At 71.2% G+C, this 57,671-nt stretch carries 47 protein-coding genes (1 of these 47 running past the window's edge); 32 read left to right on the top strand and 15 right to left on the bottom strand.

The features are described from left to right. A protein-coding gene (locus tag ACIO3O_RS32595; RefSeq protein ID WP_401752183.1) for an AraC family transcriptional regulator crosses the window boundary here: on the bottom strand, window positions 1–774 show its 5' portion. 312 nt of this gene lie to the left of the window's left edge; the window shows 774 of its 1,086 coding nt (coding positions 1–774); it begins with the start codon at window positions 772–774; its stop codon lies beyond the left edge, outside the window. Between the two features lie 332 nt (window positions 775–1,106). On the opposite strand from ACIO3O_RS32595, the gene ACIO3O_RS32590 reads away from it, so the two are divergent. Further along, window positions 1,107–2,861, top strand: a complete 1,755-nt coding sequence (locus ACIO3O_RS32590) for an AMP-dependent synthetase/ligase (protein WP_401752181.1) — start codon at window positions 1,107–1,109, stop codon at window positions 2,859–2,861. Between the two features lie 131 nt (window positions 2,862–2,992). On the opposite strand, the gene ACIO3O_RS32585 is transcribed toward ACIO3O_RS32590, so the two are convergent. Beyond that, on the bottom strand, window positions 2,993–3,196 hold the full coding sequence (locus tag ACIO3O_RS32585; protein ID WP_037693088.1) for a cold-shock protein: 204 nt from the start codon (window positions 3,194–3,196) through the stop codon (window positions 2,993–2,995). A 361-nt stretch (window positions 3,197–3,557) separates the two neighbouring features. On the opposite strand from ACIO3O_RS32585, the gene ACIO3O_RS32580 reads away from it, so the two are divergent. Beyond that, window positions 3,558–4,430, top strand: a complete 873-nt coding sequence (locus ACIO3O_RS32580) for a menaquinone biosynthetic enzyme MqnA/MqnD family protein (protein ID WP_401752179.1) — start codon at window positions 3,558–3,560, stop codon at window positions 4,428–4,430. A 16-nt stretch (window positions 4,431–4,446) separates the two neighbouring features. Here the strand turns inward: ACIO3O_RS32580 and ACIO3O_RS32575 are convergent, their stop codons facing one another. Beyond that, the gene (locus ACIO3O_RS32575; RefSeq protein WP_401752178.1) at window positions 4,447–5,508 is read right to left on the bottom strand and encodes an alpha/beta hydrolase; all 1,062 of its coding nucleotides are present in this window, start codon (window positions 5,506–5,508) and stop codon (window positions 4,447–4,449) included. Window positions 5,509–5,807: 299 nt separating this feature from the next. Here ACIO3O_RS32575 and ACIO3O_RS32570 point away from each other — a divergent pair, with 299 nt between their 5' ends. Beyond that, complete coding sequence (locus ACIO3O_RS32570) at window positions 5,808–7,460, top strand: serine/threonine-protein kinase (RefSeq protein ID WP_401752176.1); 1,653 nt, start codon at window positions 5,808–5,810, stop codon at window positions 7,458–7,460. Between the two features lie 8 nt (window positions 7,461–7,468). On the opposite strand, the gene ACIO3O_RS32565 is transcribed toward ACIO3O_RS32570, so the two are convergent. Then, window positions 7,469–8,278, bottom strand: a complete 810-nt coding sequence (locus ACIO3O_RS32565) for a hypothetical protein (protein WP_401752175.1) — start codon at window positions 8,276–8,278, stop codon at window positions 7,469–7,471. Between the two features lie 157 nt (window positions 8,279–8,435). Next, window positions 8,436–9,323 carry a hypothetical protein gene (locus ACIO3O_RS32560; protein WP_401752173.1) on the bottom strand — a complete coding sequence of 296 codons (888 nt, stop codon included), beginning with the start codon at window positions 9,321–9,323 and terminating at the stop codon, window positions 8,436–8,438. Window positions 9,324–9,551: 228 nt separating this feature from the next. Here ACIO3O_RS32560 and mqnC point away from each other — a divergent pair, with 228 nt between their 5' ends. Together mqnC and ACIO3O_RS32550 are read left to right on the top strand one after the other, a co-directional pair. Continuing rightward, window positions 9,552–10,748: a cyclic dehypoxanthinyl futalosine synthase gene (gene mqnC / locus ACIO3O_RS32555; RefSeq protein ID WP_401752171.1), complete on the top strand. Its 1,197-nt coding sequence runs from the start codon at window positions 9,552–9,554 to the stop codon at window positions 10,746–10,748. A 7-nt stretch (window positions 10,749–10,755) separates the two neighbouring features. Continuing rightward, entirely contained in the window at window positions 10,756–11,301 is a 546-nt protein-coding gene (locus ACIO3O_RS32550) for an imidazolonepropionase-like domain-containing protein (RefSeq protein ID WP_401752169.1), read from the top strand. Here the strand turns inward: ACIO3O_RS32550 and ACIO3O_RS32545 are convergent. Beyond that, window positions 11,298–12,587: a DUF4241 domain-containing protein gene (locus tag ACIO3O_RS32545; RefSeq protein ID WP_401752167.1), complete on the bottom strand. Its 1,290-nt coding sequence runs from the start codon at window positions 12,585–12,587 to the stop codon at window positions 11,298–11,300. The genes ACIO3O_RS32550 and ACIO3O_RS32545 overlap by 4 nt on opposite strands. Window positions 12,588–12,769: 182 nt before the next feature. Here ACIO3O_RS32545 and ACIO3O_RS32540 point away from each other — a divergent pair, with 182 nt between their 5' ends. Continuing rightward, a complete protein-coding gene (locus ACIO3O_RS32540; protein WP_401752165.1) occupies window positions 12,770–13,462 on the top strand; it encodes a demethylmenaquinone methyltransferase in 693 nt (230 codons plus the stop codon). Beyond that, window positions 13,462–14,442, top strand: a complete 981-nt coding sequence (locus tag ACIO3O_RS32535) for a glutaminase (protein WP_401752163.1) — start codon at window positions 13,462–13,464, stop codon at window positions 14,440–14,442. The genes ACIO3O_RS32540 and ACIO3O_RS32535 overlap by 1 nt, the downstream gene beginning before the upstream one ends. A 137-nt stretch (window positions 14,443–14,579) precedes the next feature. On the opposite strand, the gene ACIO3O_RS32530 is transcribed toward ACIO3O_RS32535, so the two are convergent. Next, window positions 14,580–15,131: a GNAT family N-acetyltransferase gene (locus tag ACIO3O_RS32530; protein WP_401752162.1), complete on the bottom strand. Its 552-nt coding sequence runs from the start codon at window positions 15,129–15,131 to the stop codon at window positions 14,580–14,582. Window positions 15,132–15,236: 105 nt separating this feature from the next. Here ACIO3O_RS32530 and ACIO3O_RS32525 point away from each other — a divergent pair, with 105 nt between their 5' ends. Then, window positions 15,237–16,532 carry a geranylgeranyl reductase family protein gene (locus ACIO3O_RS32525; RefSeq protein ID WP_401752160.1) on the top strand — a complete coding sequence of 432 codons (1,296 nt, stop codon included), beginning with the start codon at window positions 15,237–15,239 and terminating at the stop codon, window positions 16,530–16,532. A gap of 487 nt (window positions 16,533–17,019) precedes the next feature. On the opposite strand, the gene ACIO3O_RS32520 is transcribed toward ACIO3O_RS32525, so the two are convergent. After that, window positions 17,020–17,652, bottom strand: coding sequence for a TetR/AcrR family transcriptional regulator (locus ACIO3O_RS32520; protein WP_401752158.1), 633 nt, complete (start codon window positions 17,650–17,652; stop codon window positions 17,020–17,022). 56 nt (window positions 17,653–17,708) lie between these two features. On the opposite strand from ACIO3O_RS32520, the gene ACIO3O_RS32515 reads away from it, so the two are divergent. Both ACIO3O_RS32515 and ACIO3O_RS32510 read left to right on the top strand, forming a co-directional pair. Continuing rightward, a complete protein-coding gene (locus tag ACIO3O_RS32515; RefSeq protein ID WP_401752156.1) occupies window positions 17,709–18,635 on the top strand; it encodes a threonine/serine dehydratase in 927 nt (308 codons plus the stop codon). Window positions 18,636–18,703: 68 nt separating this feature from the next. Then, window positions 18,704–19,303, top strand: coding sequence for a TIGR03086 family metal-binding protein (locus ACIO3O_RS32510; protein ID WP_401752154.1), 600 nt, complete (start codon window positions 18,704–18,706; stop codon window positions 19,301–19,303). A gap of 132 nt (window positions 19,304–19,435) precedes the next feature. Here the strand turns inward: ACIO3O_RS32510 and ACIO3O_RS32505 are convergent, their stop codons facing one another. Beyond that, window positions 19,436–20,275, bottom strand: a complete 840-nt coding sequence (locus tag ACIO3O_RS32505) for a C40 family peptidase (RefSeq protein WP_401752152.1) — start codon at window positions 20,273–20,275, stop codon at window positions 19,436–19,438. A gap of 790 nt (window positions 20,276–21,065) precedes the next feature. Here ACIO3O_RS32505 and ACIO3O_RS32500 point away from each other — a divergent pair. The 15 genes from ACIO3O_RS32500 (at window position 21,066) to recQ (ending at window position 39,268) form a co-directional block, all read left to right on the top strand. Further along, window positions 21,066–21,425 (top strand): NADH-quinone oxidoreductase subunit A, encoded by a 360-nt coding sequence (locus ACIO3O_RS32500; protein WP_189821185.1) that lies wholly within the window; start codon window positions 21,066–21,068, stop codon window positions 21,423–21,425. A gap of 18 nt (window positions 21,426–21,443) precedes the next feature. Next, a complete protein-coding gene (locus ACIO3O_RS32495; protein ID WP_055509252.1) occupies window positions 21,444–21,998 on the top strand; it encodes an NADH-quinone oxidoreductase subunit B family protein in 555 nt (184 codons plus the stop codon). Beyond that, on the top strand, window positions 21,995–22,711 hold the full coding sequence (locus tag ACIO3O_RS32490) for an NADH-quinone oxidoreductase subunit C (RefSeq protein WP_401752150.1): 717 nt from the start codon (window positions 21,995–21,997) through the stop codon (window positions 22,709–22,711). The genes ACIO3O_RS32495 and ACIO3O_RS32490 overlap by 4 nt, the downstream gene beginning before the upstream one ends. Beyond that, the gene (locus ACIO3O_RS32485; protein ID WP_401752149.1) at window positions 22,708–24,039 is read left to right on the top strand and encodes an NADH-quinone oxidoreductase subunit D; all 1,332 of its coding nucleotides are present in this window, start codon (window positions 22,708–22,710) and stop codon (window positions 24,037–24,039) included. The genes ACIO3O_RS32490 and ACIO3O_RS32485 overlap by 4 nt, the downstream gene beginning before the upstream one ends. Before the next feature lie 17 nt (window positions 24,040–24,056). After that, window positions 24,057–24,887, top strand: a complete 831-nt coding sequence (nuoE, locus tag ACIO3O_RS32480) for an NADH-quinone oxidoreductase subunit NuoE (RefSeq protein ID WP_401752393.1) — start codon at window positions 24,057–24,059, stop codon at window positions 24,885–24,887. Beyond that, the gene (gene nuoF / locus ACIO3O_RS32475) at window positions 24,887–26,248 is read left to right on the top strand and encodes an NADH-quinone oxidoreductase subunit NuoF (RefSeq protein WP_401752147.1); all 1,362 of its coding nucleotides are present in this window, start codon (window positions 24,887–24,889) and stop codon (window positions 26,246–26,248) included. Before nuoE ends, nuoF begins: the two co-directional genes overlap by 1 nt. After that, window positions 26,245–28,755, top strand: coding sequence for an NADH-quinone oxidoreductase subunit G (locus ACIO3O_RS32470; RefSeq protein WP_401752145.1), 2,511 nt, complete (start codon window positions 26,245–26,247; stop codon window positions 28,753–28,755). The genes nuoF and ACIO3O_RS32470 overlap by 4 nt, the downstream gene beginning before the upstream one ends. Continuing rightward, window positions 28,752–30,113 (top strand): NADH-quinone oxidoreductase subunit NuoH, encoded by a 1,362-nt coding sequence (nuoH, locus tag ACIO3O_RS32465; RefSeq protein WP_401752143.1) that lies wholly within the window; start codon window positions 28,752–28,754, stop codon window positions 30,111–30,113. The genes ACIO3O_RS32470 and nuoH overlap by 4 nt, the downstream gene beginning before the upstream one ends. Then, on the top strand, window positions 30,106–30,756 hold the full coding sequence (gene nuoI, locus ACIO3O_RS32460; RefSeq protein WP_401752141.1) for an NADH-quinone oxidoreductase subunit NuoI: 651 nt from the start codon (window positions 30,106–30,108) through the stop codon (window positions 30,754–30,756). Before nuoH ends, nuoI begins: the two co-directional genes overlap by 8 nt. After that, window positions 30,753–31,604, top strand: a complete 852-nt coding sequence (locus ACIO3O_RS32455; RefSeq protein WP_401752139.1) for an NADH-quinone oxidoreductase subunit J — start codon at window positions 30,753–30,755, stop codon at window positions 31,602–31,604. Before nuoI ends, ACIO3O_RS32455 begins: the two co-directional genes overlap by 4 nt. After that, complete coding sequence (nuoK, locus tag ACIO3O_RS32450; protein ID WP_189554133.1) at window positions 31,601–31,900, top strand: NADH-quinone oxidoreductase subunit NuoK; 300 nt, start codon at window positions 31,601–31,603, stop codon at window positions 31,898–31,900. The genes ACIO3O_RS32455 and nuoK overlap by 4 nt, the downstream gene beginning before the upstream one ends. 15 nt (window positions 31,901–31,915) lie before the next feature. Then, window positions 31,916–33,811 carry an NADH-quinone oxidoreductase subunit L gene (gene nuoL / locus ACIO3O_RS32445; protein ID WP_401752138.1) on the top strand — a complete coding sequence of 632 codons (1,896 nt, stop codon included), beginning with the start codon at window positions 31,916–31,918 and terminating at the stop codon, window positions 33,809–33,811. 5 nt (window positions 33,812–33,816) lie between these two features. Then, window positions 33,817–35,391, top strand: coding sequence for an NADH-quinone oxidoreductase subunit M (locus ACIO3O_RS32440; protein WP_401752136.1), 1,575 nt, complete (start codon window positions 33,817–33,819; stop codon window positions 35,389–35,391). After that, window positions 35,388–37,052, top strand: coding sequence for an NADH-quinone oxidoreductase subunit NuoN (nuoN, locus tag ACIO3O_RS32435; protein ID WP_401752135.1), 1,665 nt, complete (start codon window positions 35,388–35,390; stop codon window positions 37,050–37,052). Before ACIO3O_RS32440 ends, nuoN begins: the two co-directional genes overlap by 4 nt. Before the next feature lie 158 nt (window positions 37,053–37,210). Beyond that, entirely contained in the window at window positions 37,211–39,268 is a 2,058-nt protein-coding gene (recQ, locus tag ACIO3O_RS32430; RefSeq protein ID WP_401752391.1) for a DNA helicase RecQ, read from the top strand. 435 nt (window positions 39,269–39,703) lie between these two features. Here recQ and fahA read toward each other — a convergent pair whose 3' ends face one another. After that, window positions 39,704–40,945 (bottom strand): fumarylacetoacetase, encoded by a 1,242-nt coding sequence (gene fahA / locus ACIO3O_RS32425; protein ID WP_401752133.1) that lies wholly within the window; start codon window positions 40,943–40,945, stop codon window positions 39,704–39,706. A 257-nt stretch (window positions 40,946–41,202) separates the two neighbouring features. Between fahA and ACIO3O_RS32420 the strand changes: the two genes are divergently transcribed. After that, on the top strand, window positions 41,203–42,486 hold the full coding sequence (locus ACIO3O_RS32420; RefSeq protein ID WP_401752131.1) for an ATP-grasp domain-containing protein: 1,284 nt from the start codon (window positions 41,203–41,205) through the stop codon (window positions 42,484–42,486). Window positions 42,487–42,585: 99 nt separating this feature from the next. Continuing rightward, window positions 42,586–43,782 (top strand): FAD-dependent oxidoreductase, encoded by a 1,197-nt coding sequence (locus tag ACIO3O_RS32415; protein ID WP_401752130.1) that lies wholly within the window; start codon window positions 42,586–42,588, stop codon window positions 43,780–43,782. Window positions 43,783–44,282: 500 nt separating this feature from the next. Here the strand turns inward: ACIO3O_RS32415 and ACIO3O_RS32410 are convergent, their stop codons facing one another. Together ACIO3O_RS32410 and ACIO3O_RS32405 are read right to left on the bottom strand one after the other, a co-directional pair. Next, window positions 44,283–46,283, bottom strand: coding sequence for a CocE/NonD family hydrolase (locus ACIO3O_RS32410; protein ID WP_401752128.1), 2,001 nt, complete (start codon window positions 46,281–46,283; stop codon window positions 44,283–44,285). A gap of 12 nt (window positions 46,284–46,295) precedes the next feature. After that, window positions 46,296–47,789 (bottom strand): peptide MFS transporter, encoded by a 1,494-nt coding sequence (locus tag ACIO3O_RS32405; RefSeq protein ID WP_401752126.1) that lies wholly within the window; start codon window positions 47,787–47,789, stop codon window positions 46,296–46,298. 250 nt (window positions 47,790–48,039) lie between these two features. On the opposite strand from ACIO3O_RS32405, the gene ACIO3O_RS32400 reads away from it, so the two are divergent. From ACIO3O_RS32400 to ACIO3O_RS32380, 5 genes are all read left to right on the top strand, one after another. Next, entirely contained in the window at window positions 48,040–49,050 is a 1,011-nt protein-coding gene (locus ACIO3O_RS32400) for a polyprenyl synthetase family protein (RefSeq protein ID WP_401752125.1), read from the top strand. A 194-nt stretch (window positions 49,051–49,244) separates the two neighbouring features. Then, window positions 49,245–50,495: an outer membrane lipoprotein carrier protein LolA gene (locus ACIO3O_RS32395; RefSeq protein WP_401752123.1), complete on the top strand. Its 1,251-nt coding sequence runs from the start codon at window positions 49,245–49,247 to the stop codon at window positions 50,493–50,495. 27 nt (window positions 50,496–50,522) lie between these two features. Then, complete coding sequence (locus tag ACIO3O_RS32390; RefSeq protein ID WP_401752121.1) at window positions 50,523–51,509, top strand: ABC transporter ATP-binding protein; 987 nt, start codon at window positions 50,523–50,525, stop codon at window positions 51,507–51,509. Then, window positions 51,496–52,383, top strand: coding sequence for an ABC transporter permease (locus ACIO3O_RS32385; RefSeq protein WP_401752119.1), 888 nt, complete (start codon window positions 51,496–51,498; stop codon window positions 52,381–52,383). The genes ACIO3O_RS32390 and ACIO3O_RS32385 overlap by 14 nt, the downstream gene beginning before the upstream one ends. Window positions 52,384–52,665: 282 nt before the next feature. Then, the gene (locus ACIO3O_RS32380; RefSeq protein ID WP_401752117.1) at window positions 52,666–53,256 is read left to right on the top strand and encodes a TetR/AcrR family transcriptional regulator; all 591 of its coding nucleotides are present in this window, start codon (window positions 52,666–52,668) and stop codon (window positions 53,254–53,256) included. Window positions 53,257–53,386: 130 nt separating this feature from the next. Here ACIO3O_RS32380 and ACIO3O_RS32375 read toward each other — a convergent pair whose 3' ends face one another. The 3 genes from ACIO3O_RS32375 to abc-f all read right to left on the bottom strand — a co-directional run bounded on the left by ACIO3O_RS32375 (window position 53,387) and on the right by abc-f (window position 57,194). Then, the gene (locus ACIO3O_RS32375) at window positions 53,387–54,727 is read right to left on the bottom strand and encodes a M28 family metallopeptidase (RefSeq protein ID WP_401752115.1); all 1,341 of its coding nucleotides are present in this window, start codon (window positions 54,725–54,727) and stop codon (window positions 53,387–53,389) included. Window positions 54,728–54,921: 194 nt separating this feature from the next. Further along, window positions 54,922–55,458: a hypothetical protein gene (locus ACIO3O_RS32370; RefSeq protein ID WP_401752113.1), complete on the bottom strand. Its 537-nt coding sequence runs from the start codon at window positions 55,456–55,458 to the stop codon at window positions 54,922–54,924. 134 nt (window positions 55,459–55,592) lie between these two features. Next, window positions 55,593–57,194, bottom strand: a complete 1,602-nt coding sequence (gene abc-f / locus ACIO3O_RS32365) for a ribosomal protection-like ABC-F family protein (RefSeq protein ID WP_401752112.1) — start codon at window positions 57,192–57,194, stop codon at window positions 55,593–55,595. Window positions 57,195–57,671: the final 477 nt, after the last annotated feature.

Raw genomic sequence — 57,671 nt, 5'->3', positions numbered from 1 at the left:
GTCCGGCAGGGAGGGCAGGCGCGGGGAGGTTCGCAGGGCCTGCGCGAGGGCGCGGCGGACCTGCTCGGCGACCGTCGCGCCGTACTCCCGCCGGGTGAGCAGGTCGAAGGGCGCCCGGTGCAGGAGCGCGTCGAGCGATTCCTCGTCCCGTACGAGCGGGGCCGACAGCCACCGGACGTCGAAGCCCGCCGCCGTCCGCGCCGCCCCGAAGCGGACCGGGCAGCCGAAGAGGCTCCCGTACTCCGCCTCGTGCGGCGGCGGCGGATACCCGAACTCCGCCCAGCGCAGCGGGATGCGGCTGCCGGTCAGCCAGCTGCACAGCCGGTGCCAGATGATCACCATGCACTCGGTGAGGAAGCGGTCCTCGTACCGGTCCTCGTCCGAGCCCAGCCCGTTGTGCACGGTGAAGACCGCCTCGGTGGGGGTGCGGGTGAGGGAGAGGTCCGGGCCGCCGTCGAAGAGGGCGTAGAAGGCGGTGCCGCGTTCCATCGCCCGGCCCAGGTCGGGGCAGCCCAGGGCCGCGTAACACATCATCGCGAAGGTCCCGGGGCGGCTGGGCGCGGCGGACAGGCCCAGGAACTCGTCCTGCGTGGTGCGGTACAACGCCCGGAAGAGGCGGGCGAACTGGACGCTGGTCACGCGGGCGCGGTCGTCGCCCAGCAGCAGCGGCGGGATCTGGGCGGCCTGGAGGAGCGGGACCGTGTCCACCCCGGCGCGCTCGACGCCGCGCAGCACGGCCCGCACGTGGTGCACGCTGATCGTCTGCTTGCCCATGTGGGGGACCGTAGCGTCTGTGAGCGCACGGGTCAGCCGGGGTGACGTTTCGCGTCATCTCCCGTGCGGGAACGGCTCCTTACCGTCGGGTCATGACGGATACGGGTGACACCACCGCGACAGGTCCGAGCCCCGCGACAGGCCCGAGCCCCGAGAGGGTGCCCAGCCCCGCGACAGGCCCGAGCCCCGCGACGGGGCCCAGCCCCGCGACGGACCAGAACCCGGCCACGGGTCCGGGCCTCGGGACGGGTCCGGGCCTCGCGGCGGGTTCGGGCCCCGCGGCGGGGCAGATCCCCGCGACGGGTCCGGGGCCGGCGACGGGGCAGATCCCCGTGCCAGGTCCGAGCCCCGCGCCAGGGCCCAGCCCCGCGCCAGGGCCCAGCCCCGCGCAGCGGCCGCGTCCCGCGGCGCTGGCCGGGTTCACCGAGTGGGCGGGGGAGCGGTACGGGGACCTGCCCGCCCTGCGGGCGAAGGGGGTCGGTCCGGTCTCGTACGCCCGATTCCGGGACCGGGTACGGGACATCGGCCGCGGCCTGATCGCGGCCGGGGTGGCGCCGGGCGACCGGGTCGGCATCCTCGGTGAGACCTGCATCGACTGGACGTACGCCCACTTCGCCGTGCTCGCGGTGGGCGGCGTCGTCGTCCCGGTCTACCCCACGGCCGGCGACGACGAGGTCGCCTGGGTGCTGGGCGACTCGGGCACCTCCCTCGTCCTGTGCGAGAGCGCCGGGCAGGCGAAACGGGTGGGGGCGACGGCGACCCTGCTGTTCGGGGAGCTGGCGGGGCTGCCCGCCGCCGGGGCCGGGCTCGGGGACTTCCTCGCCCGGACGGACGCCGTCCGCCCCGAGGACCTCGCCTCGCTCGTCTACACCTCCGGGACCACCGGGCCGCCCAAGGGGTGCCGCCTCACCCACGGCAACTTCGGGGCGGTCCTCGACGGCGGGGCCGAGATGATCGAGGGCGGGCCGGGGGACGTCACGTACCTCTATCTGCCGCTCGCGCACCTGCTCGCCCAGCTCATCCAGTTCAACACCCTCATGTTCGGCGGGGAGTTGTGCTATTTCGGGGGGCGCGTCGAGGACGTCGTCGCGGAGCTTGCCGAGGTCAGGCCCACGCACCTGCCCTCCGTGCCCCGGCTCTTCGAGAAGGTGCACGCGATCGTGCTGGGGCTGGCCGAGGCGCAGGAGGGCGGGAAGGAGCGGTTCGAGGAGGCCGTCCGGGTCGGGGTGCTCGCGGCGGAGGGAAGGCTTCCGGAAGAGGACCGGGCGGTGTGGGAGGCCGCCGAGGAGTCGCTGTACGGGCTCGTGCGCGCCGCCTTCGGAGGGCGCGTGCGGTGGGCGCTCACCGGGGCCGCCCCGATCCCCCCGCAGACCCTCGACTTCCTGCGGGCCTGCGGGATTCCGGTGTACGAGGGGTACGGGATGACCGAGTCGGGCGGGGTCATCTCCCTCAACCGGCCGGGCGCGGTGCGGTACGGCTCCGTGGGGCGCGCGTACCCCGGCTGCGAGATCCGCATCGCGGAGGAGGACGGCGAGGTGCTGGCCCGGGGCGGCATGGTCTTCCCCGGCTACTACGGCAACGACACCGCCACCCGCGAGACCCTCGACGACGAGGGCTGGCTGCACACCGGCGACCTGGGGGCGCTCGACGCGGACGGCTACCTCACCATCACCGGCCGCAAGAAGGACCTGGTCATCACGTCCTCGGGGAAGAACCTCACGCCCTCCCTCGCCGAGCACGCCATCCAGCGGTCCCGGTACGTCTCGTACGCCGTCATGGCCGGGGACCGCCGCCCGCACCCCGTCGCGCTGATCACCCTGGAGGCGGAGGAGATCGCCGCCTGGGCGGCCCGGGAGGGGCACGATCCGGGGGAGCGTCCCGGCCGCCATCCCGCCGTACGGGAACTGGTCCGCGAGGCCGTGGAGGCGGCCAACGCCGGGCTGTCCCGGCCGGCCCGCATCCGGGCCTTCGCCGTCCTCGACGAGGACCTCAGCATCGCGGACGGCACGCTCACGCCCACCCTGAAAGTGCGGCGGAAGGCCGTTCTGGAGCGTTATGCGGCGGAAATCGAAGAACTCTACCGGTAAACACGTCCGGTGAAAACGTACACAGCGCGGGCAAAGGCAGGAGCCCCGTTCCGATTACTCGGAACGGGGCTCCTTGGGTACTGCGTTCAACGACCGCGATCGGTCGTTTCCCAGTCCTGGAGTCCGAAGACTTAGGCGGGGGAGACGTTCTCCGCCTGCGGGCCCTTCGGGCCCTGCGTGACGTCGAAGTTCACGACCTGGTTCTCCTCAAGCGAGCGGAAACCAGACGCGTTGATCGCGGAGTAGTGGACGAAGACATCCGGGCCGCCGCCGTCCTGGGCGATGAAGCCGAAGCCCTTTTCAGCGTTGAACCACTTGACGGTTCCGGTAGCCATAAGCCCTCCCATGGGCCAAAGGGTTGCCCTGCTCCAGAACCTGCAAGGAAGTCTGAAAACAAAAGCCTGCGGGTTACATGTCCGCAGGCTCTGTACTGCAAGGGAAACCAAACTGCAACTTGCGGGCGAGCCTAGCACGCACCTTTGGGCAAGCGGTAGAGGGAAAGATCACGTCACTCGGATGTTTGACACGGGCGTGTCGGCTGACGCCGGACGGGCCGTGAGAGGCCGTCCGGAGCGCGCCCGGACGAGACGCGAGGGGCTGTCCGCAGCGCGCCCGAAGGCACCGCGAGAGGCCCCGCGGGGCGCGCCCGGACCCCCCGGAGGGGCCCGGTGGACGCCGCGGGTCTAGCCTCGCGATGTGGACAATTCAACCGCTGGCGAGCTGACGCCGAACCGCACCCGGCCCCGCGTCGGCCACATCCAGTTCCTGAACTGCGTACCCCTCTACTGGGGCCTCGCGCGCACCGGGAGCCTGCTGGACTTCGAGCTGACCAAGGACACCCCCGAGCGGCTCAGCGAACAGCTCATCCGCGGTGACCTCGACATCGGTCCCGTCACCCTCGTGGAGTTCCTGAAGAACGCCGACGACCTGGTGGCCTTCCCCGACCTCGCGGTGGGCTGCGACGGGCCCGTCATGTCCTGCGTGATCGTCTCCAAGGTGCCGCTGGCCGAGCTGGACAAGGCGCGGGTCGCCCTCGGATCGACCTCGCGCACCTCCGTGCGCCTGGCCCAGCTGCTCCTCGCCGAGCAGTACGGGGTCGAGCCCGACTACTACACCTGCCCGCCGGACCTGGGCCTGATGATGCGCGAGGCGGACGCCGCCGTGCTGATCGGCGACGCCGCGCTGCGGGCGTCCCTGCACGACGCGCCCCGGCTCGGACTCCAGGTCCACGACCTGGGGCAGATGTGGAAGGAGTGGACGGGGCTGCCGTTCGTCTTCGCCGTGTGGGCCGCCCGCAAGGACTACCTGGCCCGCGAGCCGTACCACGTGCAGAAGTCGCACGAGGCCTTCCTCGCCTCCCGCGACCTCTCCCTCGCCGAGGTCGACCAGGTCGCCGAACAGGCCGCCCGCTGGGAGGACTTCGACGCCGCGCTGCTGGAGACGTACTTCACCACGCTCGACTTCCGCTTCGGCGCCGAGCAGATCGCGGGCGTCCGCGAATTCGCGCGCCGCACCGGGGAGACCACCGGGTACCCGACGGACGTACACGTGACCCTGCTGGGGGAGTGACCCCCCCGGCAGGGGTTCACGGGGTGGGGACGGGCGCCTTCAGGTGCGAGCTCAGCCAGCCGAGGCTGCCCGACTCCATGCCCTTGATGTACGTCGCCGGATTGTGGACGCCGTCCGGGACCACCTGGAGGCGGGTCTTGATCGGGCCCTTGCCGTAGTCGTGCATGAAGCGCTCCACGCGCGGAATCAGCTTCTCCTTGGAGCCGACCTGGAACGCCAGGTAGACCTTCGGGGCGTCCGGGCGCTTGATCAGGTCGGCGGCCAGCTGCCGGGGATTGTTCGCCAGCTTCTCCTGCGGGTGGCCCTTCCACATCGGGGAGTCCGGCACGATGTCCGGGCCCGAGGAGATCGCCGCCTTGAACCGCTCCGGGTACTTCAGCACCGACTTCAGCGCGATGAATCCGCCGGACGACGACCCCATGAACGCCCAGCCGTCCCGCGAGCGGAATGTGCGGAAATTCGCCTTGACGAAATCGGGGACGTCCTGCGTGATCCAGGTGCCCATTTTCGGCCGCCCCGGAATGTCGCTGCCGTCGTAGTACTTCTTCTCCGGATTCTGCACGGGCATCACGACGATGAACGGCAGGCTCTGCCCCCGCTGGGACATGTCGGCGACCGTCTCCAGGAAGTGCTTCTTCTCCAGCGACCAGTAATTGTTGTCGTAGCCGTACGAACCGGGAAGCGCGATCAGCACCGGGAAGCCGCTCTCCGCGTACTTCGGGTCGAAGTACTGCTTCGGGGCCCACACCCACACCTTGCCGGTGAACCCGGACTTCGTCCCGGTCAGGGTCGTCTGGGCCACCTTCGTGCCGTCGTCCAGGGTGCGGAAGACGGAGAAGTCGGAGCGCGGGCCGCGCGGCAGCAGGGTGTCGGCGCCGCCCTTGGACGCCGCCTGCTGGAGGTCACTGCGCTGGATCGAGCCGCCGTTGTCCTCGGCCGCGTTGAAGTCGTACGGCGTGCCCTCGTCCGAGCAGCCGGACACCGAGAGGGTCAGGACGGACCCGAGCAGCGCTGCGGCTATCAGGCGACGGGACGGCGTGCTCGACAGGCGGCGCGACGTGCTCGACAGGCGATTCATGCGGGGGCTCCGGGCGGGTGGGGGCGAGGACGTGCGGGCGGGGGCCGGTGCGGGCGGCCCGTCCCCGTACGGGGGTCGCCGTACAGGTCTCTCCGTACGAGTGTCTCCGTACGGGGGTCTCCGTACGGACGGTGGACACGCGGTGTGCATGTTCCGTGCGGTTTCCGTACAAGGAGATGCGTTCCGGCGGACATCGGTTCGCCCGCTGTCCGATGTGTCCCAGTGATCCCGCACACGTCGCCCTACTGTGGGGGCAGGGTTCACGGCGGGTTCACGAGGTCTCGGGGGAGAACATCACCATGCAGCCGCTGGAAGCGGGCGAACCGCAGAATATCGGTGCCTACCGACTGCTCGGGCGACTGGGGTCCGGCGGCATGGGCCGGGTCTACCTCGGGCGCAACGCCGGGGGCCGCACCGTCGCGGTCAAGATCGTGCACCCGCACTTCGCGCAGGACGAGGAGTTCAGGGCCCGCTTCCGGCGCGAGGTGGAGGCCGCGCGCCGGGTCGGCGGGGCGTGGACCGCGCCGGTCCTGGACGCGGACGCGGAGGCTCCGGTGCCGTGGGTGGCCACGGGTTACGTGGCGGGCCCCTCGTTGACGCAGGCGGTCGCCGCGCACGGTCCGCTGCCGGATTCCTCGGTACGGGTCCTGGGCGCGGGCCTCGCGGAGGCGCTGACGGCGGTGCACGGTCTCGGCCTCGTCCACCGGGACGTGAAGCCGTCCAACGTGCTGCTCACCCTGGACGGGCCCCGGCTGATCGACTTCGGGATCGCGCGGGCCACGGACGCGACCGCGTCACTGACGTCGACGGGGGTCTCGGTCGGGTCCCCCGGCTACATGTCGCCGGAACAGATCCTCGGGAAGGGCGTGACCCCGGCCGCCGACGTCTTCTCGCTCGGGGCGGTGCTGGCCTTCGCGGCGACCGGGGTGTCCCCCTTCCCCGGCGACTCGGCGGCCTCGCTCCTCTACAAGGTCGTGCACGAGGAACCCGAACTGGACGGGCTGGACGGGCAGGTGCGGGACCTGGTGCTGGCCTGCCTCGCCAAGAGCGCCGGCGACCGGCCCGCCCCGCAGGAGATCGGCGCACGGCTCCTTCCCGGCGGGGCGGCAGCGGCGGTGGCGGTGGGGTGGCTGCCGGGGGAGCTGGTCGTCGAGGCGGGGCGCAGTGCGGTGCGGCTGCTGGAGCTGGAGGCGGCATCGGGGCCGGTGCCGTTCACGCACGGGGCGGTGAGTGGGGGCGCGGGCGGAGGCGGCGGGGCGCCGGTGCTGGGGGAGTTCGGGCCGCCGCCCGTGTCGTACGGGAACAACAGCGGGGTGCCCGGCCCGCCCGCGAAGAAGCCCGTGGTTCCGGCGCAGCGGCCCGGGCTCTCGGTGTCCGTCGCCACCGAGACCTCGGCGCCGGGTGCGCCGGACGGGCGGGGCAGGCGGCGCAGCTGCACGCTGGTGCTCGCGGTCGCCGGGGCACTGGCCGCGGTGACGCTGGGCATCGCCTTCCTGCCGGGGCTGCTGGGCGACCGCGACAAGACCGGCGACTCGGGTAGCGGCAGCGCCCAGCCGCCCGGGGCGCACTCCTCGGCGCCCCAGGTGCCGGGCGGCGGGGTGCCCGACAGCTTCCTCGGCACCTGGACCGGCAGCCTCACCGAGGCCACCACCAACCAGCCGCACGGCACGATCACCCTCGTGATCACCCGGGGCTCCACGGGCAAGGACGTGCTGAAGTCCTCGTACGACCTCATGGGCGTCCAGTGCTTCGGCATCGGCAAGCTGGAGTCGGCGACGGCGGACAAGGTCGTCGTGGTCGACCGCACCGACCCGGCGCGCCCCTCCACCCCGCTGCTGTGTTCCGGCGAGTCCAGCCAACTGGTCCTCACCCGCAACCCGGACGGCACGCTCCAGTACACGTCGCCGTCCGCGCAGCAGGGGAAGCCGTACGGGACGCTGAGGAAGCAGTAGGGCTGCGCTCAGTGCCGGGTCTTGGGCTTGCTGGGCTTGGACTTGCTGCCGCTGCTTCCGCTGCCGGATTTCTTCGGCGGTGTGTGCTTGTTCTGCCCGGCGGACGGCTTCTTCGTGTTCTTGGCCTTCGGGAGCTTCGCGGGCTTAGTCGTACGGCACTCCGCCGTCGCCCGTTCCTTCACCTCGACCTGCTGGGCCACCCAGCCCTGCGGCAGGGCGGGGGAGGGGCGCAGGAGGACGGTGTACAGCGCGAAGTTGTCCGCGTTCGCCTGCGGGGCCGGGCGGAGCTTGCCGGTCTTCTTCACCTTGCTGACGGACTTCGACCGGTCGTGGCAGAAGGTGACCCGGACGGACTGCGCGTCCTGGCCGGGGGCGGTGGTGGCGTTGTAGTAGCGGTTCGTCCCGGAGGTGACCCAGCCGCCCTTGAGCTCCTGTTCGATCCGGCCCTTGCCGAAGGCGGTCGCGCCCGCACGCGAGTAGAAGCGGTACGCCGGGTCGTTGGCATCCTGTGCCTCGACGCCGTGCCAGATCGCCTGGACGAACCGCGAGGTGTCGGCGAGGGCGGCACCCTGCCGGGGGTCCTCGGGCCGTACGAAGTCGAACGTCACCCGGTGCTCGCCACTCAGCCCGATCTCGGGCCGCTTCGGCCCGGACGCGGGCGCAGCGGGGGCCGGGGAACCCTTCGCCGACCCCTTCGCGGGCGGCGCGTCCGCCTTCTTGCTGTCGCCCTTCTCCCCGCCCCCACCCCCGCACGCGCTCAGCAGTACGGCGGCGGCCACGACGGACGCGGCGACGGCGGATATCGAACGGCGGTTCACGTGTCACTCCGAGGTGTCGTGCGGTCCGGGCGGGGGCGATGGGCGGATACGGCTGTGCCGCTTTGAGGAGGATGGGGCAACGGCAGTGCCAGGGGAAGTGATGTGAGGAAGGGAACTCGTCCCCCCGGCCGTCCCCCGGCCGCCCCAGCCGCCCCCCTCAGTCGATCAGCTTCCGCAGCTCGGGGGACAGCTCCGGCACCTGCGCCCCCGCCCGCTGTGCCGCCGCCACCTCCGCCACGTACGACCGCGCCGCCTCACGCAGTGCCCGGTGCCGGTTGCCCTGTCGGTGGCCCGCCACCCAGGCCCACACGCCCAGCAGCACGAGGACCGTCGCGAGGGCGTAACCGGCGGGTTCGTGCTCCTCGTAGGCCCAGTAGCCCGCGATCCCGGCCGCGATCACCAGCCCGAAGCCCACCTCGTCGTGCCAGCCGCCCTGCTGCCCGAGCGACTCGTACCGGCTGACGTCGTACGGCTTCTGCGGTACGGGAGGGACGGGCGCGCCGGCCACCGGAACGGCCGTGCGGGGGAGGACCGGCAGCGGGCGGGTCTCCTTCCCGGTGGTGGAGTCCCGGCCCACCAGCCACGCCGGGGCGGCGGGAATCAGCAGCCCGTGGGCCGTCGCGGTCGCCAACACCCGCCGGTAGCCGACCAGTTCGGGATGGTCCAGGCGGCGGACCGCCCTGCGGTGCGACTGGACGGTGAGGACCACGCCGAGGGCGAGGAGGACGAGCCCCGGGACGATGTGCACGGCCAGGGTGCGCGGGCTCCACCCCGAGGCGGGGACGCCGAGGGACCACAGCGTCGCGAACGGCAGACAGACCGCGACCAGCAGCGCGATGCCGCCGACCCATGCCCGGGGACTGTGCCGGAGCCGCCGAACGTCCTCCTCGTGCCGGGCGAGGAGACTCCGTACCGCTTCGTCGTCGGTGTAGTCCACGCCGTACCGGCCGGAGAGGAGCCGGACGTCGGCATACAGGGGCGGTGCGTCACGTATGGTCCCGCCCGCGAGGGGGAGGGCGGGCGCGGTGGCGCGATGCGAGGACATGGGGCCGGCTCCTGGGGCAGCTGGTGTGTCCGGGGAGCGTACGGCAGCCGCAGATGGGTACAGCCCCGCGCCCCTAAAGGGGCGCCCGCGCGGTGGAGCCGCAGATGGGTGTGGTCCCCCGCGGGCCCCGACGCAGCGGGCCCGCCCCGGGGAGGCCAGGCCCCTGGCGTACGCTGGATCGGTCTTGACGTACGACCCCCGCACCCCCTCTGGGAAGGAACCGCCCCGGTGACCGAGAAGGCCGACCTCCAGTCTGTCCTTGACCGTGCCGCCGAGGGTGGCCGCATCACCCCCGAGGAAGCCCTCGACCTGTACCGGGACGCGCCCCTGCACGCGCTGGGCCAGGCTGCCGACGCCGTGCGCCGCCGCCGCTACGCCGGCACCGAGCACATCGCGACGTACATCATCGAGCGCAACATCAACTACACGAACTCGTGCGTCACCGCGTGCAAGTTCTGCGCCTTCTTCGCCGCGCCGAAGAGCGAGAACGTCTGGACCCGGGACCTCGACGACATCCTGCGCCGCTGCGCGGAGACCGTCGAACTGGGCGGCACCCAGATCATGTTCCAGGGCGGCCACCACCCCGACTACGGCGTCGAGTACTACGAAGAGCACTTCGCCGCGATCAAGAAGGCGTACCCGCAGCTCGTCATCCACTCCCTCGGCGCCTCCGAGATCGAGCACATGGCGCGGATCAGCAAGGTCAGCACCAAGGAAGCGATCCAGCGGATTCACGCCGCCGGGCTCGACTCCTTCGCGGGCGCGGGTGCCGAGCTGCTCCCCGCCCGGCCGCGCAAGGCCATCGCTCCGCTCAAGGAGTCCGGTGAGCGGTGGTTGGAGATCATGGAGGAGGCGCACGGCCTCGGCGTCGAGTCGACGTCCACCATGCTCATGGGCACGGGTGAGACGAACGCCGAGCGCATCGAGCACCTGCGCATGATCCGCGACGTACAGGACCGGACCGGGGGCTTCCGCGCCTTCATCCCGTACACCTACCAGCCGCAGAACAACGCGCTGAAGGGGCGGACGCAGGCCACTCTGTTCGAGTACCTGCGGATGATCGCGATCGCGCGGATCTTCCTCGACAACGTCGCGCACATCCAGGGCTCCTGGCTGACCACCGGCAAGGAGGTCGGCCAGCTCTCCCTGCACTACGGCGCCGACGACCTCGGCTCGATCATGCTGGAGGAGAACGTCGTCTCGTCGGCGGGGGCCAAGCACCGCTCCAACCGGATGGAGATCATCGACCTCATCCGCAAGGCGGGGCGGGTCCCGGCGCAGCGCGCGACGACGTACGAGCACCTGGTCGTGCACACCGACCCGGCGAACGACCCGGTCGACGACCACGTCGTCTCGCACCTCTCCTCCACGGCCATCGAGGGCGGCACGGCCCACCCCGAGCTGAAGCTCCTCGCCTCCAACTGACGCGCCGGTGCTGACGATTCACCGGGTGCGCAGCATCCGGGAAGCCGATGGAGTGAGCGGAGATGCGGTCGTCGTGGACGGCGACCGCATCCGGGACGTGGGTACGTACGAGGAGCTGGTTGCTCAGGCCGGGCCCGGGGCCCGGACCAGGGAGTGGGACGGCCATCTCACCCCCGGCCGCTTCGAGCCCGACGCCGTCTCCCTCCTCCAGGCCCACTACTGGCCCGACCCCCGCGAGGCCGACACCCTCGGCACCGAGCCCCTGTCCGGGCACGCCCTGCGCGACCTGGACCTGAGCGACACCCGCTGGGGCCACAGCGCCCGGCGCGGCGTGCAGCGGCTGCTGGCGCACGGCACGACCGCCGTCGCGGGCCCGTTCACCCATCCCGCGGTACGGGTCGCGGTCGAGCGTTCCCCGGTACGTGTCCTGCACGCCCCGCGCCCCCACCCGCTGACCCCCTCCTCCGCCGCCGACTTCGCCGTCTACGCGGAACCGGAGGGCGTCTGCCTGGTCACGGTCATCGCCGGGCGCATGGTGTTCCGCCGGGCCTAGCCTGTCGCGCGTGCCCTTCGGGGCTTCTTCGGGCGGGCCACCGTCAGCTCCGGCAGCACGTACGGCTTCACCACCACGGACACCGGCTCGCCCGCCGCGTCCCGGCCCAGCCACACCGTGTACCCGCCGTCGCCGCCGGTCAGGAAGTACAGCAGGCCGCCCCCGGTGGCCGGGTCGACGGCGAGCAGGCAACCGTCGCCCTGACGCACCGCCTCCGGCGGCTCCCCGCCCGCCGCCTCCCGGAACCGCGGGGCCAGCACCGGCCACGCGGCCGCGTCCGCGAAGCTGCCCGACGCCGTGTCGGTCCCGAACCCGTACCCCTCGCCCTCCCGCACCATCCGCAGGTCCTCCCCGGGCGCCAGTCCCATCTCCCAGCTCACCACCGGCCCCTCGCCGACCCGCAGCCGGTAGGCGGTCACCTCCTCCGCCACCACGTGCTCGCCCATGAAGTCGTACGCGAAGCGCGCCCGCGCACTGTCGACGGGGTGGGTGCCGGGCGGCACCCGCACGGTCAGTTCCCGGGGCGGTTGGCCGCCGGACGCGGGGCAGTCCACGACGAGACGCCCGCTGGGCAGGTGCAGCGTGCCGACGGGGCGCACGTCCACAGCGGTCAGCGGCTCGTGCCCGGGAGCCGTCAGAGGGGTTCCGGGCGCGAAGAGCGCGTCCAGGGCGCCGGGGCGCAGCGGCTGCGGCGCCGTCCACAGCTCGACGCGCCCGGCGGCCTGCGCCTCGGGCCCCTGTGCCTCGGGCTCCCGTGCCTCGGGCTCCTCCACGGTCCGGAAGGCGAGCGGACCGAGCCCCTCCCGCTCCGGCCCGAACAGCGGCCACGCCCCGAACTCCGGTCGCGGCTCCCAGCGTTCCTCCTCGGGGACGTCCGGGAGGGTGTGGAGGCTGCCCCCGTCCCCGTTGCGTATCCAGACCGCCTGCCCGTCCGGGGTGATCTCCCGTACGTGGTGCAGGCGCGCCGCGAACTCGGCGGCCTCCTCGTCCCCGTACTCCCAGCTCTGCCCGTACCTCCGCAGCAGCCGCCCCGGGTCGTCCAGCAGCCGCAGGTCCGTCTCCGCCACGCGGCGGCCCTGCTCGTCGTACGCCCACGAGCCGAGGTAGTGCTCGCGCCAGGACACGTACAGCACCTCCAGCGGTACTCGGCGGCCCGGCAGTCGGAAGATCACCGCGTACGGGTCCCCGGCGGCGTCCCGTGCCCGCGCCCCGTCCCGCGACAGCCGTGCTCCGGCCGCCCGGACCCCCGCCAGGTCCCAGCCCTCCGCGTACGACACCTCGATCATGACCCTGCCCCCGTCGGCATCCCGGATCGCACCGACGTTCGATGCGTCCGTGCATTCCTTTGTACCCGTGGGGTCTGACAGTGCCGCCGGAGCCCCGCGTCGCCCGACCCGGCCCGAGCCCCGTGCCGCCCGAGCCCCGTGCCGCCCGAGCCCCCTTCGTCCCCTACCGGCACAATGGGCACGTGACCCGAGCATCCCTGGACAAGCAGCCGCACGAAGTCGCGTCGATGTTCGACGGAGTGGCGGCGAACTACGACCTGACCAACACCGTCCTGTCCCTGGGCCAGGACCGCGCCTGGCGCAAGGAAGTGACCCGGGCCGTCGACCCCGGGCCCGGCAAGCGCGTCCTCGACCTCGCGGCTGGTACCGCCACCTCCTCCCTCCCCTTCGCCGCCACCGGTGCGTACGTCGTGCCGTGCGACTTCTCGATCGGGATGCTGAGGGAGGGGAAGCGGAAGCACGCGCACCTGCCGTTCACCGCCGGTGACGCCACCAGGCTGCCGTTCCAGGACGAGTCCTTCGACGCCGTCACCATCTCCTTCGGGCTGCGCAACGTCGTCGACACCGACGCCGCGCTCAAGGAGATGTTCCGGGTGACGAAGAAGGGCGGCCGGGTGGTGATCTGCGAGTTCTCCGACCCGACCTGGGCGCCGTTCCGGACCGTCTACAACGAGTACCTGATGCGGGCGCTGCCGCCGGTCGCGCGCGCCGTCTCCTCCAACCCGGACGCGTACGTCTACCTCGCCGAGTCCATCCGCGCCTGGCCCGACCAGGCCGGGCTCGCCGCGAAGCTCCAGCAGGCCGGCTGGTCGCAGGTCGCCTGGCGCAACCTGACCGGCGGCGTCGTGGCGCTGCACCGGGGCGTACGGGTCTGATGCGCCCCGCACAGGGCCCCACGGAGTCGGAGTACGGCCCCGAGTCCGAGCTGGAGCAGCCCGTCGACTTCGACTTCCGGGGCATCCTGCGGCAGATCGAGACGGACGTCCGGCCGCAGGTCGGTCAGGGGCAGGTCGCCGCGTACATCCCGGCCCTGTCCTGCGTCGACCCGAACCGCTTCGGCATGGCCGTCGCCGACCTCGACGGCAAGGTGTACGGGGTGGGGGACTGGCAGCAGCCGTTCTCCACCCAGTCCATCACCAAGGTCTTCGCGCTGGCCCTCGCGCTCGCCCAGGGCGGTGACGGCCTGTGGGAGAAGGTCGGGCGGGAGCCCTCCGGCAACCCCTTCAACTCGCTCGTGCAGTTGGAGTACGAGAACGGGATTCCGCGCAATCCCTTCATCAACGCCGGTGCGCTGGTCGTGACCGACCGGCTCCAGACCCTCACCGGTGACGCGAGCAGTGAACTGCTGGAGTTCGTACGGCAGGAGAGCGGGAATCCCGACGTCACCTTCGACCCGGAGGTCGCCGCCTCCGAGTCCGACAACGGGGACCGCAACGCGGCGCTGGCCCACTTCATGGCCTCGTACGGGAACATCGCGAACCCGATTCCGGCCCTCCTCGACCACTACTTCTGGCAGTGCTCGATCGAGATGAACTGCGCCGACCTCGCGCTCGCCACCCGCTTCCTGGCCCGCCACGGACTGCGCGCCGACGGCAGCCGACTGCTGCCGCGCCGCCTCGCCAAGCAGATCAACGCGGTGATGATGACCTGCGGGACGTACGACGCGGCGGGCGAGTTCGCGTACCGGGTCGGGCTGCCCGGCAAGAGCGGGGTGGGCGGCGGGATCGTCGCCGTCGTGCCCGGCGTGTGCACGGTGTGCGTGTGGAGCCCGGGGCTCGACCCGCAGGGGAACTCGGTGGCGGGCATAGCGGCGCTGGACCGGTTCACGTCGTTGACGGGGCTTTCGGTCTTCTAGTCGTTGCGTCGTTCCGTCGTTCTGTCGTCCGTCGTTGCTGTGTGCCGTGGCCGGCAGCTGAGTTGCCCGTGGCCGTCCCCGGCCCCCCCACCGGCCGCACCCGGTGCGAAGGGGCCGGGGCGGCCCGCAGCGGCGTCCTACAGCGACAGGCGGAAGCAGCGGCCCCGCCGCTCCGGCTCCGCACCCGCCGCCGGGACCGTGAACGACTCGGCCGCCCGCATCCCCAGCTTCTCCGCCACCGCGATCGACCTCGCGTTGCGCGCGTCCACCACCGCCACCACCTCCGGCACCCCCGCCGCCCGCACCCGCGCCAGGGTCTCCTGCGCGGCGGCGGCGACGTAACCCCGGCCCCAGAACTCCCGGCCCAGCCGCCAGCCGATCTCGATCTCGCCGACCGGCCCGTAGTGCGTGTGCGGCCACGGCTGCGCGCCCGTGAAGCCGATCACCCGGTCGTCCTCGTCCAGCAGCGTCCACAGGCAGTAGCCCAGTTCCGCGTCGTGCTTGCGCTGGCGGGCCGTCAGCTCCTCGTACACCGAGACCCCCTTCGGCTTCCCGCCGAAGAACTCCATGACCTCCCGGTTCTTGAACGCGTCGTACCAGGCGTACGCGTCCTCCTCGACCGGCACCCGCAGGCGCACGGTCGGCAGGGGGCGGGACAGTTCGGAGGCCACGGATGGCGTGAGGGTCATGAGGGCAGCCCTTCAGATGATGGAGGAGTACGCCCCCATAGACTGCCCGTAGCCGTGTGCCGTCAAGGCACAACATCGACATCGAGTCTTACGGGAGACCCCGCCGTGACCGAGCCCGCGACCTCGACCCCCTCCGAACACACCGCAGATGTGATCGTCGTCGGGGCCGGACCCGCCGGCTCCGCCACCGCGTACTACCTGGCCAAGTCGGGCCTGGACGTGCTGCTCCTGGAAAAGACCGCGTTCCCGCGCGAGAAGGTCTGCGGCGACGGACTCACCCCCCGCGCCACCAAGCAGCTCGTGTCGATGGGCATCGACATCTCCGAAGAGGCCGGGTGGCTGCGCAACAAGGGGCTCCGGATCATCGGCGGCGGTCAGCGGCTCCAGCTCGACTGGCCCGAGCTGGCCTCGTACCCGGACTACGGACTCGTCCGCAAGCGGGACGACTTCGACGAGCAGCTCGCCCGGCAGGCCCAGAAGGCGGGCGCCCGGCTGTACGAGCGGTGCAACGTCGGCGCTCCGATCCTCGACAAGCGCACCGGGCGGATCACCGGCGTCGAGGCGAAGCTCGGCGAGGAGAAGCTGCCCGTCACCTTCCACGCCCCGCTGGTCGTCGCCGCCGACGGCAACTCCACCCGGCTGTCCCTGGCGATGGGCCTGCACCGGCGCGAGGACCGCCCGATGGGCGTCGCCGTACGGACGTACTTCACCTCGCCCCGCCACGACGACGACTACCTGGAGTCCTGGCTGGAGCTGTGGGACCGGCGCGGGCCGCAGGACCGTCTCCTCCCCGGTTACGGGTGGATCTTCGGCATGGGCGACGGCACGTCCAACGTCGGCCTCGGCATCCTTAACTCCAGCAAGGCCTTCAAGGAGCTGGACTGGCGCGAGGTGCTCAAGGCATGGTGCGCGTCCATGCCCGAGGAGTGGGGATACACCCCCGAGAACATGACCACTCCCATCCGGGGCGCCGCCCTCCCCATGGCCTTCAACCGCCAGCCCCACTACACCAAGGGGCTGCTGCTCGTCGGCGACGCGGGCGGCATGGTCAACCCGTTCAACGGGGAAGGCATCGCGTACGCCATGGAGTCCGGGCAGATCGCCTCCGAGGTCATCGTCCAGGCCCACGCCCGGGCCACCCCCGCTCAGCGCGAGATGGCGCTCGCCCGCTATCCCCAGGTCCTGAAGGACACGTACGGCGGCTACTACACGATGGGCCGCGCCTTCGTGAAGCTCATCGGCAACCCGAAGATCATGAAGCTGGCGACGGAGCGGGGGCTGACCCACCCCGTCCTCATGCGCTTCACGCTGAAGATGCTGGCCAACCTCACCGATCCCACGGGGGGTGACGCCATGGACCGCATCATCAACGGCCTCGCGAAGGTGGCCCCCAACTCCTGAGCCCGTGGGGGTGGTTGAGGGCCCTTTGACGACGCGGGCTCACGCCCGCCTCGCCCTCCTCCAGCCCTCTTGGACACCGGGGCCCCTTCCCCGTAGCCCCCTTGGGCGTCGGGGCCGCCCTCCCTCTCTTCCCCCAGCCCCCTTGGCGCCGGGGCCGCCCTCCCTCTCCTCCTCCCAGCCCCCTTGGGCGGCGGGGCCGCCCCCCGGGGGCGGGACGGGCGGGCAAGGGGGCGGCCCCTCCCGCTCCCGGCCCAGCCCGGGTGCCGCCACTGGCCCAGCACCTGCGCCGGACGCGCGTCCAAAGAAGCCCTGGCCCGCCCCCGTACCGGACATGCGGCCCCGCCCGGCTCGGGCAGAGAGGCCCCGGACCCGCCCCTTTCCCTAAAGCGCTCGCCGCGCGGCGATTGCACGGTTCCGTGCAGATCCGTCGTGGTTGCTCGCGCAGTTCCCCGCGCCCCTGAAGGGGCGCCCGTGCCCGGGGGGATGGTCAGCTCGCCGCCTCGATGAGTTGGTGGAGCGCCGTGCGGAAGACCTCGTGGTCGGTGAGCACCGGCAGGATCTCGCCCACGTGCCCCGTCAGCGCGGGAAACTCCGCCGGGTCCAGCGCGGCCAGCGCCGCCCTCGTGCGGGCCGCGTTCTCCTGCGGAGCCCGGTGGTCCACGAAGGTCGCACAGCCCAGGGTCAGCAGATACATCCGGCGGTACGTCGCCATCGCCTGCGCCGCCGACAGCCCCCGCGCCAGGTGCGCGGCCAGCTCCGGCTCCGTGAGCCGCGCCAGCAACTGCGGGCCCAGCCACGGCCGCGCCCCGCGCAGCGCCACCAGCCCGGGGTGCGCCACCAGGAGTTCGTACAGCGCCCGGAAGCGGATCTCGCTGGCCCGCGCCCACTCCGTGCCCGGCGCGACCGACGGGATTCCGGCCGCCAGATGGTCCGTACAGAGGTCGAGCAGTCCGGCGAGGTCGGTGCAGCGGCGCTGCACGGTCGCGTGCGAGATGCCCAGGCGGTCCGCGAGCGTGCGGAAGCTGAGGGCCTGCGGGCCGTCCCGGTCGACGATCGACAGGGCGGTCTCCGCGATGAGTTCGGGGGTCGCGCGGTCCAGGGAAGGTGATTGCCTCGGCATGGGATACACCGTACGGTACGGCGTATCAGTCGCCTGCGTCCCTGCCAGGAGTTCCCATGTCCGCACCCAGTGCCCCCACCCTGAACCCCGGCGAGATCAAGGCCGCCGCCGAGCGGATCGCCGGGCGCGTGCGGCCGGTCACCGTGGCCCCGGCCGCCGAGGGCCGCTTCTTCGCCCTCGAATTCCTCCAGTACACCGGCAGCTTCAAGGCGCGCGGCGCGCTGAACTTCCTCCTCGCCCACCGGGAGTCCCAGAGTCTCCCCGACGCCGGCGTCACCATCGCCTCCGGCGGCAACGCCGGTCTTGCCTGCGGCTGGGCCGCCCGTGAGCTGGGCATCCGGGCCACCGTCTTCCTTCCCGAGAACGCCCCGACGGTCAAGGTCGACCGGCTGCGGTCGTACGGCGCCGAGGTACGGCTCGTCGGGCAGCGGTACGACGAAGCCCGCGCCGCCTGCGAGGAGTTCGCGGCGGGTTCGGGGGCGCTGGCCTCCCACGCGTACGACCATCCGCTGATCGCGGCGGGGGCCGGGACCCTGACCGAGGAGATCCTGCGAGGGATTCCGGGAGGCGTGGACACGATCGTGGTGTCGGTCGGCGGCGGCGGGCTCTTCGCGGGGGTCGCGACGGCGGCGCTGGAGGCGGGGGTGCGGGTGGTGGCCGTCGAGCCGGAGAACTGCCGGGCCCTGCATGCCGCCCTGGAGGCGGGCCGAGTGGTGGACGTGCCCGTGGCGTCCGTCGCGGCGGACTCCCTCGGGGCGACGAGGGTCTCGCGGGACGCGTTGGAGGTGGCCGGGAGGGAGGGCGTGCGCTCCGTGCTCGTACCGGACGAGGCGATCGTGGCGAGCCGTCAGCGCCTGTGGGACGAGCACCGCCTCGCCGTCGAACACGCGGCGGCGACGGCCTGCGCGTACGCACCCGAGCCCGGGGAGCGGACCGCGATCGTGCTGTGCGGGGCGAACACCGGGCCGGGGGATCTGACGTAGCCCCACGTCCGTCGGGCGTTGTCAGGGGATCTCCGGCGGGGGCACGTCCTGAGCCGTAGGTTGACGCCATGACCTCAACCCAGTGGGACGTACTCGACGAAGCACACCGCGCGATCCGCACCGCAGCGATCCGCGTGGCGGCGGAGCAGTGGACCGCGCCGACGCCCTGCACGGAATGGAACGTCGCCCAGGTGCTCCGGCACGCGGCCGGCGACCAGCTCATGTACGCCGAGAAGATCACCGGCGGGGAGGGGCCGGGCTACGACCCGTTCGCCCCGGCCGCGACGGCGTTCGGGGACGAGCAGTCCGCGGCCGCCCTCCTCGACCCGGCGTTGAGCCGTACGGCCGAGGCCTTCGCCGGGGTCAAGCCCGACGACAGCGCCGTGCCCGTGCCGCTGCCGCCGTTCACGCTGTCCGCCGAACTCGCGGTCGGCGCGGCCGCGCTGGACGCCGTCGTCCACGCCTGGGACATCGCGGTCGCCACCGGGCGACCCTCCCCGTTGACCCCGGAGCTGGCCCGGACCCTGCTGCCGGTCGCCCGGGAACTGGTGGAGCCGGTGCGCGGCTTCGCCTTCGCGGCGGCCGTCGAACCGGCCGCCGACGCGGACGACGTGGCGCTGCTCCTCAACTACCTGGGCCGACGGGCCGACTGGACCCCCGGGGCCTGAGACGGCCCCGGCCGCGCACGACGGGCGCGGGACGGGCGCGGGCGGGACGAAGCGAGTCCCGGCCGCGCACGACGAAGGGCCGTCGTTCCCGAGCGGGGGAACGACGGCCCTTGGCCGAGGAGAAGGAAGCGATCAGAGCACGCGCACGGCGCCGGTCGGCGGGTCGTACGACAGCGGCCGCTCCACCACACCGGTGCTGGAGTTCTGCGCGCCGACGAAGTTGCCGCCACCCACGTAGATGCCCACGTGGTACGCGCTGCCCGCGCCACCCCAGTACAGGATGTCGCCCGGCTGGAGGTTGTCCAGGCCGACCTGCGTGCCCGCGGTCGACTGACCCTGCGAGACGCGCGGCAGGTCCACGCCGATGCTGCGGAACGCGGCCTGGGTGAGGCCCGAGCAGTCCCACGCGTTCGGGCCGGTGCTGCCCATGACGTACGCGTCGCCGACCTGCGCCCGCGCGAACGCGATCACGGCGGCCGCGCTGCCGGTGGCAGTCGACTTGGAGGAGGAGGAAGAAGAAGAGGAGGAAGAGGAGTAGGAGCTCAGGGAAGAGCGGTCCGAGGAGCGCGAGGCGCGCTCTTCGGCGGCCTTCTTCTCGGCCTTCTCACGGGCCTCGGCGGCCTTCTTCTCGGCCTCCGCCTTGCGGTCCGCCTCGGCCTTGGCCTTCTTGGCGTCCTTCAGGGCGGTCTCGGCGGCCGCCTCCTGGCGGGCCTGCCGGTCGTACTCGAAGGCGATCTGCTGGGTCGCCTCGGCAGCGGTGCTGACGGTGGAGGCGGGCTTCGCGGCAGCGGCGTCGGTGAGCGTCGGCATCTCGACGGTGGTCTCGTGCACCGGGTCGGCACTTGCCGGAGCCGCCGCACCAGCAACCGCGATGGTGCTGAGGACGCCACCGGCAACTCCGGCACGGAGCGCCATCTTCGAGGCGCTGCGGCGGGGCTTCCGGTGGCTGGGTATGTGAGCGGTGTGGGACATGAGAACAACCGCTATCAGAGGTAACGACTCGGCATCAAGAAACGTGGTCTCCGCCACAGTTGCCGGAACGCGGCTCGAATTCGGCCTCGGCGCACCCTTATTGACGCCGTAACGGGCAAAACGGGCATCGGCGATCAACGCTGTGATCATGGGTTTTCCGCGATTAGTCCGAATTGCCCCGACGCCTACCATCCGTTCACACGCATGGCCAAGCCCGCTTTCCCGGCGCGTTGTTGAGCGTGACGCAGGTCACACCGCGAGCGGGCAACGGGGAGTTGGCCGACGGAGTCGGTGTCCGGCTCGTGCGTTCGTGAACGCGTGCACGTGTCCACCCGCCTCCGCGGACCCCCTCGCGCGGGTGAGTTCGAGCCGAATCGGGCCGGCCGACCGAGCGTGCGGTGGCTGTATCACGCCGACGCGTCCACCTCCAATTTGCTTGCAGCGGCCACCTCTTGATAGAGCAACACGCCTTTCACCAGCAACAACGCCACCGAATGTCACGTCAGGTGATCACTTGCGTGCTTCCGGTACGTAGATCACCGTGCATCCGCGTTCATGATCCTTCGTCAGGTGGTGGAGATCACAAAGTCGTTGTCGTACCCCGTGTCGCAGATCACAGACCGGCAGGCATAGGATGCGGGGCAGTCAGGCTTGTGAACTGCCTCACATATCCGCGATCTTCATACGGTTCTTCCGCGGAGAACGGCGAGGCGCACCGGCCCCCCGCTCCGGGGCAGGCACGAGCCCGGCGCGGTCCAACGGTCAAGGACGACTGGAAGGAGCGAGGAGGGTGAATGCTTACGCGCCCATCCTTGTGCTCGGCGCCCTCGGGGCAGGGTTTGCGATCTTCTCCGTGGTCATGGCCACGCTTATCGGCCCCAAGCGCTACAACCGGGCGAAGCAGGAAGCGTACGAGTGCGGCATCGAGCCCACACCGACGCCCGCCGGCGGCGGACGCTTCCCCATCAAGTACTACCTGACGGCGATGCTGTTCATCGTCTTCGACATCGAGATCGTCTTCCTCTACCCCTGGGCGGTCTCCTTCGACGCCCTGGGGATTTTCGGGCTCGTCGAGATGCTCCTCTTCGTGCTCACCGTTTTTGTCGCGTACGCGTACGTATGGCGTCGCGGCGGCCTGGAATGGGACTGAGGGGCTGAGGGATCACCCATGGGACTCGAAGAGAAACTGCCGAGCGGATTCCTGCTCACCACCGTCGAACAGGCCGCTGGCTGGGTGCGGAAGTCCTCCGTCTTCCCCGCCACCTTCGGCCTCGCCTGCTGCGCCATCGAGATGATGACGACGGGCGCGGGCCGGTACGACCTGGCCCGCTTCGGCATGGAGGTCTTCCGCGGCTCGCCGCGGCAGGCGGACCTGATGATCGTGGCCGGACGGGTCAGCCAGAAGATGGCGCCCGTCCTGCGACAGGTCTACGACCAGATGCCGAACCCCAAGTGGGTGATCTCCATGGGGGTCTGCGCCTCGTCGGGCGGCATGTTCAACAACTACGCCATCGTGCAGGGCGTCGACCACATCGTGCCGGTCGACATCTACCTCCCCGGCTGCCCGCCGCGCCCCGAGATGCTGATCGACGCGATCCTCAAGCTCCACCAGAAGATCCAGTCCTCCAAGCTCGGCGTGAACGCGGAAGAAGCGGCCCGCGAGGCGGAGGAGGCGGCCCTCAAGGCGCTCCCCACGATCGAGATGAAGGGGCTGCTGCGGTGAGCGAGCGAGACGAGAGCGCTGCCAACGGAGTCCCCGCCCCGCGCGACGCGGGCGGCGAGGTGCTCCGTACCCGCAAGGGCATGTTCGGCGCCAACAACGGCGGGGACACGACGGGTTACGGCGGTCTCGTACGGACCGTCACCTTCCCCGGCGAATCGTCCCGCCCGTACGGCGGGTGGTTCGACGAGGTCGCCGACGAGCTGGAGGGGGCGCTGGAGGAGCAGGACCTGCTGCCCTCGCACGCCATCGAGAAGACGGTCGTCGACCGGGGCGAGCTCACCTTCCACATCGCCCGCGAGCACCTGCTCCAGGTCGCCCGCACCCTCCGCGACGACCCGGCGCTGCGCTTCGAGCTGTGCACCGGCGTCAGCGGCGTGCACTTCCTGGAGGACAAGGGACGCGAGCTGCACGCGGTCTACCACCTGCGCTCGCTCACCCACGGGCGGCTCATCCGGCTCGAAGTCAGCGCCCCCGACGCCGACCCGCACGTCCCCTCGCTGGTCTCGGTGTACCCGACCAACGACTGGCACGAGCGCGAGGCGTACGACTTCTTCGGCCTGATCTTCGACGGCCACCCCGCCCTGACCCGGATCATGATGCCGGACGACTGGCAGGGCTTCCCGCAGCGCAAGGACTACCCCCTCGGCGGCATCGCCGTCGAGTACAAGGGCGCCCAGATCCCGGCTCCGGACCAGCGGAGGTCGTACTCGTGACCACACCCCCTTCTTCTGCCTCCGCCCGCGAGACCACCGAGGGCACCGTCTACACGGTCACCGGCGGCGACTGGGACGAGGTCGTCCAGGCCGCCACCAAGGCCGACGACGAGCGCATCGTCGTCAACATGGGCCCCCAGCACCCGTCCACGCACGGCGTGCTCCGGCTGATCCTGGAGATCGACGGCGAGACCGTCACCGAGGCCCGCTGCGGCATCGGCTACCTCCACACCGGCATCGAGAAGAACCTCGAATTCCGGAACTGGACGCAGGGCACCACCTTCGTCACGCGCATGGACTACCTGACGCCGTTCTTCAACGAGACGGCGTACTGCCTGGGCGTCGAGAAGCTGCTCGGCATCACCGAGCAGATCCCGGACCGGGCCAGCATCATCCGCGTCATGCTGATGGAGCTCAACCGGCTCTCCTCGCACCTGGTGTGCATCGCCACCGGCGGCATGGAGCTCGGCGCGACCACGATCATGATCTACGGCTTCCGGGACCGCGAACTCATCCTGGACGCCTTCGAGTTGATCACCGGCCTGCGCATGAACCACGCGTTCGTCCGACCCGGCGGCCTCGCCCAGGACCTCCCGCCCGGCGCCATGGACAAGCTCCACGAGCTGCTGAAGACCCTGCGCAAGAACCTCCCCGAGTACGACAAGCTCGCCACCGGCAACCCCATCTTCAAGGCCCGCATGCAGGACGTCGGCTACCTCGACCTCACCGGCTGCATGGCGCTCGGGGCGACCGGTCCGGTGCTCCGCTCGGCGGGGCTCCCGCACGACCTGCGCAAGACGGACCCGTACTGCGGTTACGAGACCTACGACTTCGAGGTCCCCGTCGCCGACACCTGCGACTCCTACGGCCGCTTCCTGATCCGGCTCGAAGAGATGCGCCAGTCCCTCGACATCGTCGAGCAGTGCCTGGAGCGGCTGAAGAAGCCCGGTGACGTCATGGTCGCGGACAAGAAGATCGCCTGGCCCGCCCAGCTCGCCATCGGCGCGGACGGCCTCGGCAACTCCCTCGACCACATCAGGAAGATCATGGGCACCTCCATGGAGGCCCTGATCCACCACTTCAAGCTGGTGACCGAGGGCTTCAGGGTCCCGGCCGGGCAGGCGTACGCGGCCGTCGAGTCCCCCAAGGGCGAACTCGGCGTGCACGTCGTCTCCGACGGCGGCACCCGCCCCTACCGGGTCCACTTCCGCGACCCGTCCTTCACCAACCTCCAGGCCATGGCGGCGATGTGCGAGGGCGGCCAGGTCGCCGACGTCATCGTCGCCGTCGCGTCCATCGACCCCGTGATGGGAGGCGTCGACCGATGACCGATGTGTCACTGGGCATGCCCCAACTGCCCGCCCCCGCCTACCCGGACGAGGTCCGGGCCCGCCTGGAAGCGGACGCGAAGGAGGTGATCGGCCGCTACCCCGACAGCCGCTCCGCACTGCTGCCGCTGCTGCACCTCGTGCAGTCCGAGGAGGGCTACGTCTCCCGTACGGGAATGCAGTTCTGCGCGGAGGTGCTCGGCCTGACCACCGCCGAGGTCACCGCCGTCGCCACCTTCTACACGATGTACCGGCGCAAGCCGTCCGGCGACTACCAGGTCGGCGTCTGCACCAACACCCTGTGCGCGGTGATGGGCGGCGACGCCATCTTCGAGGAGCTGAAGACCTACCTCGGGGTCGGCAACAACGAGACCACCGGCGACGGCAAGGTCACCCTCGAACACATCGAGTGCAACGCCGCCTGCGACTACGCCCCCGTGGTGATGGTCAACTGGGAGTTCTTCGACGACCAGACCCCGGAGTCGGCCAAGAAGCTCGTCGACGACCTGCGCTCCGGCCGCCCCGTCGAGCCCACCCGGGGCGCCCCCCTGTGCACGTACAAGGAGACCGCCCGCATCCTCGCCGGTTTCCCCGACGAGCGCCCCGGCGCGGTCGAGGCCTCCGGCGGCGCCGGGCACGCGTCGCTGCTGGGGCTCCGGCTCGCCAAGGGGGAGGCGCTGGGCCAGCCCCGCGTCGTAGCACCGCGCGGTGAGCGCAAGCAGGACGCCCCGAGGGGCGGCGCCGAGCACCTCAGCTCGCACGACGCGCCCCAGCACACCTCGGCCTCCGACCCGGCCGCGGCACCCGAGCAGCACCCGGCAGGACCCTCGTCCGAGGAGGGGGAGTGATGACCTTGGCAGCCGAGATCAACAGCAACGGCAACGGGGACAGCCCCGAGAAGCTGCTCTCGCCCGTCCTCTCCGCCTTCTGGGACGACCCGAAGTCCTGGACGCTGGAGACGTACCGCAGGCACGAGGGGTACGAGGGCCTGCGCAAGGCCCTCGCGATGACCCCGGACGACCTCATCGCGTACGTGAAGGACTCGGGTCTGCGCGGTCGCGGCGGCGCCGGATTCCCCACCGGGATGAAGTGGCAGTTCATTCCGCAGGGCGACGGCAAGCCGCACTATCTGGTGGTCAACGCCGACGAGTCGGAGCCGGGGACCTGCAAGGACATCCCGCTCCTCTTCGCGAACCCGCACAGCCTCATCGAGGGCATCGTCATCGCGTGTTACGCGATCCGTTCGAACCACGCCTTCATCTACCTGCGCGGAGAGACCGTCCCCGTGCTGCGCAGGCTGCACGAGGCCGTGCGGGAGGCGTACGAGGCCGGATACCTCGGCAAGGACGTCCTCGGCAGCGGACTCGATCTCGAACTCACCGTGCACGCGGGGGCGGGCGCGTACATCTGCGGAGAAGAGACCGCGCTGCTCGACTCGCTCGAAGGCCGTCGCGGCCAGCCCCGGCTGCGTCCTCCCTTCCCTGCGGTCGCCGGGCTCTATGCGTGTCCCACTGTTGTCAACAACGTCGAGTCGATCGCATCCGTTCCCGCGATCCTCAACAAGGGCAAAGAATGGTTCCGTTCGATGGGCAGCGAGAAGTCCCCGGGCTTCACGCTGTACTCGCTGAGCGGGCACGTCGCCAACCCGGGGCAGTTCGAGGCCCCCTTGGGCATCACGCTGCGCCAACTGCTCGACATGAGCGGCGGAATGCGCCCCGGACACCGGCTGAAGTTCTGGACGCCGGGCGGCTCCTCCACCCCGATGTTCACCGACGAGCACCTCGACGTACCCCTTGACTACGAGGGGGTGGGCGCCGCCGGTTCCATGCTCGGCACCAAGGCCCTCCAGTGCTTCGACGAGACCACCTGCGTGGTGCGTGCCGTCACCCGGTGGACCGAGTTCTACGCCCACGAGTCCTGCGGCAAGTGCACGCCCTGCCGCGAAGGCACGTACTGGCTCGTCCAGTTGCTGCGTGACATCGAGGCCGGCAAGGGACAGATGTCCGACCTCGACAAGCTCAACGACATCGCCGACAACATCAACGGCAAGTCCTTCTGCGCGCTCGGAGACGGTGCGGCCTCGCCGATCTTCTCCTCGCTCCAGTACTTCCGCGAGGAGTACGAGCAGCACATCACCGGCAAGGGCTGCCCCTTCGACCCCGCCAAGTCGACTCTCTGGGCCGACAAGCACCTGGAGGTGAACGCATGACCGTCACGACCAACAGTGCTCCCTCCGGGGGAGGGGAGGCGGCGGTTCCGCCCGAGGACCTCGTGTCCCTCACCATCGACGGCATCGAGATCAGCGTCCCCAAGGGCACCCTGGTCATCCGGGCCGCCGAACTCCTCGGCATCGAGATCCCCCGGTTCTGCGACCACCCCCTCCTCGACCCGGCCGGCGCCTGCCGCCAGTGCATCGTCGAGGTCGAGGGCCAGCGCAAGCCGATGGCCTCCTGCACCATCACCTGCACCGACGGCATGGTCGTCAAGTCGCAGATCACCTCGCCGGTCGCCGACAAGGCGCAGCGCGGCGTGATGGAACTGCTCCTGATCAACCACCCGTTGGACTGCCCGGTCTGCGACAAGGGCGGCGAGTGCCCCCTGCAGAACCAGGCCATGTCGCACGGCGACCCGGACTCCCGGTTCGAGGGCAAGAAGCGGACGTACGAGAAGCCCGTCCCGATCTCCACCCAGGTGCTCCTGGACCGCGAGCGGTGCGTGCTCTGCGCACGCTGCACCCGGTTCTCCAACCAGGTGGCGGGCGACCCGATGATCGAGCTGATCGAGCGCGGTGCGCTCCAGCAGGTCGGCACCGGCGAGGGCGACCCGTTCGAGTCGTACTTCTCCGGCAACACGATCCAGATCTGCCCGGTCGGCGCGCTGACCTCCGCCGCGTACCGCTTCCGCTCCCGGCCCTTCGACCTGGTGTCGACGCCGTCGGTCTGCGAGCACTGCGCCGGTGGCTGTGCCACCCGCACCGACCACCGGCGCGGCAAGGTCATGCGGCGCATGGCCGCCGAGGACCCGGAGGTCAACGAGGAGTGGCTGTGCGACAAGGGGCGCTTCGGCTTCCGGTACGCCCAGCGGCCCGACCGGCTGAAGACTCCTCTCGTACGCAACACCGAGACCGGTGAACTGGAGCCCGCGAGCTGGCCGGAGGCGCTGGCCTTCGCCGCGAAGGGGCTGGCCGCCGCGCGCGGCCGCGCCGGAGTGCTGACCGGCGGTCGGCTCACCGTCGAAGACGCGTACGCGTACGGCAAGTTCGCCCGTATCGCCCTCGACACCAACGACGTCGACTTCCGGGCCCGCGTGCACAGCAGCGAGGAGGCCGACTTCCTGGCCTCCCGCGTCGCCGGACGCGGCCGCGACCTCGACGGCACGGGCACGACGTACACCACCCTGGAGAAGGCCCCGGCGGTCCTGCTCGCCGGGTTCGAGTCCGAGGAGGAGGCGCCCGGCGTCTTCCTGCGGCTGCGCAAGGCCCACCGCAAGCACGGCCAGCGCACCTTCGCCCTCGCCTCGCACGCCACCCGCGGCCTCACCAAGGCGGGCGGCACCCTGCTCCCCGCCGCCCCCGGCACCGAGACCGAGTGGCTCGACGCGCTCGCCGGACACGCGGGCCTGGAGGCCGACGGGGTCACGGCGGCCGACGCGCTGCGTGAGCCCGGTGCGGTCATCGTCGTCGGCGAGCGCCTGGCCGGTGTGCCGGGCGCGTTGACCGCCGCCGTACGAGCCGCATCGGCGACCGGCGCCGAACTGGTGTGGATTCCGCGCCGGGCCGGAGAGCGCGGGGCCGTCGAGGCGGGCGCGATCCCGTCGCTGCTGCCCGGCGGGCGTCCCGCGATCGACCCCCGGGCGCGTGAGGAGGTCGCCTCCGCGTGGGGCGTCGCCGAACTCCCGCACCGGTACGGGCGCGACACCGGCCAGATCGTGGAGGCCGCCGCGACCGGCGAACTCCTCGCCCTGGTCGTCGCGGGCGTCGACCCGGCGGACCTGCCGGACCCCGCGCGGGCGCGCACGGCGCTCGACGAGGTCCGCTTCGTGGTGTCGCTGGAGCTGCGGCCCAGCGAGGTCACCGACAAGGCCGACGTGGTCTTCCCGGTGGCCGCGGTCGCCGAGAAGCCCGGCACCTTCCTCAACTGGGAGGGCAGGGCGCGGATGTTCGAGGCCGCGCTGAAGCCCGAGCAGATGACGCGCACCCTCGCCCCGAGCGACTCCCGGGTGCTGCACATGCTGGCCGACGAGATGGACGTGCACTTCGCGCTGCCGGACCTGAAGTCCGTACGGCGTGAACTGGACCGGCTCGGCGCCTGGGACGGGCCGCACGCGTCCGTACCGCTGGAGACCTCCCGGCCGCTGCCCCGCGCGGGCGCCGGGGAGGCCGTCCTCGCCGGACACCGGATGCTGCTCGACCAGGGCAAGCTCCAGGACGGCGACGAAGCCCTCGCCGGAACCCGGCACGCAGCCGTGGCCCGGCTGTCCGCCGCCACCGCCGCCGAGACCGGCGTCCAGCACGGCGACGCGCTGGCCGTCACCGGCCCGGCCGGAACCGTGACCCTGCCGCTCCAGGTCAGCGCGATGCCCGACCGGGTGGTCTGGCTGCCGATGAACTCGGTCGGCGGCGGCGTCCTCTCCGACACCGGGGCCCGCCCCGGCCAGTTGGTCACCCTCTCGCCCGCGAAGGCCGCGTCCAGTGCTTCGACGGAGGTGACGGCATGACGACGTACACACTCGCCGCGGAAGACCTGTCCATGTTCGGCACGGACCCCTGGTGGCTCGTCGCGATCAAGGCCGTCTTCTGCTTCGCGTTCCTGATGGTCACCGTGCTCTTCTCCATCGTGTGGGAGCGCAAGGTCGTCGCCTGGATGCAGCTGCGCATCGGCCCCAACCGGCACGGCCCCTGGGGCATGCTCCAGTCGCTCGCCGACGGCGTGAAGCTCATGCTGAAGGAAGACCTCGTCGTCAAGCGCGCCGACAAGGTCGTCTACATCCTGGCCCCGATCGTCGCCGCCATCCCCGCCTTCATGGCGATCGCGGTGATCCCCTTCGGACCGCCCGGCAACGAGATCTCGATCTTCGGCACGCGCACCACGATGCAGCTCACCGACCTGCCGATCGCGATGCTCTACATCCTCGCGGTGGCCTCCGTCGGCATCTACGGCATCGTGCTCGCGGGCTGGTCGTCCGGCTCCACCTACCCGCTGCTCGGCGGGCTCCGCTCCTGCGCGCAGATGATCTCGTACGAGATCGCCATGGGCGCGGCCTTCGCCTCGGTGTTCCTCTACTCCGGGTCGATGTCCACCTCGGAGATCGTGGCGCAGCAGCAGAACAAGTGGTTCATCGTCGTCCTGCCGGTGTCCTTCCTGATCTACGTCGTGACGATGGTCGGCGAGACCAACCGCGCCCCCTTCGACATGCCGGAGTCCGAGGGCGACCTCGTCGGCGGCTTCAACACCGAGTACAGCTCGATCAAGTTCGCGCTGTTCATGCTGGCCGAGTACGTCAACATGGTCACCGTCTCGGCGGTCTCGGTCACCCTCTTCCTGGGCGGCTGGCGGGCCCCGTACCCGATCAGCTCGTTCTGGGAGGGCGCGAACCACGGCTGGTGGCCGATGCTCTGGTTCGTCCTCAAGGTGCAGCTGCTGCTGTTCTTCTTCATCTGGCTGCGCGGCACGCTTCCCCGCGTGCGCTACGACCAGCTGATGAAGCTGGGCTGGAAGGTCCTCATCCCGCTGTCGGTGGTCTGGCTGATGCTGGTCGCGACGATGCGGGCGCTGACCCGCGAGGGCGTCGAGTTCCGGTCGATCGTCTTCTACGTCGCCGGGGCGGTCCTCGCCGTACTGCTCATCTCGTACGTGTGGGAGATGTTCCGCCGCTCGAAGCACGAGGAACCCGAGGACCTGCCCGCGTTCGACCCGATGGCCGGGGGATTCCCGGTGCCTCCGCTGCCCGGACAGACCCTGCCGCCAGTGCCGCGCAGGCGGTCCCGGCAGGAGCGGGAGCTCGTTGTCAGTGGCGGCGGCAATACTGAGGGCATTGCTACTGAGAGTGACGGAAAGGAGGCTGACGGTGTCTGATGCAGCTTCCCGGGGCGAAGACCCCCGGACCCCCTGGCAGAACCCCGTGGCCGGCTTCGGCGTGACCTTCAAGGCCATGTTCAAGAAGCGGCTGACCGAGCAGTACCCGGAGACGCCGAAGGTGACGGCGCCGCGCTTCCACGGCCGTCACCAGCTCAACCGGCACCCCGACGGCCTGGAGAAGTGCGTCGGCTGCGAGCTGTGCGCCTGGGCCTGTCCCGCCGACGCGATCTACGTGGAGGGCGCGGACAACACCGAGGAGGAGCGCTACTCCCCGGGCGAGCGGTACGGCCGCGTCTACCAGATCAACTACGCCCGCTGCATCCTGTGCGGGCTGTGCATCGAGGCGTGTCCCACGCGGGCGCTCACGATGACCAACGAGTTCGAACTGGCCGACAGCAGCCGCGAGAACCTCATCTACACGAAGGACCAGCTGCTGGCCGGTCTCACCGAGGGCATGGTCGACTCGCCGCACTCGATCTTCCCGGGCACGGACGAGCAGGACTACTACCGCGGCCTGGTCACCGAGGCCGCGCCCGGCACGGTGCAGCAGGTCGCGCTGAGCCGGGGGGAGCGGCCCCAGGAGGGCGCCTCCACCTTCGGTGCGGACGAGCCCGCTTCCAGCAAGGTGGTGGGGGCATGACCAGCACCCTCGCCGCCGCACCCGACATGGTGCTCGCCGCTGCCGCCTCCACGGGCGAGGCCGTGCAGTTCTGGATTCTGGGGACGGTCGCCGTGCTCGGCGCGCTGGCCACGATCCTGATGAAGAAGGCCGTGCACAGCGCGCTGTGCCTCGCCGGGACCATGATCATCCTGGCGGTCTTCTACCTCGCCAACGGGGCGTACTTCCTGGGCATCGTCCAGATCGTCGTCTACACCGGCGCGATCATGATGCTGTTCCTGTTCGTGGTCATGCTGGTCGGTGTGACGGCGGCGGACTCGCTGAAGGAGACGCTGAAGGGGCAGCGCTGGCTGGCCGCCGGATGCGGCATCGGCTTCGGTATCCTGCTCATCGCGGGCATCGGCAACGCCGGGATCACGGAGTTCAACGGACTGGGCCAGGCCAACGCGGCCGGGAACGTCCAGGGCCTCGCCAAGCTGATCTTCACCGACTACGTCTTCGCCTTCGAGATCACCGGCGCCCTGCTCATCACCGCCACGGTCGGCGCGATGGTCCTCACCAACCGCGAGCGCACCGAGCGCGCCAAGACCCAGCGCGAACTGTCGGAAGCGCGCGTGCGCGAGGGCAAGCACCTGCCGCCGCTGCCCGCCCCCGGCGTCTACGCCCGGCACAACGCAGTGGACATCGCCGGTCTGCTCCCCGACGGCACCCCGTCCGAGCTGACCGTCATGCAGACGCTGCGCGAGCGCGGCCAGATCCGCGACGTGTCGACCCAGGCGCTCAACGACCTCAAGGCCCTCGAACAGCGCTCCGAGGAGCGGCTGGGCCGGGACGCGATCCGCGGCCGCGAAGAGGAGGCAGCCAAGTGAATCCGGTCAACTACCTATATCTCGCTTCGCTGTTGTTCACCATCGGTGCGGCAGGGGTCCTGATCCGGCGCAACGCCATCGTCGTGTTCATGTGCGTCGAGCTGATGCTCAACGCCTGCAACCTGGCGCTCGTCGCGTTCTCCCGGATGCACGGCAATCTCGACGGCCAGATCATCGCCTTCTTCACGATGGTCGTCGCCGCCGCCGAGGTCGTGGTCGGCCTGGCGATCATCGTGTCGCTGTTCCGGTCCCGTCACTCGGCCTCGGTCGACGACGCCAGCCTGATGAAGCTGTAAGGGGCGCAAAGAATCGTGGAGAACCTGATCGCGCTGCTCGTAGCGGCGCCACTGCTCGGAGCGGCCGTACTGCTGTGCGGCGGCCGCCGGTTGGACAAGATCGGCCACTGGCTGGGCACCCTGCTCGCCGCCGCATCCTTCGTGATCGGCGCCGTGCTCTTCGTCGACATGATCGGCAAGGGCGCGGACGACCGCGCCCTGCACCAGAAGCTGTTCAGTTGGGTACCGGTCGAGACCTTCCAGGCGGACATCGCCTTCCAGCTCGACCAGCTGTCGATGACCTTCGTCCTGCTGATCACCGGCGTGGGCACCCTGATCCACGTCTACTCCATCGGGTACATGGAACACGACGAGCGCCGCCGGCGCTTCTTCGGCTACCTGAACCTCTTCCTCGCCGCGATGCTCCTGCTGGTCGTCGCCGACAACTACCTCCTCCTGTACTTCGGTTGGGAGGGCGTCGGACTCGCCTCGTACCTGCTCATCGGGTTCTGGCAGCACAAGCCCAGCGCGGCGACGGCGGCCAAGAAGGCGTTCCTGGTCAACCGCGTCGGCGACATCGGCCTCTCGATCGCGATCATGCTGATGTTCACCACCTTCGGGACCTTCGCCTTCGGGCCGGTCCTCGGGGCGGCGGAGGGCGCGAGCGAGGGCAAGCTGACGGCCATCGGCCTGATGCTGCTGCTCGCCGCGTGCGGCAAGTCGGCGCAGGTGCCGCTCCAGTCCTGGCTCGGCGACGCGATGGAGGGCCCGACCCCGGTCTCGGCCCTCATCCACGCGGCGACCATGGTGACGGCGGGCGTGTACCTGATCGTCCGCTCCGGAGCCATCTTCGACGGGGCGCCCGACGCCCAGCTGGTGGTCACCGTCGTCGGTGCGGTCACGCTGCTCTTCGGTGCGATCGTCGGTTGCGCCAAGGACGACATCAAGAAGGCCCTCGCCGGGTCGACCATGTCGCAGATCGGCTACATGATCCTCGCCGCCGGACTCGGCCCGATCGGCTACGCCTTCGCGATCATGCACCTGGTGACGCACGGCTTCTTCAAGGCCGGGCTCTTCCTCGGTGCGGGTTCGGTCATGCACGGCATGAACGACGAGGTCGACATGCGCAAGTACGGCGGCCTGCGGAAGTACATGCCGGTCACCTTCATCACCTTCGGGCTCGGCTACCTGGCGCTCATCGGCTTCCCCGGTCTGTCCGGCTTCTTCTCCAAGGACAAGATCATCGAGGCGGCGTTCGCCGCGGGCGGCACCCAGGGCTGGATCCTGGGCGCGGCCACCCTGCTGGGCGCAGGCCTCACCGCGTTCTACATGACGCGCGTGATGCTGATGACTTTCTTCGGCGAGAAGCGCTGGCAGCCGGATGCGGACGGCAACGAGCCGCACCCGCACGAGTCGCCCTCGTCCATGACGATCCCCATGATCGTGCTGGCCTTCGGGTCGGTCTTCGCCGGCGCCTTCTTCGGCATCGGCGACCGGTTCGTGAACTGGCTGGAGCCGGTGACGACGTTCGAGCACCCGCACCCGCCGATCTCCGTGCCTGTCATCACGGGCGCGACGATCGCGGTCCTGCTGCTCGGCGTGGCCGCCGCCTACCTCCAGTACGGCCGCAAGCCCGTCCCGGTCGTCGCCCCGCGCGGCTCGCTGCTCACCCGGGCCGCCCGCCGCGACCTCCTCCAGGACGACTTCAACCACGTGGTCCTGGTCCGCGGCGGCGAGCACCTCACCCGCTCGCTGGTCTATCTCGACCACAAGGGCGTCGACGGCGTGGTCAACGGCACCGCCGCAGCGGTCGGCGGGCTCTCGGGCCGGCTGCGCAAGCTCCAGAACGGCTACGCCCGCTCGTACGCGGTCTCGATGTTCGGCGGTACGGCGATCCTCATCGCCGCGACCCTGCTGATGAGGGCGGTCTGATCACGATGTCCTTTCCCCTGCTCACCGCGACGGCGGTCCTCCCGGCGGCCGGTGCCCTGCTCACCGCCGCCGTGCCGGCCGCCCGTCGCACGGCCGCCAAGTGGCTGGCGCTGCTGTTCTCGCTCGGCACGCTGGTGCTGGCCGCGATCGTGCTCGTACGGTTCGAGCCCAGCGGCGACCGCTACCAACTCACCGAGTCCCACACCTGGATCAAGGACTTCGGCGTCCACTACGAACTGGGCGTCGACGGCATCGGGGTCGCGCTCATCGCGCTGACCGCGCTGCTGATCCCCTTCGTGATCGTCGCCGGTTGGCACGACGCCGATCCGCTGGAGACCAAGGACAACAAGCGGTGGCGGCCCACCCAGGGCTTCTTCGCGCTGATCCTGATGGTCGAGGCGATGGTGATCATCTCCTTCGAGGCCACCGACGTCTTCCTCTTCTACATCTTCTTCGAAGCCATGCTCATCCCGATGTACTTCCTCATCGGCGGCTTCGGCGACCGTGCGCACAGCGGCACGGACGAGGCGGCGGCCACCCAGCGGTCGTACGCGGCGGTGAAGTTCCTGCTCTACAACCTGGTCGGCGGCCTCATCATGCTGGCCGCGGTGATCGGGCTCTACACGGTCACCGGCACCTTCTCCCTCACGGAGATCGCCGAACTGCGGGCAGGCGGCGGCGCGGAGATGTCGACCAACGTCGAACGTCTCCTCTTCCTCGGCTTCTTCTTCGCCTTCGCGGTGAAGGCCCCGCTGTGGCCGCTGCACACCTGGCTGCCCAACGCGATGGGGGAGGCCACCGCACCGGTCGCCGTCCTCATCACCGCGATCGTCGACAAGGTCGGCACCTTCGCGATGCTGCGCTTCTGCCTCCAGCTCTTCCCGGAGGCCAGCAAGTGGGCGACGCCCGCGATCCTCGTACTCGCACTGATCAGCATCGTGTACGGCGCGCTGCTCGCGGTCGGCCAGCGCGACATCAAGCGCCTGGTGGCGTACGCGTCCATCTCGCACTTCGGCTTCATCATCCTGGGCATCTTCGCGATGACCAGCCAGGGCCAGTCCGGCGCGACGCTCTACATGGTCAACCACGGCATCTCGACCGCCGCACTGATGCTGGTCGCGGGCTTCCTGATCTCCCGGCGCGGCTCGCGGCTCATCGCGGACTACGGCGGGGTGCAGAAGGTGGCCCCGGTGCTCGCCGGAACCTTCCTGATCGGCGGCCTGGCGACGCTCTCGCTGCCGGGGCTCGCGCCCTTCGTCAGTGAATTCCTGGTCCTGGTCGGCGTGTTCGCCGCGTACCCGGTCGTCGGCATCATCGCCACCACCGGCATCGTCCTCGCCGCGCTGTACGTCCTCGTGCTCTACCAGCGCACGATGACCGGCCCGGTGAAGGCCGAGGTCAGTGGGATGAAGGACCTGAAGGCGCGGGAACTGGTGGTGGTCGTTCCGCTGATCGCCCTGCTGCTCGGACTGGGCGTCTTCCCCAAGCCGCTGACCGACATCGTCAATCCGGCCGTCACCCACACCATGCACGACGTGAACAAGCAGGACCCCAAGCCTGAAGTGGAGGCCGCGAAGTGAGCACCGTATCCGTCCACAGCCTGTGGACGACTCTGGCGGCGGACACTCCTCCCGGCGGCGGGCTGAAGTTCCAGGCCCCGACCATCGAGTACGCCCAGCTCTCACCGATCCTGATCATCGTCGGCGCTGCGGTGCTCGGCGTACTGGTCGAGGCGTTCGTCCCGCGCAAGGGCCGCTACTACGCCCAGCTGTTCCTCGCGGTGGTCTCCATCGCCGCCGCGTTCGCGGCGATCATCGGGCTCGCGGCCAGCGGGTTCGGCACCACCAAGGCACACATCGCCGCCATGGGCGCGATCGCGGTCGACGGCCCGGCACTGTTCCTCCAGGGCACCATTCTGCTGGCCTCGCTGGTCGCCGTCTTCACCTTCGCCGAGCGCAAGCTCGACCCGGAGGCACACGGCAGCCGCGTCGACTCCTTCGCGGCGGACGCGGCGGCCGTACCCGGCAGCGACGCCGAGAAGGCCGCCGTCAAGGCGGGCTTCACCACCACCGAGGTCTTCCCGCTCGCCCTGTTCGCGATCGCCGGTCTGCTCGCCTTCCCGGCGGCCAACGACCTGCTGACCCTGTTCATCGCGCTGGAAGTCTTCTCGCTGCCGCTCTACCTCCTGTGCGCCGTCGCCCGCCGCAAGCGGCTGATGTCGCAGGAGGCGGCCGTGAAGTACTTCCTGCTGGGTGCGTTCTCCTCGGCGTTCCTGCTGTTCGGCATCGCCCTGATCTACGGCTACGCGGGCTCCGTCTCGTACGCGAAGATCGCCGACGTGGTCGACGGCACCACCCAGCAGATCTCCCCGGCGCTCGCCGGGACCATGGGCAACGACGCGCTGCTGCTAATCGGCATGGCGCTGCTGCTGATGGGCCTGCTCTTCAAGGTCGGCGCGGTCCCGTTCCACATGTGGACCCCGGACGTCTACCAGGGCGCCCCGACCCCGGTCACCGGCTTCATGGCCGCAGCCACCAAGGTCGCCGCCTTCGGCGCGCTGCTGCGCCTCCTGTACGTCGTACTGCCGGGCCTCACCTGGGACTGGCGCCCGGTGATGTGGGGCGTCGCCATCGTCACCATGCTGGGCGGCGCGGTCGTCGCGATCACGCAGACCGACATCAAGCGGCTCCTGGCGTACTCCTCGATCGCGCACGGCGGGTTCATCCTCGCCGGTGTCATCGCGGCCACCCCCGACGGCATCTCGTCCGTCCTCTTCTACCTGCTCGCCTACTCCTTCGTGACGATCGGCGCGTTCGCCGTGGTCACGCTGGTGCGCGACGCGGGCGGCGAGGCGACGCACCTGTCGAAGTGGGCGGGCCTCGGGCGGCGCTCCCCGCTGGTCGCGGCGGTCTTCGCGGTGTTCCTCCTCGCCTTCGCGGGCATTCCGCTGACCTCCGGGTTCTCGGGCAAGTTCGCGGTCTTCAAGGCGGCGGCGGAGGGCGGCGCGGGCATCCTGGTGGTGGTCGGTGTGCTGTCCTCGGCGGTTGCGGCCTTCTTCTACATCCGGGTCATCGTCCTGATGTTCTTCAGCGAGCCGAAGGCGGACGGACCCACGGTCGCCGTGCCGTCGGTGCTGACGACGACCGCGATCGGGGTGGGCGTGGCGGTGACGCTGGTGCTCGGCGTCGCCCCGCAGTACTTCCTCGACCTGGCGAACCAGGCGGGCGTCTTCGTCAGGTGACCGCTTTACGGTGTGTGACCGCCGCCCGGCATCCCTTCGAGGGGTGCCGGGCGGCGGCTTTTGGTCCCGGTTGTCAGTGCGTACCCCTACCGTGGTGGGAGGTGGCGATACGGAAACGGGGGAACGGTGCGATGGACGCGATGAGTGGGGCGAGCGGAATGGTGGACGTGGACGGGACACAGGCGACGGCCGAGGTCGCGGAGAGTGACGCTCTGCGCACCCTGCACCGGATCTTCGGGTACGACGCGTTCCGGGGCGAGCAGGCGGCGATCATCGACCAGGTGGTGGGCGGCGGCGACGCGGTCGTCCTGATGCCGACCGGCGGCGGAAAGTCCCTCTGCTACCAGATCCCCTCCCTGGTCAGGCCGGGCACGGGCGTGGTGATCTCCCCCCTCATCGCCCTGATGCAGGACCAGGTGGACGCGCTGCGGGCGCTGGGCGTGAACGCCGGGTTCATGAACTCGACCCAGGACTTCGACGAGCGGCGCACGGTCGAGGCGGAGTTCCTGGCGGGCGAGTTGGACCTGCTCTACCTGGCGCCCGAACGGCTCCGCCTGGACGCGACGCTGTCGCTCCTCTCCCGGGGCAAGGTCTCCGTCTTCGCGATCGACGAGGCGCACTGTGTCGCCTCCTGGGGCCATGACTTCCGCCCCGACTACCTGGCCCTTTCCGTCCTGGGCGAGCGCTGGCCGGACGTACCGCGCATCGCGCTGACGGCGACGGCGACGGCGGCGACCCACAAGGAGATCACCGCCCGCCTCGGCATGCCGGACGCGAAGCACTTCGTGGCCAGCTTCGACCGGCCGAACATCCAGTACCGGATCGTCCCGAAGGTCGACCCGAAGAAGCAGCTGCTGGCCTTCCTGCGGGAGGAGCACGCGGGCGACGCGGGCATCGTCTACTGCCTGTCGCGGAAGTCGGTGGACGCGACGGCCGACTTCCTCTGCCAGCAGGGCATCGAGGCGGTCCCGTACCACGCGGGCCTCGACGGCGGCACCCGTGCCCGCAACCAGGCGCGCTTCCTCCGCGAGGAGGGCCTGGTGGTCGTCGCGACCATCGCGTTCGGCATGGGCATCGACAAGCCGGACGTCCGCTTCGTCGCGCACCTGGACCTGCCGAAGTCGGTGGAGGGCTACTACCAGGAGACCGGCCGCGCGGGCCGCGACGGGGCCCCCTCCACGGCCTGGATGGCGTACGGGCTCCAGGACGTCGTCCAGCAGCGGAAGATGATCCAGAGCGGCGAGGGCGACGAGGCGTTCCGCCGCCGGGCCGCCTCCCACCTGGACGCGATGCTGGCGCTCTGCGAGACGGCGGAGTGCCGACGCGGCCAGCTCCTCGCGTACTTCGGGCAGGAGGGCGCGCCGGAGAAGTGCGGCAACTGCGACACCTGCCTCAACCCGCCGGAGACGCTGGACGGGACGGTGCCCGCGCAGAAGGTGCTCTCCACGGTGTGGCGGCTCAAGCGGGAGCGGCGGCAGAAGTTCGGGGCGGGGCAGATCGTCGACATCCTGCTCGGGAAGAAGACGGCGAAGGTCATCCAGTTCGACCACGACCAGCTGTCGGTGTTCGGCATCGGCCAGGAGCTGGTCGAGGCCGAATGGCGGGGTGTGGTGCGGCAGTTGCTGGCGCAGGGGCTGCTGGCGGTGGAGGGCGAGTACGGCACGCTCGTCCTGACGGACGCCAGCGGTGCGGTCCTGGGCGGCGAGCGCGAGGTGCGGCTGCGCAAGGAGCCGAAGAAGGTGGCGGTGGCGCGGGCCGAGCGGGGCGATCGCAAGGCGAAGGCGGCTGCCGCGGTGGCGGACCTTCCGGCGGATGCGGCGCCGGTCTTCGAGGCGCTTCGGTCCTGGCGGACGGCGCAGGCGAAGGAGATGGGGATGCCGCCGTACGTGGTCTTCAACAACGCGACGTTGCAGGAGATCGCGGTGCGGAGGCCGTCGTCGCTGGCGGAGCTGGGGGAGATCGGGGGGGTCGGTGAGAAGAAGCTGACGACGTTCGGGGAGGGCGTGCTGGGAGTCCTCGCGGAGCTGGGCGGCTCTCCGGGAGCTGCGGAGGCCCCGGCGGCGGCCCCGGCTCCGGTGCCTGCTCGGGCTGCGGCCCCGGCACCGGAGCCTGCTCGGGCTGCGGAACCGGCCCCGGCGCGCTCGGCGGAGCCGGAGTGGGACTGGGCTGCGGAGCCGGAGCCGGACTGGGGCATGGAGCCGCCGCCGGAGGACTGAGCCGCAACCGGTGCCGGGCCTGGGCGGGACCTACCGGGCGGGGCCGGTAGCGGGAGGGGCCGCCCCCTTGCCCGCCCGTCCCGCCCCCGGGGGGGGCGGCCCCGCCGCCCAAGGGGACGGCGGCGAAGAGGGGCGGAGCCCAAGGGGGCTGGGGGAGGGAGGGGGCGGCTTCGCCGCCCGGCCGGGGGGGATGGTGCCCGGAGGGCATCCATCCAGGGGCGCGGGGAACTGCGCGACCAGCCACGACGTACCCGCGCGGAACAGGGACCACAGCGCCCCCGCACGAGCCGGGGGATGAAGGAGCTGCGGAGCAGCCCCTTCAGGGGCGCGGGGAACTGCGCGACCAGCCACGACGCACCCGCGCGGGACAGGGACCGGGACGCACCCGCGCGGGGCAGGGGGCCGCACTTCACAGCCCGCCCACCCCACGGGAACTCAGACCCGGGCTGAGGTGATGCGGCCCGTGACCTCGCCGAGGCCGACCTTCGTGCCGTCCGGGCCGGGGGCCCACGCCGTCAGGGTGACCTCGTCGCCGTCCTCCAGGAAGGTCCGCTTGCCGGAGGGGAGTTCGAGGGGCTCGGTGCCGTTCCAGGTCAGTTCGAGGAGCGAGCCCCGCTGGCCGGTCTCCGCACCGCTGACGGTCCCGGACCCGTACAGATCGCCCGTCCGCAGCGACGCCCCGTTGACCGTCATGTGCGCCAGCATCTGCGCCGCCGACCAGTACATGGCTGAGAAGGGGGGCTCGGAGACGACGGTGCCGTTGATGGAGACGGAGATGCGGAGGTCGAGGCCCCCGGCCTCCTCCTCGTCGGAGTCGTCCAGGTACGGCAGGACCGGGACGTCCCGCGGCGGCAGCGCGACCCGCGCCTCCTCCAGGGCCTCCAGCGGAGTCACCCACGCGGAGACCGACGTCGCGAAGGACTTCCCGAGGAAGGGGCCGAGCGGCACGTACTCCCAGGCCTGGATGTCCCGCGCCGACCAGTCGTTGAGCAGGGACAGGCCGAAGACGTGGTCGCGGAAGTCGCCGAGGGCCACCGGCCTGCCCAGCTCCGACGGCGTGCCGACGACGAAGCCGACCTCCGCCTCGATGTCCAGCTTCACGGACGGACCGAAGACCGGAGCCGCGTCCGCCGGGGCCTTGCGCTGGCCCGACGGGCGTACCACGTCCGTCCCGGAGACCACAACGGTGCCGGACCGGCCGTGGTAACCGATCGGCAGGTGCTTCCAGTTGGGGGTCAGCGCGTCGCCGTCCGGGCGGAAGATCCGGCCGACGTTCGTGGCGTGGTTCTCGCTCGCGTAGAAGTCGACGTAGTCGGCGACCTCGTACGGCAGGTGCAGCGTGACCGCGCCCAGCGGGTGCAGCAGCGGCTCTATGTCCTCGCGGTGCGCCGGGCTGGTGACCCACGCGGTGAGCGCGCGGCGCACGTCGCGCCAGGCGGTGCGGCCCGCCGCCAGCAGCGGGTTCAGCGAGGGCTGGGCGAGGAGTTGGGCGTACGGGGAGCCGAGCGCGAGTGCGGCGGCCCCCGCGTCCAGCACGTGGTTTCCGATACGGACACCCACGCGGCGGCGCTCCGGCGCGTCCGCGGTGGAGAACACGCCGTAGGGAAGGTTGTGCGGCCCGAAGGGATCGCCTTCGGCGACGTCGAGCGCTGACGTGAGCGGGGACTGCTCGGGCATGGGGTGCTGCCTCGCTTTCCAGGTCGTTGGAACACACGTTACGTGGGGGAGGCCAGGGACGGCAGTGGCTAAAGAGTTCGTAATGTCCTGAATGGCGAGGGTGGAGGCGGGAATTCCGGCTTAGCTTCCTTGGGGGGCACGGGCGGGGATTCCGGGGGTCCAGGGGGACCTGTGGGGTGGTGCGCCGGGTGGTGGGACCCGGCCGCGGACGCTCCTGGAGGTCCGTGGAAGCCCGTGGCGGTCCATAGGGGGGACTTGTGGCGAGCGGCAGGAGGACGGTGCGCCGCGGCGGCGTGCCGGGGCCGGCGGTGGACCGGGACGTCCCGGCTCTGATCGTCAAGTTCGGCAACTATCCACTGCATCACGGCGGCGTCGGCGCGATCCGCAGCCTCGGCCGCCTCGGCGTACCGATGTACGCGATCACCGAGGACCGGTGGACACCGGCTGCCCTCTCCCGGCATCTGCGCAGGCCGTACGTCTGGCCCACCACCGGCACGGAGGAGCCCGGCCGTCTCGTCGAGGGGCTGCTGCGGGTCGGCCGCCTGATCGGCCGCCCGGCCGTGCTCGTACCGACCGACGAGGAAGCGGCCGTGCTCATCGCCGAGCACCAGGACGCGCTGGCCCCCGCCTTCCTCCTCCCGCGCACCGAGGCGGAGTTGCCCCGTCGGCTCGCCAGCAAGCAGGGCCTGCACGAGCTGTGCACGGAGCACGGGGTGGCGACCCCGGAGGCCGCGTTCCCCGCCTCGTACGACGACGTCGTGGCCTTCGCCGAGCGGGCCCGTTTCCCGGTGGTGGCCAAGAACCGGGAGGCCTTCGTACGCCGCCACCGCCCCGCCGTACGAGGCACGACGCGCATAGCCGGGCCCCGCCAACTCCTCGCGCTCGCCCGGGAGTGGGGCGAGGAACCCGGCGTGATCCTCCAGGAGTACCTGCCGCGCGAGGAGGCCGAGGACTGGATCGTGCACGCCTACTTCGACGCGCACAGCGAACCGAGGGCCCTGTTCACCGGGGTCAAGGTGCGCTCCTGGCCGCCGCACGCGGGCATGACGGCGTGTGCGTACGTGGTCGACAACCCCGAACTCGCGGGCCTGGCCGCGCAGTTCGTCAAGCGGATCGGGTTCAGCGGCATCGTCGACCTCGACCTGCGCTTCGACCGGCGCGACGGGCAGTACAAGCTGCTCGACTTCAACCCCCGGATGGGCGCCCAGTTCCGGCTCTTCGAGAGCGAGGCGGGCGTGGACGTCGTACGGGCACAGCACCTGGACCTGACCGGGCGCGCCGTCCCGGAGGGGGAACAGCGCGCCGGACACCGCTACCTGGTCGAGAACATCGACCTGCCCGCCCTGCTCGCGTACCGCCGCAGCGGCTACACGACGCCGCACGCGCCCGCGCGGGCGGACTCCACGGAGCTGGCCTGGTTCGCGCCGGACGATCCCGCTCCGGCGCTCGCGATGATGGGACGGATGGTCGTGCCGGGCGCGCGGCACCTGTACGAGCTGTACGGGGGGTGGCGGGAGGGGCGGCGCGGGGGTGCCGCGTAGACGCGGATGCGCTGCCGGGCGGCGCGGAAGCGGGGCTTGGCGGTGCGCCGGGTCGGGTATGCAGTCGGTTCTGTTTTCACCCTGGGGAGGGGAACTTCAGTGATTCTTCCGGTCGTTGTCATCGGTGCCGGGCCCTACGGCCTGTCCACCGCCGCCCACCTCAAGGCCCGCGGGATTCCGGTGCGGGTCTTCGGCGATCCGATGGTCGCCTGGCGGTCCCGCATGCCCGCCGGGATGCTGCTCAAGTCGACCCCGGCCGCGTCCAACATCGACGCGCCGCAGCCCGGGCACGACCTGATCGACTTCTGCGCCGAGGCGGGGGTGCGGCGGTACGAGTCGGACTGGGACATCGTGCCGGTCGAGGACTTCGCCGCGTACGGGCAGTGGTTCGCGGAGCGGCTGGTTCCGGAACTGGAGCAGGTGAAGGTCGTCTCCGTCGACCGGTCGGGGTCGCAGTTCGCGGTGAAGCTGGACTCGGGGGAGCAGTTCCGGGCGCGGGCGGTGGTCGTGGCGAGCGGGCTGTCCGGGCTGGCCCGGATGCCGCGCGAGCTGATGGCGGCGGCGGTGGACGGGCCGTCCGCGACCGGCCCGATCTCGCACGCGGCCCAGCACCGCGACCTGTCCGTCTTCGCGGACAAGGACGTGCTGGTCGTCGGCGCCGGACAGTCCGCGCTGGAGAACGCGGTGCTGATGGCGGAGGCGGGGGCGAAGTCGGTGCGGATCGTGGCGCGGCGGCGCGGGGCGGTCCACTTCGGTGACGCGCCGGACCAGCAGCCGCGGCTGCGGCCGGAGTCGCCGTTCGGGCGGGCCTGGTCGCTGTACGGGCTGACGTATCACGCGTCGTACGTGCGGTCCCTGCCCGCGCCCGCCCGGCACTATCTGGTGCGCAGGGTGCTGGGGCCGCTCGGGGCGTGGTGGCTGCGGGACCGGTTCACCGGGAAGGTGCAGGTGACGGACGGGCGGCGGATCGTGCGGGCGCGGGTGGAGGGTGGGCGGCCGGTTCTCACCCTCGGCGGGGAGGGGGCGTCGGCCGAGCTGGGGGCGGACCATGTGATGGCTGCCACCGGGTACCGCACGGACGTCGCGGCCATGGGGTTCCTGGGGGACGGTCTGCGTACGGAGCTGATCACCTCGCGGGGGGCGCCGGTGCTTGATGCGGGGTACGGGTCGTCCGTGCCGGGGCTCTTCTTCACGGGGTTGCCGGCGGCGGCGTCTTTCGGGCCGGTGATGCGGTTTGTGTGTGGGACGGAGTATGCGTCGGGGAGGGTGGCGGCGGGGGTCGATCGCATCGGCTAGGTCGGGGGTTGGGGGTCGGGGGTGTGCCCCCCCCGGCCAGCCTCCTGCGCCGGGTGCGCGTCCTGGCCAGGGGGCTGGGCTCGCTTTCCGGGGCCGGGGGCGTTCGGCTCTGCCCCGCCGGGGCAAGGGGTCCCCAGCCCCGCCCCTTCACCTAAACCCGCGGGGGCATGCACGGTTCCCGTGCGGGTGGGTGGGTGGCTGGTCGCGCAGTTCCCCGCGCCCCTGATGGGGCACGGCAGGGAGCGCCCGCGCGGCGGAGCCGCAGATTGGTACAGCCCCGCGCCCCTGATGGGGCACGGCAGGGAGCGCCCGCGCGGCGGAGCCGCAGATTGGTACAGCCCCGCGCCCCTGATGGGGCACGGGAGGGAGCGCCCGCGCGGCGGAGCCGCAGATTGGTACAGCCCCGCGCCCCTGATGGGGCACGGGAGGGAGCGCCCGCGCGGCGGAGCCGCAGATCGGTACAGCCCCGCGCCCCTGAAGGGGCGCGGGGGTGTGCGAGGTCAGCTTGCCGTGCGGGGGATGCGGCGTTCCCAGACTCGGTGGAAGACGACCTCGCCGCCGTCCTTGCAGGTCACCTCGCTGTACGTGAGGAAGTCCGTCGCGTCGCAGGTGATCTCGGAGCGGGTCACCACCTCCGTGTCCCAGGCCATCTCCGGGCGGCGCAGGCGGATCGTCCAGTCGGAGCGGGTGCGGGCCGAGAGGGGGTCCTTCGCGTTGATCGTGTACGTCTCCAGGGCGTCCTCGGTGAACTCCAGGCCGTCCGGGTAGATCCGGGTGCCGCCGTAGCGCGGGTCGACCTCCAGCTTCCATTCGCCCTTGGCCACGTCCCGTACGACCAGGCGTTCCGGCCGTTGGTCCGGGTCGGAGGGGAACTCGACGTCAAGGGGAGGGGACTGTTCCGGGGCCTCGAAGCGGATCTCCGGGTGTTCGGCGTTTTCGACGGTCTCGCGCACCGGGAGTTCCAGCGAGGAGCCCGCCGGGTCCAGGACGAAGCCCGCCGAGGCGGCCTGCGGCCAGATCCACGGCCAGTACGCGGAGGAGACCGAGAGCCGGATGCGGTGGCCGGGCGGGAAGGTGTGGCCGATGCCGTTGAGCTCGAAGGTCACGTCCTCCGTCGCGCCCACCGGCCAGGCGTCCGCGCGGTCGCGGCCGTGACGGGCGGAGAGGTTCAGGACGCCCCGGGTGACCAGGGTGGACGAGCCGTCGGGGGCCACGTCGCAGACCCGTGCGATCGCCTGGCCCTGCGGCACGTCCATCGTCAGGCGCAGCCGCACCCTGGCCCGACCCAGGATCTCGATCGGGGCGTCCGTCACGGGGAAGTCGAAGCTGGCCGACTTGGCGTCCTCGTCGCGCTGGTCCGGCGGCAGGTCGGAGTCGTTGCCGAAGGGGAAGAAGCGTCCGGCGTCGAGGCCGGTGTTCATGGGGGAGTCGACCACCACGGGCGGGCCCTGGAGACCGTACGCGACAGGAGTGACCAGGGGGGAGGGCCAGGAGGTGTCGCCGACCCAGCGGCCGGGCAGCTCGGGGTACGTCGTGGCGGGCGGGTGCGACTCGCTGATCCAGGAGCGGAGGAGGGGCTCGCGCATGATGCCCGTGTCGTCGCCCTTGAGGTGCTGGTCCCACCAGCGCAGGGTCTCCTGGAGGAAACCGATCGCCGGGCCCGGCGGCAGGCCCCGGTCCGGGTACTGGTGCGACCACGGGCCGATCAGGCCTCGTACGCGGGACGGGTCGAGGTGTTCCACCAGGCGCAGCACCGTGTCGCGGTACGGGTCGTGCCAGCCGCCCACGGCCAGGACCGCCGCGTCGATCGCGGAGTAGTCCTCGCAGACGCTGCCGTGCTTCCAGTAGTCGTCCCGGGTCTGGTGCGCCAGCCAGGTGTGGATGAAGGGGTCGACGGAGTCCAGGCGCTTCAGCCACCTGTCCTTCCACACGTCCCCGACCTGCGCCGGGTCCGGCGGGCGGGACACGAAGGCGAGCATGGTGGCCGCCCAGGCGTGCATGTCCACGGCGAGCAGTGAGCCGCCCATGTAGTGCACGTCGTTGTCGTAGCGGTCGTCGGCGGAGCAGACGGTGACGATCGCCTTCAGGGGCTCGGGGGCCAGCGCGGCGATCTGGAGCGAGTTGAAGCCACCCCAGGAGATGCCGAACATGCCGACCTTGCCGGTGCACCAGGGCTGGGCGGCCAGCCAGTTCACCACCTCGACGCCGTCGGAGAGCTCCTGGGCGTCGTACTCGTCGCCCGGCAGGCCCTCGCTGTTGCCGTGGCCGCGCACGTCGACGCGTACGGAGGCGTAGCCGTGGCCCGCGTACCAGGGGTGGCGCTGCCAGTCGCGCGGCGCGGTCCAGTCGCTGAGCCGGTAGGGGAGGTATTCGAGGATCGCCGGGACGGGGTCCTGCGTCACCGGACGCCAGATCCGGGCGTACAGGTGGGTGCCGTCGGCCAGCGGGATCGTCACGTCCTCGCAGGTCGTGCCGTACGGGAAGTCAGTGCGTATGTGCATCAGGAGGTCACCTCAGTGAACGGGGTGCATGGTGCGCTTGAGCCAGGGGGCGGCGGCGATGACCGCGACGCCGCAGGCGACCGCGATGGCGCCGTTGACGCCGAAGTACACGGGGTGGGAGACCGTGCCGTACAGCTTCACGGTCTGCGCCTGGATGCCGTTGGCGAGCGCGAGGGAGAGGAACCACAGGGCCATGGTCTGGCTGCTGTACGCCTTCGGCGCGAGCTTGGTGGTGGCGGACATCCCGGACGTCTGGAGCAGGATGTCGCCGAGCCCCAGCAGCAGGTACGAGCCGACCATCCACCAGGCGGCCATCTTGTACGTGTCCGTGGAGTGCCCGGAGGTGGGCAGCGCCATCAGCACGAAGGACAGACCGCCCAGGATCACCCCGATGGCGATCTTGTTGGAGGCGTGCGGCTGGCGCTTGCCCATCCGCACCCACAGCGCGGCGACCACGGGGGCCAGCAGCACCTCGAAGGCGCCCAGCGCGGACGCGTACCAGCCGACGGGGAAGTCGAAGCCGAGGATGTGCGTCTGGGTGTTCGTCGACGCCAGCAGCATCATCGTCGAGTACGCCTGGAACAGGATGAAGTTGAACGCCACGGACGCCAGGAAGAGCACGACGTACGGCCGCAGCCTGCCCTTCTCCTCAGCCGTCACCCGGGGGCTGCGGAACATCACCACGAAGTAGACGACCGGCGCGATCACCGAGATCAGCGTGAGGACGTCCACGAAGCGGGCCATCGTCAGCCAGCCGACCAGCGCCAGCAGCGTGCACACGGCGGCCACGACGACCAGCCCGGCCACGATCATGCGTACGGTGCTGCGCATCTTCTCCGGCGGCAGCGCGAACTCCGCACGGTCCTTGCGGCCCGCGAGGTGGCGGCGTCCGGCGACGTACTGGATGAGGCCCAGCGTCATGCCGAGCGCGGCGGCCGAGAAGCCCCAGTGCCAACCCTGGTGGTCGGCGAGCCAGCTGGTGATCAGGGGGCCGAGGAAGGCGCCGATGTTGATCGCCATGTAGTACAGGGCGAATCCGGCGTCCCGGCGCTCGTCGGCGGTCCTGTAGAGCTTGCCGACCATGTTGGCGACGTTCGGCTTGAGCAGGCCGGTGCCGGCGCTGATCAGGCCGAGGCCCACCCAGGTGAAGGCGTCGGTGGGCACGGCCATCGCGTAGTGGCCGCACGCGATGAGGATGCCGCCCCACAGGACGGCGCGGAACGAGCCGAGGATGCGGTCGGCGAGCCAGCCGCCCGCCACCGACACCAGGTAGACGAGGGTGCCGTAGGCCGCGCCCAGCGAGGCCGCGGTGCCCGGGTCCATGCCCATGCCGCCGTTCGCGACGGTGGCCGCGAAGTAGAGCACGAGGATCGCCTGCATGCCCAGGAACGAGAACCGCTCCCACACCTCCAGCCCGGACAGGGTCATCAGACCCTTCGGCTGGCCGAAGAAGGCGGTGTCGTCGCCCGGCGGCGGCTGGGCGGAGTCCCCGGATGCGGTTGTCACACCGGATTCGGGGGACTCGTCGGGCTGAGGGTTGGGCTCTATACGGGACAAAGGGCTTACTCCTGGTCGTATCAGCTCACCACGAACATACCGGTGCGCTTCAGACCGTGCCCGGGGGGACCCGGCCGGGTGGCGGCGAAGAGGGCGGGGGCATCGGTGATCGAAAGTCGACGGGATAGGCTGACTTGTTGAGTGATGCCAGCGACAGATCGACAATCCGTTTGATCGTCAGCAGACAGGAGTAACCCTCGTGACCGTCGTCGGGCCGTTCGGACTGAGCGTGCGGGACCAGGCTCTTGAGACCGATGTCCAGACCGGACTGGCAGCCGTCGAGGAGGGGCTCCTCGATGCGACCAAGAGCGAGGTCCCGTTCATCACGGAAGCCGCGCAGCACCTCGTCCGCGCAGGTGGCAAGCGTTTCCGGCCGCTCCTTGTGATGCTGTCCTCCCAGTTCGGCGATCCCTACGCGCCGGGTGTCGTGCCGTCGGCCGTGGTGGTGGAGCTGACCCACCTGGCGACGCTGTACCACGACGACGTCATGGACGAGGCGGACGTACGGCGCGGAGTGCCGAGCGCGAACTCGCGCTGGGGCAACTCGGTCGCGGTGCTCACCGGGGACTTCCTCTTCGCACGCGCCTCGCACATCCTTGCGGACCTGGGCCCGGAGGCCGTCCGCATCCAGGCCGAGGCGTTCGAGCGCCTGGTCACCGGCCAGATCCTGGAGACGGCGGGGCCGCGCGACGGGCGCGACCCGATCGAGCACTACCTCGACGTGATGTCCGGCAAGACCGGCTCGCTGGTCGCCGTCTCCTGCCGGTTCGGGGCGATGATCGCGGGCGCCGACGACAGCGTCGTCGACATCCTCACCCAGTACGGGGAGCGGCTCGGCACCGCCTTCCAGCTCGCCGACGACGTCCTGGACATCGCCAGCGACAGCCACGAGTCCGGCAAGACCCCCGGCACCGACCTGCGCGAGGGCATCCCCACGCTGCCGGTGCTGCACCTGCGGGCCATGGCCGAGGCACACGGGCGCCCCGAGGACGTGGAGCTGTGCGCGCTGCTCGACGGGGACCTGTCGGGCGACGCGGAGCTGGCCGAGGTGCTGCGCAGGCTGCGCGTCCACCCGGCGCTGGAGCAGGCCAGGCGGGACACCGTGCGGTACGCGGAGGAGGCCCGGGCGACGCTGGCGCCGCTGCCGGAGTGCTACGCGAAGTCGGCGCTGGCGGAGCTGTGCGACGCGGTGGTGCACCGGGCCGGCTGAGCAGGCGGTCGCCCCCTGGGTGCCCCGGTAGCTGTAGGAGCCACTTGTTTCTGCTGCCCCTCTGGCGGGGGAGGAACGGGTGGCTTCCGTCATCCCGTGGGAGTAGGCGAGGTTGATGCCGGGGGTTGACGTATCGCCGGTGGTGATTTGGTCTGATGGTGGGACGGCAGCCAACCACGGAGGTAGAGCACACCATGGCACCGAAGGACACGGCACCGAACGACACGGCACAGGGCACCACCGAGGGCACCGGCGGGGTGCGCCGCCGCAAGGCCGCGCGGTACGTCGTGCCGGTCGCGGTGGCGGGCGTCGCGGCGGCGACCATCGGGCTCGTCCCGGCACTCGCCAACGCGGGCGACCCCGACCTGCCCCAGCTCACCGCCCAGGAACTGATCGAGAAGATCGCCGCCTCCGACACCCAGCAGCTCTCCGGCAACGTCAAGATCACCACGGATCTCGGCCTGCCCAACCTCGACGGGATCGCCAAGAGCCTCGGCGGCGCCGAGGGCGCCAAGGGCAAGGGCTCCGGCGCCGACCCGCAGGCCCAGCTGACCAAGCTGGTCTCCGGCACGCACACGCTGCGCGTCGCCCTCGACGGCCCGGACCGGCAGAAGGTCTCGGTCCTGGAGGACGCCGCCGAGTACAGCCTGATCCACAACGGCACCGAGGTCTGGGCGTACGACAGCGCCTCCAACGAGGCGTTCCACGCGAAGACCCCCAAGGATGCCGGTAAGCCCGGCAAGCGGCAGAAGCTGCCCGAGGGCGCGCCGACCACGCCCAAGGAGTTCGCCGAGCAGGCACTGAAGATGGCCGGGAAGAACACGGCCGTCACCGTCGACGGCACCGCGCAGGTCGCGGGCCGCGACGCCTACCAGCTGAGCGTCAAGCCCAAGCAGTCCGGCTCCACGGTCCGGGACATCCGGGTCGCGGTGGACGCCAAGACGGGGACGCCGCTGAAGTTCTCGCTGCTCTCCAGCGACGGCGGCAAGCCGGTCGTCGAGGCGGGCTTCACCAAGGTCGACTTCGCCAAGCCCGACGCGAGCACCTTTGCCTTCACCCCGCCCAAGGGTGCGAAGGTCACCGAGGCCGACAAGCTCGACGCCCCGAAGAACGACAAGAAGGGCGCCCCGGACTTCGGCCTGGGCAAGGAGTTCGGCAAGGGCGGCCCCGGCCAGGACGTCAAGGTCATCGGCGAGGGCTGGACCTCGGTCGCGCAGCTCGGCACCAAGAGCGCCAAGCCCGCCGCCGGCAACGGCAAGGACCAGCTGCCGCCGCAGGCACAGGGCCTGATGGACTCGCTGGGCGACAAGGTCTCCGGGAAGTTCGGCGAGGGCCGCATCTTCTCGACCCGCCTGGTCAACGCCCTGATGACGGACGACGGCCGGGTGTTCGTCGGCGCGGTCACCAAGGACGCGCTGCTGAAGGCGGCCAACGAGGCCAAGTAGGCATGATGTGAGGGGAGTTGGGGTCGGATGGGGGACGGTTCGGCGGCGGAAAGAGCGGCGGGTGCGCCCGACGACGCGTGGGTGATCGAGACCCGGGGGCTCACCAAGCGCTTCCGGGGCGGTCAACTGGCCGTGGACGGGCTGGACCTGACCGTCCCGGCCGGGAGCGTCTTCGGGTTCCTCGGGCCCAACGGCTCGGGGAAGACCACCACCATCCGCATGCTGATGGGGCTGATCGAACCGTCCTCCGGGACCGCCCGGCTGCTCGGGCGGCCCATGCCGGGCGCCGCCAGGACCGTACTGCCGAAGGTCGGAGCACTCATCGAGGGGCCCGCGTTGTACGGGTTCCTGTCCGGCCGCGACAACCTCCGGCGGTACGACTCCGCCGACCCCACCGCCGACCCGCGCACCCGCACGGCGCGGGTCGCGGCGGCCCTGGACCGGGTCGGGCTGACCCCCGCCGCCGGCAAGAAGGCACGGGCGTACTCGCTGGGCATGAAGCAGCGGCTCGGCCTGGCGGCGGCCCTGCTGCAACCCCGTGACCTGCTCGTTCTGGACGAGCCGACCAACGGCCTCGACCCGCAGGGGATGCGGGAGATCCGCACCCTGGTCAGGGAGCTGGCGGCCGACGGCACCACCGTGTTCCTGTCCTCGCACCTGCTCGACGAGATCGAGCAGGTGTGCACGCATGCCGCCGTGATGGCGAAGGGGCGGCTGCTCGTGCAGGGGCCGGTCGCCGAGCTCGCGGCGGGGGCGCGCGGGCGGCTGGTGGTGGCCACGCCCGATCCCGGCGAGGCGGCGCGGGTGCTCAAGGAGCACGGGGTGACGGACGTGGAGGCGGGGGAGGGGCGGGTCACCGGCAGCCCTCCGGGGGCCGACGGGCCGGGGCTCGCGGAGCTGAACGCCGCGCTGGTGCACGCCGGGGTGCGGGTCACCGGGTTCGGGGTCGAACGGGCCTCGCTGGAGGACGCGTTCGTCGCGCTGACCGGGGAGGGATTCGATGTCGCGGGTTGAGGAGGCGTCGCGGGTCGAGGACGCCGGGAGGGCCGTGAGCCCGCTGTGGACGTTCGGGCTGCTGCGGTCCGAGCTGCGGGTGACCTTCCGGCGCTGGCGCACCCTCGCGCTGCTGGCGGTGCTCGCGGGCGTACCCGTACTGATCGGCATCGCGATGAAGGTGGAGTCCGGCGGCTCCCCGGAGGGCGGCGGCGGGGGCGGCGGACCCGCCTTCTTCTCGCAGGTCACCCAGAACGGGCTGTTCCTGGTCTTCGCCGCGCTCGCGGCCACGCTGCCGGTGTTCCTGCCGATGGCCGTCGGGGTCGTCGCGGGCGACGCGATCGCCGGGGAGGCCCACTCCGGGACCCTGCGCTATCTGCTGGTCGCGCCCGCCGGAAGGACCCGGCTGCTGCTCGCCAAGTACGCGACCACGCTGGTGTTCTGCCTGGTCGCGACCCTGGTGGTGGCGGCGTCCGCGCTGGCGGTGGGGGCCCTGCTGTTCCCGGTCGGCGAGGTGATGACGATCTCCGGGGTGCCGATCGGCTTCGGGGAGGGGCTGCTGCGGGCGCTGGCGGTCGCGGTGGCCGTCGCCGCCTCACTCATCGGGTTCGCGGCCGTCGGGCTGTTCGTCTCGACGCTGACCAGCAGCGGCATCGCGGCCATGGCGACCACCGTCGGACTGCTGATCACCGTGCAGATCCTGGACACGATCCCGCAGCTCGACGCGCTCGGCCCCTACCTCTTCCCGCACTACTGGCTGTCCTTCGCGGACCTGCTGCGCGAGCCCGTCTACTGGGACGAGCTGTGGAAGAACCTCGGGATGCAGGGCGTGTACGCGGCCGTGTTCGGCTCGGCGGCCTGGGCGCGCTTCTCGGCCAGGGACATCACGGCCTGAGGCGGCACGCGGCCCGGGGCAGCACGGCCTGAGGCAGCACGCGGCCTGGGGCAGCACGGCCTGAAACGCCGCGTTTGTCCTGGAGGAGGGCCGGAGGGGGTGCGGGCCGGGCCCGCACGTTCCCCTCCGGCGCACGGGACCGGCCCTGAGCCTGTGCCGTACCGAGCCGTCCCCCGATGCGGCTCGACACGACACGGACCGTTCCCCCTCGGATCGCCATTGTTGGAGGCTGTCCTTCCGCTGTCAATACGCTACGTATCGTCGTCCCGTTAAACTCGCCGCGTGAGCGCGACGCCTCCCAACCCCCAACGGCGCAGCGAGCGGTCCCGGAAGGCGATCCTCGCGGCAGCCATCGAGCTGTGCTCGGAGAAGGGGTACGCCGGGGTCACCGTGGAGGCGATCGCCGCGCGGGCCGGTGTCAGCAAGAAGACGATCTACCGCTGGTGGCCCTCAAAGGGCTTTGTCCTGTTGGAAGCTCTGGGTCAGGGCACCGACTCGAACGCGCCGTTCCCGGACACCGGCCACCTCGCCGCCGACCTCTACACGCAGATGACCGGAGTGGTCCATCTGCTGACCACGCCGCCCTTCGGACCGGCGTACATCGGCATCCTCTCGGAGCTCCACCACGACCCGGAGCTCACCGAGGCTGTTCACGAACAATTCATCACTCCGCGCTTCACCGCCGCCGTGAACCGCCTCAAGAGCGCCCAGCGCCAGGGCCGCCTGCCGGAGGGCGCCGACCTGGAGCTGGCGGTGGAGCTGCTCTACGGGCCGCTCTACTACCGGTACGCGCTGCGCAAGCCGCCGCACACCGCCGAGCGGATGGCGGAGCTGGTGGACCACGTGCTGCGGACGCTGGACTGCCGCCCGTAGCCGTACCGGCCAAAGCGCTGGACTGCCGCCCGTAGCCGTACCGGCCGAAACGCTGGACTGCCGCCCCCGACGCGGGTTGGTCGCGCGTCGGGGGCGGCAGGGTTTCAGTGCCGGAAGGTGCCTACGGGGTTCAGAAGGTGAGCTTCCAGCTGTTCAGCGTGCCGGTGTCCTGCGCCGCGACGTCCTGGAGGCGGAGCTTCCACGTCCCGTTCGCCGCCTCGCTGGAGGCGTTCACCGTGTACGTCGCGACGATGTTGTCCGCCGAGTCGCTGCTGGAGTTCTTCAGCCGGTACGCGGTCCCGTCCGGGGCGACCAGGTCGAGGACGACGTCGCCGCGGTAGGTGTGCGTGATGTTCACCGACACCTTGAGCGCGGCGGGCGCATTGCCCGTACGGCCCGAGACGGCGATCGACGAGTTCACGGCCGCACCGGCGTCGGGTATCGCCAGCGGGGTGGTGTTCTCGTAGTCCGTGCCGGTCGGAGGCGTGGTGCTTCCGGCCGACAGCGTCCACAGCGCGTACGCGATCGCGTCGCTGTTGCGGTCCAGCGCGGTGTCGTTGATGTTCGTCAGGCTGTCGCACGAGGCGTGGTAGCAGCGGTCGAAGGCGACGCCGGAGGTGCCGCCCCACTTCTGCGCCTGCGCGGCCGTCTTGCGGTAGTCCGCGCCGGAGAAGAGGCCGCCGACCGGGATGCCGACGTTCTTGAACGGGGCGTGGTCGCTGCGGCCGTCGCCCTCGGTCTCGATCTCGGTGGGGATGCCGAGGCCCGCGTAGTAGTCCTTGAAGGTCTTCTCGATGGTCGGGTCGTCGTCGTAGACGAAGTAGCCCGGGTTCGGCGAGCCGATCATGTCGAAGTTGAGGTAGCCCGCGAACTTCGCGCGCTCGGCTGCCGGGAGGCTGTTGACGTACGCCTTCGAGCCGAGCAGCCCCAGCTCCTCCGCGCCCCACCAGCCGAACCGCAGGTGCTTGTCGGGCTTGAGCTGGGCGCGCGAGACGGCGAGCGCGGACTCCAGGACGGCGGCGGAGCCCGACCCGTTGTCGTTGATCCCGGCCCCGGCGGTCACCGAGTCCAGGTGCGCGCCGGCCATCAGGACCTTGTTGGGGTCGCCGCCCGGCCAGTCGGCGATCAGGTTGTAGCCGGTGGCGCCGCTGGCGGTGAAGGTCTGGAGCGAGGTGGTGAACCCGGCCGCGTCCAGCTTGGCCTTCACGTAGTCGATGGACGCCTTGTAACCGGCGCGGCCGTGCGCGCGGTTGCCGCCGTTGGCGGCGGCGATCTGGGAGAGCTGGGTGAGGTGTGCCTTGACGTTGGCGAGCGGGATGTCGGGCGCGGCGGCCGCCGCTGCCGTCGCACGGGCAGGAGCGGGCGCCGCTGCGGTGGCACCTGCGGTGGTGGCGAGCAGTCCGGTGACGGCGAGCGCGGACACGGCCGCGACGCGGAGACTGCCGGATCTGCTGAAGGCGGAGAGCGTCATGTGGGGGCTCCGGATTCCGAACGGGGACGGGACGGAAACGTACGAGAACTGGCCGAACAGGTGGGTCTGGTACGGCAGTTGAGCGGTGACGCGTGCGCTGTGCGTGCCTGATGTTCAGTGAGAGTTCGTGTCAGCGTCAAGGGCGGGTTCCGGTCAGGTGCGTTCGCATAGCGGACTGGAACGGTCGGGAGCGGTCACTTGGTCTGTCGTACGACATAGGCGGTGCCCACCCGATCGCCCGCCGGGGAGTCGGCCGAGACCTCCAAGACGCCCGCGGCGGTGGTGAGTTCCAGGTGGCTGGTCGGCTGCGGCCCCGCGCAGTCCACGCGCTTGATGGTCCTGGCCTTGCCCGAGACGGCCTCGAAGGTGACGACGCCCTTTCCGGCGCAGGCCACCTGCACGGTCAGGTGCAGTCCGCGCTTGACGGTCTCGTCCCTGTTCATGCCGGGTATCGCGAGTGATCCGGCCGAGTGGAACGTCCCGCCGACGTCGTCCGGGTCGTCCTCCTCGAACGGGTCGTCGGGGTTGCCGAGCAGGTCGCGGGCCTGCTTTTCCAGACCCGTCCCGGACGGGTTCGCGGCCTGCTCCGCGGCGGGCTTCGGCGGGGGAGTGGTGGCCTTCAGGTCGAGCGGCGGCGCCTTGGGGGAGGCGGCGGTGCACGCCGTCGCCGCACCGGCGAGAAGTGCGGCGGCGGCCAGGGCGGCGGCCATGCTGCGGGTGAGGAGTGGCATGGGGGTCCCCCGTCATCGGTAGTGGACGTGCGTTCGGGCGTCGCAAGTGTGTTGATCATCCCGCCCGGAGGGCGTTTTCAACCCTGCGGACGAACACCGGTACGCATCCGAGACACACGTCCCTCACCGCCCCCTCACCCCGTGGCCATCACCCGTCCTTGTGACAACTCCAGTTCCGCACCCGCGAATCCGCTCCGGAAGCGCCGGTCGTGCGAGACGACGACCACCGCGCCCGGGTAGTCCGCCAGGGCCTCCTCCAGTTCCTCCACGAGGGCGAGCGAGATGTGGTTCGTCGGCTCGTCCAGGACGAGGAGGTCGGCGGGGCGCGTCACCAGCCGGGCCAGCTCCAGCCGCCGCCGCTGCCCGACGGACAGCGCGTCCACGGCGACCGGCAGGTCGGCGGGCCGGAACAGTCCGAGGGCGAGCAGTTCCTCCTCGTACTCCTCGGGAAATCCGGGCCGCCCGGCGGCGAAGGCGGCGAGGAGAGGACGCCGGTCGTCGGAGCGGTCCGGCTCCTGGCGCAGGTGCCCGAGGTGGTGGGGGCGTACGACCGTCCCCGCGTCCGGCGCGAGGTCCCCGGCGAGCACGCGCAGGAGGGTGGACTTGCCCGCGCCGTTCGGGCCCGAGACCAGGAGGCGTTCGCCGGACTTGAGGGTCAGCTCGGGGAGGTGCAGACGGTCGGCGACACGGATGTCCCTCAACTCGGCCAGTACGGAGGGCCGTTCCTCCGTGGTGCGCAGTTTCACGTGAAACGACAGCGGAACGGGAGGGGCCGGTACGGGGTGGGCGCGCAGCGTCTCCAGGCGCTGGCGGGCGGCGCGCACCCGGCCGGACAGCTTGGCCTCGCTGGACCTGCGGTGCTTGCCGAAGCCCTGGCCGGGGTCCTTGCCGGTGGCGGCGAGGCGCTGGCCCGAGGCCTCCACCAGGGCCTGGGTGTGGGCCAGTTCGTCGACCCACTCCTGGTGCTGCTGCGCCCAGCGGGCCCGGGCGGCGGCCTTCGCGGTGCGGTAGCCCTGCCAGCCGTCGCCGTACCGGGTGACGGTGGCCAGGTCGCGGTCCACCTCCCAGACGGTGTCGGTGACCCGCTCCAGGAAGGCACGGTCGTGCGTCACCGCGACGACGGTGCCGCGGTGGGTGCGCAGCCGGTCCTCCAGCCAGGCGGTGGCGTGCCGGTCGAGGTGGTTCGTCGGCTCGTCGAGGAGGAGGAGTTCGGGGTCGGCGGCCAGGACGCAGGCCAGGGCGAGGCGGGACTGCTCGCCGCCGGAGAGGGAGCCGAGGACCCGGTCGCGGGTGACGGCGGCGAGGCCGAGGTGGTGCAGGGCGGAGTCGACGCGGGCGTCGGCCTCGTAGCCGCCGCGGTCCTGGTAGGCGGCGAGGAGGTCGCCGTAGGCGTCCAGGGTGGCGTCGGTGAGGTTCGCCTCCGCCGCGCGGAGTGCGGCTTCGAGGGCGCGCAGCTCGGCGAGGGCGGCGTCCACGGCGTCCTGGACGGTGAGGTGGTCGGGGAGGGCGAGGGTCTGGGCGAGGTGGCCGACGCCGCCGGGGAAGGTGACGGTGAGCTCGCCGTCGTCGGGGGTGGTCTCGCCTGCGATCAGGCGGAGGAGGGTGGACTTGCCGGAGCCGTTCTCGCCGACGACACCGGCCTTCTCGCCGGGGCGGAGGGAGAGGTCGACGCGGTCGAGGACGGTGCGGTCGCCGAAGGACTTGGAGACGGCGTGGAGGGAGAGCTGGGCGGGCATGGGGGTTCCCCTGGGGGTGGCGTGGGTCTGTCTGCTTCGGACTGCGATCCCTTCTCAGGGCACGCGGGGGTGGCGGCGGGGGGAGGGGCTCAGCCCCTTCGACCCCGGCCGCTTCCGCGGGGGGAATCACAGAAAGTAGAAGTACCTGGCCATGCGGGGAGGCTAACGCGGGGGATGTGGATCTGTCCCCCGCATTTCCCGCCGGGGGCGGGGGTGCGGGGGGCGGTTCCGTGCGGGTGTGTGGTGGTCTCTGTCCTGTGCGGGTGCGTCGTGGCTGGTCGCGCAGTTCCCCGCGCCCCTGATGGCATGCCCTCCGGGCAGCCATAGTCCCGGCGGCGATGCCGCCTCCCTTCCGCCGCCCCGCCCCTTTCCACCGCCCCCCTCCCCTTCCCCCTAGCCCCCTTGGGCGGCGGGGCCGCCCCCCGGGGGCGGGACGGGCGGGCAAGGGGGCGGCCCCTCCCGCTCCCGGCCCACCCG

Source organism: Streptomyces sp. NPDC087440 (genome assembly GCF_044744005.1).
Classification (GTDB): Bacteria; Actinomycetota; Actinomycetes; order Streptomycetales; family Streptomycetaceae; genus Streptomyces.
The sequence above is the reverse complement of the archived record's forward strand: the minus strand, read 5'-3'. Positions and strand labels throughout refer to the sequence as shown.

What these genes read in the sequence shown, in the direction of transcription:
- ACIO3O_RS32585 (WP_037693088.1), bottom strand. Translation starts at nt 3,196, where the DNA reads ATGGCTACCGGAACCGTCAAGTGGTTCAACGCTGAAAAGGGCTTCGGC.
- ACIO3O_RS32575 (WP_401752178.1), bottom strand. Translation starts at nt 5,508, where the DNA reads ATGAATCGCCTGTCGAGCACGTCGCGCCGCCTGTCGAGCACGCCGTCC.
- ACIO3O_RS32570 (WP_401752176.1), top strand. Translation starts at nt 5,808, where the DNA reads ATGCAGCCGCTGGAAGCGGGCGAACCGCAGAATATCGGTGCCTACCGA.
- ACIO3O_RS32560 (WP_401752173.1), bottom strand. Translation starts at nt 9,323, where the DNA reads ATGTCCTCGCATCGCGCCACCGCGCCCGCCCTCCCCCTCGCGGGCGGG.
- ACIO3O_RS32545 (WP_401752167.1), bottom strand. Translation starts at nt 12,587, where the DNA reads ATGATCGAGGTGTCGTACGCGGAGGGCTGGGACCTGGCGGGGGTCCGG.
- ACIO3O_RS32535 (WP_401752163.1), top strand. Translation starts at nt 13,462, where the DNA reads ATGCGCCCCGCACAGGGCCCCACGGAGTCGGAGTACGGCCCCGAGTCC.
- ACIO3O_RS32530 (WP_401752162.1), bottom strand. Translation starts at nt 15,131, where the DNA reads ATGACCCTCACGCCATCCGTGGCCTCCGAACTGTCCCGCCCCCTGCCG.
- ACIO3O_RS32520 (WP_401752158.1), bottom strand. Translation starts at nt 17,652, where the DNA reads ATGCCGAGGCAATCACCTTCCCTGGACCGCGCGACCCCCGAACTCATC.
- ACIO3O_RS32515 (WP_401752156.1), top strand. Translation starts at nt 17,709, where the DNA reads ATGTCCGCACCCAGTGCCCCCACCCTGAACCCCGGCGAGATCAAGGCC.
- ACIO3O_RS32510 (WP_401752154.1), top strand. Translation starts at nt 18,704, where the DNA reads ATGACCTCAACCCAGTGGGACGTACTCGACGAAGCACACCGCGCGATC.
- ACIO3O_RS32505 (WP_401752152.1), bottom strand. Translation starts at nt 20,275, where the DNA reads ATGTCCCACACCGCTCACATACCCAGCCACCGGAAGCCCCGCCGCAGC.
- ACIO3O_RS32495 (WP_055509252.1), top strand. Translation starts at nt 21,444, where the DNA reads ATGGGACTCGAAGAGAAACTGCCGAGCGGATTCCTGCTCACCACCGTC.
- nuoE (WP_401752393.1), top strand. Translation starts at nt 24,057, where the DNA reads ATGCCCCAACTGCCCGCCCCCGCCTACCCGGACGAGGTCCGGGCCCGC.
- nuoF (WP_401752147.1), top strand. Translation starts at nt 24,887, where the DNA reads ATGACCTTGGCAGCCGAGATCAACAGCAACGGCAACGGGGACAGCCCC.
- ACIO3O_RS32470 (WP_401752145.1), top strand. Translation starts at nt 26,245, where the DNA reads ATGACCGTCACGACCAACAGTGCTCCCTCCGGGGGAGGGGAGGCGGCG.
- nuoH (WP_401752143.1), top strand. Translation starts at nt 28,752, where the DNA reads ATGACGACGTACACACTCGCCGCGGAAGACCTGTCCATGTTCGGCACG.
- ACIO3O_RS32455 (WP_401752139.1), top strand. Translation starts at nt 30,753, where the DNA reads ATGACCAGCACCCTCGCCGCCGCACCCGACATGGTGCTCGCCGCTGCC.
- ACIO3O_RS32440 (WP_401752136.1), top strand. Translation starts at nt 33,817, where the DNA reads ATGTCCTTTCCCCTGCTCACCGCGACGGCGGTCCTCCCGGCGGCCGGT.
- recQ (WP_401752391.1), top strand. Translation starts at nt 37,211, where the DNA reads ATGGTGGACGTGGACGGGACACAGGCGACGGCCGAGGTCGCGGAGAGT.
- fahA (WP_401752133.1), bottom strand. Translation starts at nt 40,945, where the DNA reads ATGCCCGAGCAGTCCCCGCTCACGTCAGCGCTCGACGTCGCCGAAGGC.
- ACIO3O_RS32410 (WP_401752128.1), bottom strand. Translation starts at nt 46,283, where the DNA reads ATGCACATACGCACTGACTTCCCGTACGGCACGACCTGCGAGGACGTG.
- ACIO3O_RS32395 (WP_401752123.1), top strand. Translation starts at nt 49,245, where the DNA reads ATGGCACCGAAGGACACGGCACCGAACGACACGGCACAGGGCACCACC.
- ACIO3O_RS32390 (WP_401752121.1), top strand. Translation starts at nt 50,523, where the DNA reads ATGGGGGACGGTTCGGCGGCGGAAAGAGCGGCGGGTGCGCCCGACGAC.
- ACIO3O_RS32385 (WP_401752119.1), top strand. Translation starts at nt 51,496, where the DNA reads ATGTCGCGGGTTGAGGAGGCGTCGCGGGTCGAGGACGCCGGGAGGGCC.
- ACIO3O_RS32375 (WP_401752115.1), bottom strand. Translation starts at nt 54,727, where the DNA reads ATGACGCTCTCCGCCTTCAGCAGATCCGGCAGTCTCCGCGTCGCGGCC.
- ACIO3O_RS32370 (WP_401752113.1), bottom strand. Translation starts at nt 55,458, where the DNA reads ATGCCACTCCTCACCCGCAGCATGGCCGCCGCCCTGGCCGCCGCCGCA.
- abc-f (WP_401752112.1), bottom strand. Translation starts at nt 57,194, where the DNA reads ATGCCCGCCCAGCTCTCCCTCCACGCCGTCTCCAAGTCCTTCGGCGAC.